The sequence below is a fragment of the Streptomyces sp. ERV7 genome, from assembly GCF_001653515.1.
Lineage (GTDB): Bacteria > Actinomycetota > Actinomycetes > Streptomycetales > Streptomycetaceae > Streptomyces.
In genome coordinates this window covers 1,299,382-1,356,058 of sequence record NZ_LYOY01000040.1, presented here as the reverse complement: position 1 = coordinate 1,356,058, position 56,677 = coordinate 1,299,382, and the positions used below count along the sequence as shown (strand labels likewise).

The following is a 56,677-nucleotide window of genomic DNA, read 5'->3' as shown; positions in this document are numbered from 1 at the left end:
GACACGGCCCGGGCGCAGATGGTCGTCCCGATGTCCACGAACCTGTCCAAGGCCGAACAGGAGCGCCGCGAGGAGAACCTGAAGGCGATCCCCGGCGTCACCGGCACCACGACGCTCGGAAACGCGGGTCTGCGCACCAGGTCGAAGAACCCGGACGACGACAGGTACGTCGAGATGGCGGTGGGCGACTGCCGGGCGCTGCGCGAGGTGGGCGAACTGCCGTCATGCAAGGACGGCGACGTGTTCGTGACCACGGGGGGCGACTTCGGCGGGGACGGCGCCGCGCCGGGCGCGAAGCTGTACTTCGAGTCGCCGGGCCGCCCCGACGCGGACCTCCGCAAGGCGACGGACACCCCGTACACGGTGCCGCGCGACGCGCGGACGGTCCCGGCGCGGACGGACCCGCTGGGCACGAAGCGGGGCGGCCTGCTGGCGACGCCCGGGGCGATCCGGGCCTTCACCAAGGCGCGGGTGTACTACACGACGTACGTGACCACGCGTCCCGGCGACGCGCTGGTGACCGACCGGGTCCTGAACGCGACGTGGGCGGCGGACCCGTTCACACGGGCGCGGGCGCTCAACGACGTCAAGACGGCGGCGAAGTTCGCCGGGGTGCGGCGGGGGCTGTACATCGGTGCGGCGGCGGTCCTGATGCTGATCGGCACGAGCCTGCTGGTCTCGATGCTGGAGCAACTGCGCGAACGCAAGCGCCTGCTCTCGTCCCTGGTCGCGTTCGGCACACGGGGTCGGGCACGGCGGACTCGGGGGCCTGCGCCCCGTCCTGCGCGGGCGAGGGCTCCGGGACCTCCGCGGAGACCCGTACCGCCGGGGCCTTCGCCGGCACACCTGCCGGGGCTTGCGCGGGCACACCCACCGGTGCCGTCTCCGGCACCCGGGCCGGTGAATCGTCACTGCGGGCGGTCCCGGCGGAGCCGTCCAGGCCCGCGTCCTCGGCCGCGCGTGCCTCGGTCTCCACCCGGCGTTCGTCCAGCCGCTGGCCCATACGGGTCAGACCGGCGCCCAGCGCCCCGAGCAGCCCCGGCACTTTCGACATGATGCTGCCGCTTCCCTTTCCCCCGCTGAGCGTTCCCACCACTCCCCCCACACCCGGAGTCGTCGCTTCCGACCGTACAGGGCGAAGCCCCTCACCGAAGGACGGTGAGGGGCTTCGAAAGGTTGAGTTGCCCCGGGCAAAGATTCCGGAGCGTCTAGTACCAGCTGTTGGCCTGCCAGAACGACCAGGCACCACAGGGGCTGTGGTAGCTGGAGTTCATGTAGTTCAGGCCCCACTTGATCTGGGTGGCGGGGTTGGTCCGCCAGTCGGAGCCCACCGAGGACATCTTGGAGCCCGGGAGCGCCTGGACCAGGCCGTACGCGCCGGAACTGGCGTTGACCGCCAGATAGTTCCACGTCGACTCGTGGTTCACGATGTTGCTGAAGCACTGGAACTGGTCCGCCGGCACGATCTGCCGTGCGATGGCCTTGACCTGCTCGACCGTGTACGAGCTCTGTACGGGGAACGACGCGGGGTCGCGGGTGGCGGAGCGGCTGGCGATCTGCTCCTGCTCGCGCTCCTTCGCCTTCTCGTCCGCCGACTCCTTCTTGGACTTGGCGTCCTTGGCGGCCTGGAGGCGGGCGGCCTCCTCCGCGGACTTCTTCGCGGCGGCGCTCGCCTGGGCGGACTGGGCGTCCGCCTGCTGCGTCAGGGACGCGGTCTGCACCTGGGCCTGCTGGCCCGCGGGTATGTCCGCGAGAAGCGTCGTGTCGGCAGCGGTCGCCTCGACGTTGTCGTTCGAAGCGGTCTGGGGCGCGCCCGAGGCAACACCCACGACGGCGCCGACGGTGGTGACCGCAGTGGCTGACGCCACCGCGAATCCCCGGACCGAGATCCGGCTCACACGGTTTCCTTCCAGCAGCGCCCGCACTGGTGACCTGAGCGGACGCGATCGTGCCCCTGGCTCTCTCCCCCCAACTGCTCAGGTCACGGGAGGAACTGACCCGGTGGGCAACTCCCTTGCGGGAGCGCCGCGTGGTGCTCGGGCGGCATACGGCGACGCTATTGAGTTACGAGGTACAGGTGTGCCGTATGCGGGGCCTGACGGATGCAAGACTCTGCCGGAGAGCGGTGGCGCAAGGCAATTCCCTGTTGCGTGTGAAACCTCACATCCCCCCAGCCCCAGGGGTTTTGTCGGATCGACCCCATGAAGAGGCGCCGCCCGGCTAAGCTCAACGGCTTCGCGGGCGGCGCCAATTCGGACGTACGGGATCAGATCTGGCCGTCCTCCAGCATTTCGGTCACCAGTGCGGCGATCTGCGACCGCTCGGAGCGGGTGAGGGTGACGTGCGCGAAGAGCGGATGGCCCTTCAGCTTCTCGACGACGGCGACCACTCCGTCGTAACGGCCGACCCGCAGATTGTCCCGCTGGGCCACGTCATGGGTGAGCACCACCCGCGAGTTCGCCCCAATCCGGGACAACACGGTCAGCAGGACGTTCCGTTCGAGCGACTGCGCCTCGTCCACGATCACGAACGCGTCGTGCAGGGAGCGGCCGCGGATGTGGGTGAGCGGCAGGACCTCCAGCATGCCGCGCGATGTCACCTCCTCGATCACCTCGCGCGTGGTGACGGCCGACAGCGTGTCGAACACCGCCTGCGCCCAGGGGCCCATCTTCTCGGCCTCCGAGCCGGGCAGATAGCCGAGCTCCTGCCCGCCCACCGCGTACAGCGGCCGGAAGACCATCACCTTCTTGTGCTGGCGGCGCTCCAGGACCGCCTCCAGGCCCGCGCAGAGGGCCAGCGCCGACTTTCCGGTGCCGGCCCGGCCGCCCATCGACACGATGCCGACGTCCGGGTCGAGCAGCAGGTCGAGCGCGATGCGCTGCTCGGCGCTGCGGCCGCGCAGGCCGAACGCCTCCCGGTCGCCCCGCACCAGCTTGACGTTGCCGTCGGCGGTGACGCGGCCGAGCGCCTTGCCGCGCTCGGACTGGAGCACCAGGCCGTTGTGCACCGGCAGGCTCGCGGCCTCCGGCACGTACAGCGTCTCCTCCTCGTAGAGAAGGTCCACCTGTTCGCCCGAGAGCGACAGTTCGGACATCCCGGTGAAGCCCGAGTCGGTGATGGCCAGTTCCGCCCGGTACTCCTCGGCGAGCAGGCCTACCGACGACGCCTTGATCCGCAGCGGCAGGTCCTTGGAGACGACGGTGACGTCGTACCCCTCGGCCTGGAGATTGCGGGCGACGGCGAGGATCCGTGAGTCGTTGTCCCCCAACCTGTAGCCGGCGGGCAGCACGCCGGGATCGGAATGGTTGAGCTCGACGCGGAGCGTGCCGCCGAGGTCGCCCAGCGGGATGGGTGCGTCGAGGCGTCCGTACCGGACCCGGAAGTCGTCGAGCAGGCGCAGGGCCTGCCGGGCGAAATAGCCGAGTTCCGGATGGTGCCTCTTCGCCTCCAGTTCCGTGACCACGACGATCGGGAGCACCACTTCGTGCTCGTCGAACCGGGCCATGGCGTTGGGGTCGGCCAGCAGGACGCTGGTGTCGAGGACGTAGGTGCGCCGGTCGGGCATGCGGCGCTTTGTGCTGGTCACCACGGAAGGACGTACCCCCTCGGAAGAGGTCGGGGTGCGACGGCGTCGCGGGGGTGGGGGCCGGGCTGTGGCCACGATGCGCGGGCCGAGCGCCGGCCCTCCGCTCCGTCCGTGCACAGTGCACGTGCGTCCTGGTGCAAAGGGCCTCCCGGGTGAGCGGCCACTTCTGGCCGTTCAACTGGAGGGGGTATTCCCTCGAACAAGCGCGGCCATGCACAGGCATATGCGCTTGGTGGGGACCAAAGGGGTTGACTGCCGGTCAGGAGCCGCCGGGACGGATCGTGACGGGGTGGGGCACGACGGGACGGACCAGGTCCCGGCTCAGGTGCCGTAGCGCCGGTGGCGCGCCGCGTAGTCGCGCAGTGCGCGCAGGAAGTCCACCTTGCGGAAGGCGGGCCAGAACACTTCGCAGAAGTAGTACTCGGAGTGAGCGGACTGCCACAGCATGAATCCGGACAGCCGCTGCTCGCCGCTGGTGCGGATCACCAGGTCCGGGTCGGGCTGGCCACGGGTGTAGAGGTGCTCCGAGATGCTGTCGATGTCGACGGTCTCGGCCAGTTCCTCGAAGCTGGTCCCCTTGGCCGCCGCGTCCAGCAGCAGCGAGCGGACCGCGTCCGCGATCTCCTGGCGGCCGCCGTAGCCCACGGCGACGTTGACGAGTATGCCGCCGACGTCGTGGGTGGCCTGCTCGGCCTCCTTGACCACCGACTGGGTCCGCGCGGGCAGCAGGTCCATCTGGCCGACGTGGTGGACGCGCCACCGCCCGTCCGCCGCCAGGTCGCGCACCACGCCCTCGATGATGCCCAGGAGCGGGACCAGCTCGTTGTCGGGCCGGTCCAGGTTGTCCGTGGACAGCATCCACAGCGTGACGACCTCGACGTCCGTCTCCGCGCACCAGCCGAGCAGTTCGTGGATCTTGCTCGCGCCGGCCTGGTGCCCCTGTTCGGGGCTGCCGCCGGAGGCCTTGGCCCAGCGCCTGTTCCCGTCCAGGATGACGCCGATGTGCTTGGGCGCCTGGTCGTGGTCGAGGCGACCTTCCACCCGGCGTGCGTAGAGCCCGTACACCAGGTCGCGCAAGTTCACCGATTCCACCCTCTCGTTGCTTCCGGGAGCCGCCGCAGCACCGCATACGGCCCAACCCCAGTGCCTGACGGCCTGGGGGCACCCCCAAGGAAGGCACAGTACTGCGGACGGGTCACAGGGGCCCAACTCGGCCTGTCACAAGTCCGTGATAAGCAGGGAAACGTGACTGAATCCCTCCCCCTCCACTATCTGGCCGCCGACTCCCGCTACGACTCCATGGAGTACCGGCGGACCGGCCGCAGCGGCCTGAAGCTGCCCGCGCTCTCCCTGGGCCTGTGGCACAACTTCGGCGACGACCGCTCCCTCGGCTCGCAGCGCGCGATCCTGCGCCGCGCCTTCGACCTGGGAGTCACCCACTTCGATCTGGCCAACAACTACGGCCCGCCGGCCGGCTCCGCCGAGCTCAACTTCGGCAAGGTCTTCGGCCAGGACTTCCGGGCGTACCGGGACGAGCTGATCATCTCCACCAAGGCCGGGTATCTGATGCACCCGGGCCCCTACGGCGAGTGGGGCTCGCGCAAGTACCTGCTGTCCTCCCTGGACGCCTCGCTCGGCCGTATGGGCCTGGATCACGTCGACATCTTCTACTCGCACCGCTTCGACCCGGAGACCCCGCTGGAGGAGACGATGGGCGCGCTGGCGTCCGCCGTCCAGCAGGGCAAGGCGCTGTACGTGGGTGTGTCCTCGTACACGAGCGAGCAGACCGCCGAGGCGGCGGGGATCCTCCGGGACATGGGCGTCCCGGCGCTCATCCACCAGCCGTCGTACTCGATGATCAACCGCTGGACCGAGGACGACGGCCTGCTCGACACGCTTGAGGAGGCCGGGATGGGCTGCATCTCCTTCGTGCCGCTCGCGCAGGGGCTGCTCACCAACAAGTACCTCAAGGGCATCCCGGAGGGCTCGCGGGCCACCCAGGGCAAGTCGCTCGACCCCGATCTGCTCAGCGACGAGGTGCTGCGCCGTCTGAACGGGCTGAACGACATCGCTGCCCGACGCGGCCAGTCGCTCGCCCAGCTGGCCATCTCCTGGGTGCTGCGCGATCCGCGGATGACGTCGGCGCTGATCGGCGCATCCAGTGTGAAGCAGCTGGAGGAGAACGTGGCGGCGCTCGCCGGAGCGCCGCTGACGGCCGAGGAGTTGAAGGAGATCGACGCCTTCGCCGTGGACACCGCGGGCACCAACATCTGGGCCGGGCGCGGCTGATCACCGGGGTGCTAGCCAACTGACAGCGGATCCACAGGAAACCGGTGCGGGGGGCGTGCCCCAAAAAAAACGGGCCGGTCCGTGGGGGGGATACGGACCGGCCCGAGGGGGGGTTTCCACCATAACCCTTCGTAAGTGATGGTGGGTGCCACGGCGTGCCGAAACTACGCTCCGAAACCGGCCGGGCACCGCGCGGGCACCTGTGGGGGTACCCCCTCAAGGGGTACCCGATGGGGGAACGCCTCTTTGACCGTGCAGGTCAGGGCGGTGCCAAGCGGCTCAGGCGACATCGCGCGCGGCCGACTTCACGTCCAGGATCCACTCCATGTGTGCGTCACCCCACTCACCCAAGGGGGTGAGTGCCGTGTTGAGCGCCTGGCCCCGCGGGGTCAGTGAGTACTCCACCCGGGGCGGTACCTCCCCGTAGACCTCGCGGTGGACGATCCCGTCCGTCTCCAGCTCGCGCAGCTGCTGGACGAGGACCTTCTCGGTGATGCCCTCGACCCGGCGCCTGAGTTCGCCGAAGCGGTAGGTGCCGTCGTGCAGCGACCACAGGATCAGCGGTTTCCACTTCCCCACGACGACGTCGACCGCCGCGTCCAGCCCGCAGCTGTAGCTGACGTCACCCCTGCTGTGCCTGCCCATGGTCCTGGCCCCTCTCCCTCTTCCCTGTGTACGTCCATGGTCTCAACGCCTGAGCAGGGTGATTCCGTCCCGCTGGGCGACGACCCGGTAGCCGTAGGCCTGCTCCGCCTTGACCAGTTCGGCCTCCTGACGCTCCCTCGGATAGGGCCAGTGGCCCGGTGGGTACGGCCAGGACTCGGCGGGGACGCGGTCGTACACGATCCACTGGGCGCTCGGCGGCGGTACCGGCGCGCCCGTGTCGTACAGCCGCCAGTGGACCGGGTAGGTCGGGAAGAGCACCACGTCGGCGCGTGAAGTGAGCTGGGGGGCCAGGCGGTTGGAGGCGGCGACGGTCGCGCCGTCGGGGATGCGGCGCAGCAGGTCGCGGGCGGCGGCGATGTGCGCGGTGGAGCGCCAGGTGGAGCGGTGGACGAGCTGGGCGAGCGGGAAGGACGGGATCAGGACCAGGGTGACGGCCGCGGTGGTGGCGAGCGAGGCGCGCACATGGCGCCGGCCCAGCGTGTCGCCGGAGCGCCGGTAGGGGGCGAGGGCGTCGGTCATGGCGGCGAGCACGACGGGCATGAGCACCGCCGTGTAGTGGAACGAGGTGCCCCAGTGGAAGGCGTTCTGGGAGAGCATCCGCCAGCCGAGCGTCGGCACGGCGAGCCAGGCGAGCGGCGAGCGCAGGGCGATCAGGGCCGCCGGGGCGAAGACGAGGACCAGGGTGGTGGCCTTCACCTCGGGGCGTACGGCGTCCAGCGGGGCGAAGGCGAGGGTGGCGAGCAGGGAGCCGTGGGCGGGTTCGAGGTTGGCGGCGTGGGCGTACGTGCCGGCCGGGCTGAAGAACGGCATCAGCACCTTGAACTCCAGGGCGCTGCCGAGCAGCCCGGCGGCGGCGGTCGCCAGGCCCAGCCGGCGCCGCCCCTTCCAGGCGATGTACCCGCCGATCGCGGCGAGGGTGAGCCCGAGGTCCTCCTTGACGAGCAGCAGCGGCGCCGCCCAGGCCACCGCGGCCCGCCAGCGCCGCAGGGCCAGCGCCTCCAGGGCGAAGGAGACGAGCGGGACGGCGAAGCACACCTCGTGGAAGTCGAACGCCACGGCCGAGGCGATGCCCCAGCTCAGCCCGTACGCGAAGGCGACGACATGGGCGGCGCGCCGCCCCAGCGCCTGCCGGGCGCGGCGGGCCAGCGGCACCACGGCGAGGGCGAGCAGGGCGGCCTGGGCGAAGAGCAGGGTGTACGGGGAGGGGGCGATCCGGTAGAGGGGCGCGAGCACGACGAGCACGGGGTGGAAGTGGTCCCCGAGCAGGTTGAACCCGTCGCCGCGCAACGGGGCGACGGGGGCGCGCAGTTGGGCGTACGCCTTCACGGCCTGCTCGAAGATGCCGAGGTCGTAGCCGGTGGTGCGGATCAGCGCCTGGCGGCGGGCGCCGACGGTCGCGTAGAGCAGGAAGAGCGCGGCGGCCCACCCCCACCAGAGGAGGGCGGGCCGCCGGGTGCGGGTGTTCTTCCAGCCGGTGAGGGCGGCGGCGAGGGGCCGCCGGGAGGACACGTCGCTACTGATGACCCTGATTGTGGTGGTTGTCCGCATCCGTTCCATATGCTCGGATGCTAGGTGGCTCAGGAGGAGCGCAGCGGCTTCCTGGCCTCGATGAGGAACCGTGTCGTGTGGGCGACGAAGGGCCCTTCGGTACGGATCTGCTCGTCCAGTGCCTCCAGCCGGTCCCGGTACTCCTCGACCGTGAAGCCCGGCACCATCCAGATCACCTTGCGCAGGAAGTAGACGACGGCGCCGATGTCGTGGAACTCGGTGCGCAGCTTCTCCTGGCGCAGATCGGCCACCTGGAGCCCGGCGGCCTCGGCCTCGGCGCGCGCCTTGCCCGGGTCGCGCCTGCCCCGGACGTCGGCGGACTGCGGGCCCAGGAAGTACTCGACCAGCTCGAACACACTGGCGGGTCCGACCTGTTGGGAGAAGTAGCTGCCGCCCGGGGTGAGCACCCGGGCGATCTCCGTCCACCAGGTCTGTACGGGGTGACGGCTGGTCACCAGGTCGAAGGCGCCGTCGCCGAACGGCAGCGGCGGCTCGTCGGGGTCGGCGACGACCGCGACGCCGCGCGGGTGCAGCAGGGCGGTGGCCCGGGCGACGTTCGGCGGCCACCCCTCGGTCGCGACGGCCAGCGGCGGCAGCTGCGGGGCGGCCGCCAGGACCTCGCCGCCGCCGGTCTGCACGTCGAGGGCGGCCGTGGCCCGGGCCCAGCGCGCGGCCATGGCACGGGAGTACCCCCAGGACGGGCGCTCCTCGGTGGCCCGTCCGTCCAGCCAGGAGAAGTCCCAGCCGTCCACGGGGGCGGCCGCCGCCTCGGCGATCAGGTCTTCGAAGGTGCGGGTGTTGTGGTTGCGGATGGTTTGCGCCATATCGCGGACCCTACGCGTCTTGCGCGGCGGAAGGGGCCCGATTTCCGCCCGGCGGCTACGCGGCGAGGCCGCCGAGGAGCAGCCCGAGGTAGCCCCCGGCGATCATGAAGGGGCCGAACGGGATGGCCGCGCGGCGGTCGGCGCGGCGCGCCAGGATCAGCCCGAGGCCGTACGTGCCGCCGGCCGCGAACCCCGCGAAGGCGCCGGTGAAGAGGATGCCCCAGCCGTACCAGCCGAGCACCACGCCGAGGCCCACGGCGAGTTTGACGTCGCCGAAGCCGAGGCCGGCGGGGTTGACGAGGAAGAGCACGAAGTAGGCGCCGCCCAGGGCCAGTCCGCCGAGCAGGGCGTGTCGCCAGGAGCCCTCCGGGTGCGGTGCGAGGGCGGCGGCGCCGAGGAGGAGGGCGGCCGCGCCGGCGAGGGGGAGGGTGAGCACGTCCGGCAGCCGGTGCACGCGGGCGTCGACGGCGGCCAGGAGGGCGGCGGGGGGCAGCAGGAGCAGCCAGACGGCGAGTTCGGGGTGGGGGCCGGTGGTGGCGGCGAGGGCGGCGGCGGTGACGGCGGTCGCGGCGCCCCACCGGGGGCTGGGTGGTGGGCCCGGTCCCGGGCGCCTCCTTGAGGTGGCAGCGCGGTACGACCACGGCAACCGCCTTCGCCGCGCCCTTGTGGTCCTGCGTGGCCGCGATGACCGAGTGGCCCGCCGTCTTGTTGGTCCGCACGGCCACCTCGTAGGTGGGCTCGGGCCGGAAGGAGAGCGCGCAGGTGTCGGCCGCGGCGTCGTTGCGCGAGGCGAGCTCACTCGCCGCCGGGCAGGAGTCGTGCGGGATCAGCCCGCCCCGGTCGCCGTCCAGCAGCTGCTGCCAGCGCACGAGGTCGAAGGTGTCGAGCAGGCCGTCCCTGAGCTGCTCCCGGAAGTCCTGGGCCGCCGCGAGGGCCGCCGCGTCCGCCGCCGTCTGGGCCTCGTTGCGCTTCATCGCCGCCTGGCCGACCGCGAAGTACGCGAACGCGAGGAAGAGCAGACCGGCCACCGCCGTGATGTAGACGGGGAAGGCCTGCCCTCGGTCGCCGGTGAGCCGGCGGGTGACGGGTGGGGTCAGGGGTTGATCTTGTTGATCGCCGCCGTGATCTTCCCGGCGATCGTCGTGCCGAAATTCGTCTGCGTAAGCACCAGAATGATCGCCACCACCACGATGATGATCCCCATGTACTCGACCGCGCCCTGCCCCCGGTCCCCCCGCCGCCGCAGCGCCGTCGCCGTGGTGTTCAGCCAGCCGTGGACCCGGATCCTGGCGGCGGTCGCGGGCTTGAGGAGCTTGTCGTTCATGGTGGTCCCCTCCGGGGTCTACGGCGGTGCCGCGCTCGACAGCCGCACCGTACCCGGGCCCTCCGGTTCCGGCACAGGGCCCCTGGGCCCAATTCCGCAGCGGGGAGGGGAGGCGGCGGCCCGGCGTCCGGGACCAGGAGAGACGGCGAAGGTCCGGGGGCCTCATCCCGCCACCCCCCGCTCCGCCCGCGTCCCCAGCCACGTCGCGACAGCCTGTGTACGGCTGTTGCTGTGTAGCTTCGCGAAGATCCGGTTGATGTGGTTCTTCACCGTCTTCTCGCTGATGAAGCAGGCGGCGGCGATCTGCTGATTGCTCATGCCCACCGCGATCAGCTCCATCACCTCCGTCTCCCTCCTGCTCAGCCGGTGCGCCCCAAGTCCCTTGCGCAGGAGCGGAGTTTGCCTCCGCGCTCCCGCTGACGACTGTCCCACATCCAGTTGCATCCGCGAAGCCTCTTCGTTCGGATTTAACGAAATCGACCGGGTCATGACACTTGGAGAGGTGGCGGGGCTGACCACTCCCCCGGCCCCCGCCGTGTCACCCAGTGCCCTCGCCGCCGTCACCGAGAAGTGTCCGCGGCCCTCGCCGATGTCCCGTACCGCGCCCACCAGTTGTTCCACCGTGAACTCGCCGTGCACCAGATAGCCGCGCGCCCCCAGCCGCAGCGCCTCGCGTACGGTCTCGGCCTCGCCGCTGTACGTCAGCATCATCACCGGCGCCACCCGCACCAGACGGGGCAGGGCCGCGAGACCGTCCACGCCGGGCATCCGTACATCGAGCAGGACGACGTCCGGCCGGTGCAGTAGGGCCGCCTCGTACGCCTCGCCGCCGTCCGCCGCCTCGGCCACGACCCGGGTGCCGCCCCGGCCGTCGAGCAGCGCGGTGAGCCCGGCCCGTACGACCGGGTTGTCGTCCGCCACCACCACCCGTGTCACACCCCGCTCCTCTCCAGCGCGGCCAGCGGCAGGTCCAGGCGGACCTCCGTGCCCCGCACCGCCTCGCCCCGGCCGATACGGATGCGCGCGCCGAGGTCCGCCGCGCGCTCGACCATGCCGACCAGGCCGAAGTGGCCCGCCCGGCGCAGCCCGTCGAGCGTGGTGCCGGGGGGCAGGCCGCGCCCGTCGTCGTACACGCTGATGCGGAGCACGTCCCCGACCACGCCCGCCGACACGTCCACGCGCGCGGGGCCGGCGTGGCGGTGGGCGTTCTCCAGGGCCTCCGAGGCGATCGTCAGGAGCTGGCGGGCGACCGGGTGCGGGACCCGCGTCGCGGGCCCGCCGTCCAGGGAGAGGGACCGGTAGCTCACGCCCGTCTCCCCGCCGCGCGCCGCGAAGTCCCTCACGCGCGCGGCCAGTTCCGCCAGTACGTCCACTCCCCCGTCCGGGCCCGGCTCGCGGCGCAGATCGGCGAGGAGCTCGCGGGACTCGGCGGCGGCGCGCCGGGCCGAGCGGGCCACCAGCGTCGCCCCCCGGCGGACCGCCACCGGGTCGGCGCGGTCGGCCGAGGCCGCCAGGCCCTCGGCGGCGAGCGCCACACCGTACAGGGTCTTGGCGACCGAGTCGTGCAACTCGCGGGCCAGCCGGGCCCGTTCTTCCTCCACCGCCAGCCTCGCCCGTGCCTCGGTGAGCGCCCGCGAGGCCATCCCGAACCGCAGCAGCAGGCCCCGCAGCGCGACCCCGGCCGCGCCCGCCAGCACACAGAAGCCGGGCAGCAGCAGGGCCGGGGCGACCGGCTGGTGGTGGCGGTGCTGGGCCATGTACGCGAGCGCGAGGATCACGCACTGGAGCCCGGCGAAGACGCCCGCGCCCCGCCACCCGTACACCAGGCCCGCGAGCAGCGGGGTGCAGACGACGACGTAGCCGAGCGGGGAGTCGGCGGTCGCGGTGAACAGCAGCAGCGCGCCGGAGGCGGTGTCCACGCCGAGCAGACACGGGTGGCGCAGCAGCAGCGGGCCGAAGCGCTCCCAGTCGCGGTAGAGCGCGTACGAGCCCATGAAGGTGATCAGTACGGCCCCGGAGACCAGCCATGTGGCCACACCCCGGGCCGAGTTGGCCAGGGCGAAGGGGGTGGCGAGCCCTATCATCGCCAGCCGGAACAGGAAGACCTGGCGGCACAGCGCCTGGAGGGCGTTGAGCTGGAGGGAGACCTCGGGCTCGGGCGACGGCGGGCCCTCCGGCCGCGGCTGCTTCCGCATGGCGCTCCCCTCACTTCCCCGTGAGCGAGCCGATGTCGGCCTCGGAGCCGAGCAGCATCGCGGACGCCATCAGGATCATGGTGGCGGGCACCATGAAGGTGGTGACCATCAGCGTGGCCTTGGGTACCGCCTTGGCGGCCTTGCGGCGGGCGTTCTGGGCGTCGGTGCGGCGCATGTCGGTGGCGATCGCTATCAACGTGTCCACGATGGGCGCGCCGAGCTCCTCGCCCTGCTGAAGGGCCGTGACGAACATGGCGACCTGCTCGGAGTCGTTGCGCCGGCGCAGGTCGTCGAAGGCCTGGCGGCGGCTGACCCCCATGTCCATCTGGCGCAGCGCTATGCGCACCTCGTCGGCCCAGGGCCCCTCGTACTTCTCCGCGACCCGCTCCAGGGCCTGGCGGAAGCCGAGGCCCGCCGAGACCACGACCGCGAGCACGTCGAGGAAGTCCGGCAGGGTGCGCTCGATGTCGTCGCGGCGGCGGCGGACGGCCGCCCAGATGCCGACCTCGACCCAGTAGTACGCGAACGCGACCATCAGCAGGGCGAGCAGGTAGTTGCCGCCGGAGACCATCACCACCGCGCCGACCGCGCCGAGCGCCCCGTACACCGCGCGCCGCGCCGCGTACCGGTCGATGGTCAGGCCCCCGGGGTTGCCCGCCATGTCGATCCTGCGGCGCTTCTCGCTGACCCGCTTGGGGCCCATCAGCCGCAGAACGAGCGGGGCGTAGCGGATGCCGAGGCGGTCGATGGCGCCGCCGGTGCGGGTGGTGCGGGTGGCGCCGACCTCCAGGGCGAGGGCCAGGTCGCCGGGGAGCTTGGCCTCGGCGCGGTACATCCGCACGCCCTGGAAGGCGCCCAGGACGCTGAGCCCGCCGATGAGTCCCAGGATCAGTTCCATGCCCGCCCCCTCAGACGTCGATCTTCGAGATGCGGCGGATCGCGACGAAGCCGAGCGCGTAGAGCCCGAGCGCCACGACGACCGCGGCCTGGCCCAGGAACGAGCCGGTCATCTTGGCCAGCGAGCCCGGCGCGATCTGGTTGACGAGCAGCATCGCACCGACCCCGATCGCCGGAACCGCGTACGCCGTGGTGTTCACCTGGGACAGCTGGGTGCGCACCTCGCGGCGGGTCTCCTTGCGCTCCTCCAGGGTGGTGGTGAGGTTGCGCAGCGAGTTGACGACCGCGCCGCCCGCCCGGTTGGAGAGGATCAACGTCGATACCAGGATGACCAGTTCGCGCGAGGGCAGCCGCTTCGCCAGCTCGCCGAGCGCGTCGTCGAGGGTGCGGCCGACGGCGAGCTGGTCGGCGACCGTCTTGAGCTCGTCGCCCGCCGGGGCCTCCAGCTCGTCCGCCGCCATGGCGATCGCGGTGCGCAGGGCGAGCCCGGCCTGGGTGGCGTTGGCGATCACCCGGGAGATCTCCGGGAGCTGGTTGATGAACGCCTCGGTACGCCGGGTGCGCTGCCAGTTCAGGAAGGTGTTGGCGGCCCACAGCCCGGCCAGCGCCGCGAGCGGGCCGAAGAAGGAGGCGAGCACCGAGGCCGCCACCACCCACAGCCCGACCACTCCGGCGAGGACGTAGACGAAGAACTCACCGGGGGTGAGGTCCAGGCCGGTCACCGCGAGTTTGCGCTCGATGCGCTTGCCGACGGCGGTGCGGCGCAGCCTGCGGTCCACCCCGGCGAAGGGCCGCCGGCGCCCGGCGGACGGCAGCTCCCCGGCGGTGGAGAGCCGTTCGACCAGGGCCCGGCGCTGGGCGCGCCCGGTGGCGTACACGTGCACACCGACGACCGCCGCCGTGCAGGCGAGCAGTGTGACCCCGATCGTCAGCTGGGTGAGTGCGGACATGGGCGGTGCTACCTGGCCTCTCGGGTGGCGAGCTGTTCGTCGAAGGAGGCGATGCCGAACGCCTGCGGCACGGGCTGGCCCGCGAGGTAGAGGCGTTCGGCGACGCGGCGCGGGAGCGGGAAGTGGCGGAACTCGCCGTGGACGCGCCCGTCGGCGGTCATCGGACGGGGCTCGAACCGGGCGACGGTGGCGAGCCGGTAGGGGTCGCGGCCGTGCGAGTCGAGCAGGGCGATCTCGGTGACCCGGCGGGAGCCGTCGGCGTGCCGGGTGAGCTGGACCAGGACGTCGACGGCCGAGTTGATCTGGTCGTGCAGCGCCTCGAAGGGGATCTTGATCTCGGACATGGAGGCCAGTGTCTGGAGCCGCATCAGGGCGTCCTCGGCGCTGTTGGCGTGGACGGTGGCCAGCGAGCCGTCGTGGCCGGTGGACATCGCCTGGAGCATGTCGAGGGACTCGCCGCCGCGCACCTCGCCGACCACGATCCGGTCGGGGCGCATCCGGAGCGAGTTGCGGACCAGGTCGCGGATGGAGACATGGCCCTTGCCCTCGACGTTCGCCGGGCGGGCCTCCAGGCGGATCACATGGCTCTGCTGGAGCTGGAGTTCGGCGGAGTCCTCGATGGTGATGATGCGCTCGTGCTCGGGGATGAGGCCGGAGAGGGCGTTCAGCAGGGTCGTCTTGCCGGTGCCGGTGGCGCCGGAGACGATCACGTTGAACTTCGCCTGGATCAGCCCGGCGAGCAGCATCAGCATGGACTGGTCGAGCGAGCCGAAGGCGATCAGCTCGGGGAGCGTGAAGGAGCGCGGGAAGCGGCGGATGGTGAGGGTGGCGCCGGTCAGCGAGAGCGGCGGGATGATCACGTTGACGCGCTCGCCGGACGGCAGCCGGGCGTCCACCATCGGGTTGGACTCGTCGACGCGGCGGTTGACGGTCGACACGATCCGCTCGATGGTCTGCATCAGCTGCTCGTGCGAGGCGAACCGCATCGGCAGCCGCTCGACCCGCCCGCCGCGCTCCACATAGATCTGGTCGGGGCCGTTGACCATGATCTCGGTGACGGACGCGTCCTCCAGGAGCGGTTCCAGTACGCCCAGGCCCAGCGCCTCGTCGACGACCCGGCGGATCAGCTGGGCCCGCTCGCCGGTGGACAGGACCGGGCCCTCGCGGCTGAGGATGTGGCCGAGGACGCGTTCGAGCCGCGCCCGGCGCTCGGCGGCGGCGAGCGAGGACATCTCGGCGAGGTCGATCTCCTCCAGGAGCTTGCCCCGGTAGGCGGCGACGAGGTGCGCGTCTCCCTCGCCGCCCCGGCTCTCCTCGGGGGCGGTGATACGGGCCCGCAGGCTCATGTGGCGTGCCTCCTCGGTCAGTTGCTGTCGTCGCAGGGCATGGTGGCGCTCTTGTGGACCGGGCCGAAGTGGTCGATGCCGGGGAAGACGGACGGGATGGAGACGGTGACCGTGGCGGTCACCGTGGAGCCGGGGCAGCCCGAGACGCCGATCTCGCTGCGTCTGCCGACCCACTCGCTGACGGCGGCCTTCCCCGCCCGGGCGGCGCCGCCCGCCCGCTCGGTCTGGGCGCCGGTGCGGGCGGCGGCCCGGGCGGCCGTGCCCGCCTGCTGGGCGGCGTACGCGGCGAGCCCCAGCTGGACGCCGGCGAGCGCGACCAGGAGCAGCAGCGGCAGGAAGCCGAGGTACTCGACGGCGGCCGAGCCCCGGTCGCTCCCGCGTCCGCGGCGCCTCACGGCGTCTCCTCCCGCGCCGCCCCGGCCCGCCCGTGCACCGTGAACGGGAAGGACAGCGCCCCGGGGAAGAGCACCGGGACCTTGATCGCGACGGTGGCCGTGAAGACGTCGGGGTCGCCGCCTCCGCCGCACCCCGTCCCGACCTCCCAGCCGTCCGGGGCGGCCGCCCGCATCGCCGCCTCGCACGCCGCCGCCCCCCGCGCCCCCTCGTCGGCCACGTGCCCGGCGACGGTGTACGTGTAGCCGGTGAGCACCAGCTGCCAGATCGCGGCGAGGGTCACCAGGATGATCGGCACCATCCCGGTGAACTCGACGATGATCTGGCCCCGGTCCCGGTCGGCCGGTGTCCGTATGCCCCTCATCCGTGCCCCCGGCGCCGCAGTACGAGGGTTCCCCGGCCGCTCTTCTCGGGCGCCGGGCCGACCCCCTTGACCAGGCCCAGCTCGCCCGCGAGCGTCCACAGCGCCTGCTTGACCGTGGACTTGGCGTCCAGGTCGTGCAGCCGGCCCGCGTCGACGACGGCCTGGAGCTCCTTGAAGTTGGCGGGGACTGAGGTGCGGGTGACCCGGGTGCCGGTGACCTTCTGGACCAGCGGGGGCTGGATCTCGGTGGCGCGGGTGTGCCGGTTGACCACGGTCGTGGTCTCCTCGGCCTTGCGGATCTGGAGGCGGTCCCACATCCGGACGATCCGCTTGGCGGCCCGGACCGAGACCACGTCGGGGGTGGTGACCAGGACGGCGGTGTCGGCCAGTTCGACGGCGGCGGCGTTGGCGGCGTTCATCTGGGTGCCGCAGTCCGCGATCACCACCTCGTAGCGGTGGCGCAGGGCGGAGAGGATCTGGCGGGCCGCCCGGTCGGTGACCTCCTCGGCACGTTCGCCGTCGCCCGGGGCGAGCAGCAGGCCCACGCCGCTGGCGTGGGTGAACAGGGCGTCCTGGAGGACCCGGGGCGAGATGTCGGTGATGGTGGCGAGGTCCGCGATGGAGCGGCGGAACTGGACGTCGAGGTAGGAGGCCACGTCACCGGCCTGGAGGTCCATGTCGACCAGGGCCGTGGTGCGGCCCGACGCCCTCGCCGCGAGCGCGAGGTGGATGGCGGTGACCGTGGCGCCGACCCCGCCCTTGGCGCCGGTGACGGTGACGACCGTGCCGCCGGGACCGCTGGAGGCCTCGCCCCCGCCGCCCAGATGGCGGCGCACCCCGACCGACCACTGGGCGGCCGCCTGCACCCGGCTGACCAGCTCCTCGTAGTGCAGCGGCAGGGTGACCAGGCCGCGCGCGCCCGAGTCCATGGCGGCGGCGAACAGGCCGGGGCCCGCGTCCGAGGTGATCAGGACGACGCCGACGGCGGGGAAGCGCAGGGCGACCTCGCGCACCAGGTCGAGGGCGGGCACCGGGCCGATGCGCTCGTGGACCAGGACGACCTCGGGCAGCTCGTCCAGGGAGTCCCCGGCGAGCCGGGCCAGGGTGTCCAGGAGCTGGGTGGAGTCCGCGACGGGCGCGGCGGGTTCGGCGTCGGGGAGCTGGCTGAGCAGGGTGGTCACGGACCGGGCGGCGTCGGCGTCCTGGACGGCCGGGAGGATCCTGGTGGTCATCCGAACCTCACTGGTCCTTTTCGAGGCGGTACGTACGGTCGCCGGGCGGCACCGGGGAGTCGCCGCCGGGTGCGACGAGCGCGAGCCGCACGTGCTGGGCGAAGGACTCCGCGTACGCGACGCGCTGGGCGTCGAGGGTGCCGAGGGCGAAGGTGATCGGGACCGCCTCGGTGCTCTTGTTGCGGTCGTCGCGGCCGGGGTCGAGGGGGGTGAGTTTGCCGACGTCGAGGACCCGGGCGCCGGAGACGATGATCTTCGACTGGGGGGTGTCGCCCTGCTTGGCGGCGGCGAAGGTGGCGAAGATGTTGACCGAGGAGCCCGGCTGGATCTTGCCCGCCACCCCGGTGGCCGCGTCGATCATGATCGCGATCTCCTGCTCACCCGGCCGGAGTTGGGGCCGCTTGACGATCATGTCGGACTGGAGCAGCGATCCGGCCCTGAGCCGGGTGACGGCGATCATCCCGCGGAGGGCGGAGAGGTCGGTGACCGCGTTGTCCGGAAGCCACCGCTCGGGCATCGACGTCTTCTCGAACTGACTGTCCTTGAGCTCCTTGTAGGGCTCGATATCGCCCTTGACCCGGTACGCCGTCACCTCGGGGCCGACCTTCGAGTTGGCGTCGTGGATCACCGAGAGGACCCCGGCGAAGGCGCCCGCGGCGCACAGGACCGAGACCAGGAGAAGGATGACGCCACGGCGCTGGCGGGAGTTCATTGACCGTACGACCTCGTTCGATGACAGGGGACTGAGCGGACAAGGCCACCGGGCGGGCTGCGCGGCGGCTAGCTGTACGTGCCTCCCGCGGGCAGCCGGAGCTCGGGGGCGGGGACGGGGGAGGCGCAGAACCCGCAGCGGTCGCCGATGAGTTCCATGCCGCACCACCGGCACGACTCCCGTCGCACGGAGGCCACGAGCTGGTAGAGCACGGACAGATCGGGCAGATGGGCGGCGAACTCGGTGAGCCTGGACGTCCCCCACCAGTCGGGCGAGTACCCCGGCAGCGGGACTTCCAGTACGGCGCCGACCTGCCAGGCGGCGGCGAGCGTGCCGGTGACCCACTCGGAGGGCGCCGCGGCCCCCGCCACCAGCAGATGGCAGGCGTAGTCGGGCCCCTCCAGATCGCCCGCGCCGATCCTGACCAGCTGCGGCGCCGGGTGGGCGACGACCGCGAACTGACTGCCGGGCAGCCAGGACTTGGCGTGCGTCTTGAGGCCGACCGGGACGCGGTCGAGCCGGGTGACGGAGTTGAGGACGGCGCCCGCGTGGACGTAGTGCGCGAGGAGGCGGGCCGCCGAGGCGAGCACGCCGGGGCTGAAGTCGCACACCGAGAGGCGGCTCAGCTGCTGTGCGAGCACGGCCAGGCCGAGCGGCGGCAGAGGCGATCCGATCAGCGCGATCCGGTCGCTCTCCAGGATCGAGCGGACGGTGTGCAGCCGCCGCTCGTGGGCGGCCGGAAGCGAGTCCGGGTACAGCACGATCACATGGCCGTGCAGATCGAGCAGGCGGTGCGCGTGGGCGAGCGCGGCGTCGAGCGGCTGGACGTCCGGGGACGAGAAGACCGCCGGCGGCGGCGTATGCGGATCGGCCGCGGGTAACACCAGGTCCGGGCTGGTGACGGCTATCGCGGTTGGCACATCAAGTCCCCGTTCCCTCGGCCCGTGGCGGGCCCCCTCAGCCGTAAGTGATCACCGCACTTCCCCCCTGAAGCAGCACTGTATCCACGAGATAGCTGCGCGTGAACAGTCTTCTCGTTTCTGTGATGCCACGAGAGGCGCCAGAGGTCTTGACAACAGGATTGGTCTGGACCAGCTTGTACGCACAGCGCGCGCCCACCTCCCCACCGACCTCCCAACTCCCCCACCGGAGGCAGCAAGTGAAACGAGCAAGCGGCAGAATCGGCCTGGCCGTGGCCGCGGCCGGCGCCCTGTCCATGGCCGGGCTCACCGGCACCGCGTACGCGGCGGACGTCAACAACGCCAAGAACGCGGGCTTCGAGTCGGGGCTCGCCAACTGGAGCTGTACGGCCGGGAGCGGCGCCGCCGTCTCCTCCCCCGTGCACGGCGGCTCCGCCGCCCTCAAGGCGTCCCCGTCCGGCTCCGACACCGGCCAGTGCGTCCAGACCGTCGCCGTGAAGCCCAACTCCACGTACACGCTGAGCTCCTGGGTCCAGGGCTCGTACGTCTACCTCGGCGCCACCGGCACCGGGACCAGCGACGTCTCCACCTGGACGCCCGGCACCGGCGGCGGCTGGAACCAGCTGTCGACCACGTTCAGGACCGGCGCCTCCACCACCTCGGTGCAGATCTACACCCACGGCTGGTACGGCCAGCCCGCCTACTACGCCGACGACATCTCGGTGTTCGGCCCGGACGGCGGCGGGGGCGGCGACCCGGCCCCGACGATCCCGGCGGCCCCCGGCGGCCTCGCGGTCGGCTCGGTGAGCTCCTCCTCCGTGGACCTCTCCTGGGGCGCGGTCTCCAACGCGACCGGGTACAACGTCTACCGCGACGGCGCCAAGGTGCAGTCGGTGAGCGGCGGTTCGGCGACCGTGACCGGGCTGAGCGCGTCGACCTCGTACCAGTTCCAGGTGACCGCGACCAACGCCGCCGGGGAGTCCCCCAGGTCGGCGGCGGTGACCGGGAAGACGTCCGCGACCGGCACCCCGGGCGGCGGGACCGTGCCCAAGCACGCGGTGACCGGGTACTGGCAGAACTTCAACAACGGCGCGACCGTCCAGAAGATCAGCGACGTGCCCGCGAACTACGACATCATCGCGGTCTCCTTCGCCGACGCCACCGGCACCCCGGGCGGGGTGACCTTCAACCTCGACACCAACGGCCTCGGCGGCTACGGCGTCGAGCAGTTCAAGGCGGACATCGCCGCCAAGCACGCGGCCGGCAAGTCGGTGATCATCTCCATCGGCGGCCAGAACGGCACGGTGTCGATCAACGACTCGACGTCCGCGACGAACTTCGCCAACTCCGTCTACTCGCTGATGCAGACGTACGGCTTCGACGGCGTCGACATCGACCTGGAGAACGGCCTCAACTCGACCTATATGACGCAGGCGCTGCGCTCGCTGTCGTCGAAGGCGGGCAGCAAGCTCGTCATCACGATGGCGCCGCAGACCATCGACATGCAGTCGACCTCGGGCGAGTACTTCAAGACGGCGCTCAACATCAAGGACATCCTGACCGTCGTCAACATGCAGTACTACAACAGCGGTTCGATGCTCGGCTGCGACGGCAAGGTCTACTCGCAGGGCTCGGTCGACTTCCTGACCGCGCTCGCCTGCATCCAGCTCCAGGGCGGCCTCGACCCGTCCCAGGTGGGCCTCGGCCTGCCGGCCTCGACGAGCGGCGCGGGCAGCGGCTACGTCTCCCCGTCGGTGGTGAACGCGGCCCTGGACTGCCTGACCGCGGGCACCAACTGCGGCTCCTTCAAGCCCTCGCGCACCTGGCCGGGACTGCGGGGCGCGATGACCTGGTCGACCAACTGGGACGCCAAGTCGGGCAACGCCTGGTCGAACGCGGTGGGACCGCACGTCCACGCACTGCCGTAACTCCCCGATCCGTCGGGTTTCCCCGCGCCCCACCAGGGGCGCGGGGAAACCTCGTGTCACGGCTTGGGCAGGGTGCAGCCGGGCCGGTTCAGGTCGAACTTGTTGCCGGTGCCTATGCAGGGGACGATGATGTACGTCTGCTGGGCGTAGTTGATCTTGTAGCGGACGGTGACCTTGCCGTTCTGGTCCACCTCGCACGGGTTGTTCTCCGTGCAGCGCTGCCCGTCCTCGTTGCCGGTGTTGTTCACCGCGACCACCTTGCCGGTGGCGGTGTCGATGACCGGGGAGCCCGAGGTGCCGCCGATGGTCTGGCAGGCGGAGGTGTAGCGGACCGAGTCCTTCCAGGTCCAGTCGCCCTCCTTGAGGCGGTACGCGAACCCGTCGATGTTGCAGCTGTAGGTCCGCTTCCAGTAGCCGGAGACCACCTTGATGGCGGTGCCCGCGACCGGGTGCTGGTCGTTCAGCGTGAGCGCGCCGATCCCGTACTGGCTCTGGATCTGCGCGTACGTCCGGCTCAACTGGTAGACCGTGATGTCGGTGTCGGTCATCGTGGCGTACGAGACCTTGGTGGCCCGCAGGGTGCCGACCTTGCTTCCCGCGCCGTTGAGCAGCGAGAAGCTGCGCGAGGAGGCCTGGTCGGTGATGACCTCGCCGGCGGCCGGGAATCCGGTCTCCAGGCAGTGGCCGTTCGAGAGGATGAGAGCGGGGTCGTTCGGCTGGGAGCCGGGCGTACGGACGAGCGACCCGGAACAGTTGCTGAGCGCGACCGTTCCGGCGAAGTCGACCGCCTTGACCGTCGCCTTGGTGCCGCTGTGGGTGTGCGGCGCCGCGACGACCGGTGCCGCTCCCGCTCCGACGAGCAGCAGCGCCAGCACCGTGCCGACGAGAGGCTTCTTCATGTGGGGGTTCCCCTCTGAAGGGATCCAGGAGTGGGTTCTCCTGGACTTGTCATGCGCATTGTTGGGCGTGCCAACCCCCGTGGGCAACCGTTGAGTTCGGGCCAGTTGGATCAGCTGGGACTCCGTACGGGTGACCACACCCGGAAAGGGTGCGCCAGGGGCATCCCGTACGCCCGTACAGCCCACCGGCGCCAGTCGGACGATCGGATTCCCCGACTCGGCGCGCACCATTCACCCCATGGAGCCGCCCGAGAACGACCTTGACGGGATATCACCCACCCGGACCGGGCGCGGAGCGGCAAGCCTTGACGGTGACATGCCATGCACGGAAGCTCGGGGTGCGGCAACCCACCGCAGACGCACGACAGCCACAGCCACAGCAACGTCGACATGAACACCCCCACCTCTGGATCCCCAGGAGCATTCATGCGACTTCGTACGCGTACGCGCGCCACCCGCGCGCCGCGCGGCGGTGCCAGACGCTCGGCGGGCCTCGCGGCCCTGCTCGCGATGGCCCTCGCCGCCCCCCTGACCTCACACGCCACCGCGTCCCCGGCGCCCTCCCCGCGCGAGCGCGCGGACGTGGCCGCCGACGAGGCCACCACCCAGTACGAGATCCACGGCCCGGCCACCCCCGCCGCGCGCACCGCCATCGCCGCCACCGGGGTCGCCATCGACGAGGTGCGCGAGCACACCGTCGTGGTCAGCGCCGACGCGGCACAGGCGAAGAACCTGCGCACGCTCGGCTACACGCTCAAGGCGCTGCCCGGACCCCCGAACCGCACGAACGGCGCCAAGGCGCAGCCCTTCGACTTCCCGTCGGCGGACTCCAGGTACCACAACTACACCGAGGCGACGACGGAGATCGACCAGCGGCTCGCCCAGTACCCCTCGATCATGAGCAAGCGCGTGATCGGCAAGTCGTACCAGGGCAGGGACATCGTCGCGATCAAGGTGAGCGACAACGTCGCGACGGACGAGAGCGAGCCGGAGGTCCTCTTCACCTTCCACCAGCACGCGCGTGAGCATCTGACGGTGGAGATGGCGCTGTATCTGCTGCGCGAGTTCGGCGCGGGGTACGGCAAGGACGCGCGGATCACCAACATGGTGAACAGCCGCGAGATCTGGATCGTGCCGGACCTCAATCCGGACGGCGGCGAGTACGACATCGCGACCGGCTCGTACCGCAGCTGGCGCAAGAACCGCCAGCCCAACTCCGGTTCCTCGTACGTCGGTACGGACCTGAACCGGAACTGGAACTACAAGTGGGGCTGCTGCGGCGGCTCGTCCTCCAGCAAGGGCTCCGAGACGTACCGCGGCACGGCCGCCGAGTCCGCCCCCGAGGTGAAGGTCGTCTCCGACTTCGCCCGCAGCCGGGTGGTGGGCGGAAAGCAGCAGATCAAGGCGGGGATCGACTTCCACACGTACAGCGAGCTGGTGCTGTGGCCGTTCGGCTACACGTACAACAACACGGCGCCGGGCCTCACCCAGGACGACCACGACGCGTTCGCCGCGGTCGGCGGCAAGATGGCGGCGTCCAACGGGTACACGCCGGAGCAGTCCAGCGACCTGTACATCACCGATGGCACGATCGACGACTTCCTCTGGGGTACGCAGAAGATCTTCGACTACACGTTTGAGATGTACCCGGGTGAGTCGGGGGCGGGTGGGGGCTTCTACCCGCCGGACGAGGTGATCGAGCGGGAGACGGCCCGGAACCGGGATGCGGTGCTGCAGTTGCTGGAGAACGCGGATTGCATGTACCGGTCCATTGGGAAGGAGTCGCAGTACTGCGCGGGTACGTGACGGCGGGTTAATCCCCCCACCCCACGCCTCCTCCGCCTCGTCCTCCCCCACGAACACCACGTCCGCCCCCCGCGCCAGCTCCAGCAGCACCCGGGGATCCGAGCCCGAACGCCACAGTCCGGCCCGGTAGTTGACGTCGAACGACACCAGCGGCCGGCCGGGCGTGCGCGACAGCAGCGTCCGCGACAGCGCCAGGCAGCCGGAGGACAGCGCGGCCGTGATGCCGGACAGATGCAGCACCCGGCCCGACCACGCCAAGCCCCGCGGCACCGTCCCCGGCGACATCGCGGAGGCGGCCGACCCGGCCCGGTAGTACGCGACCTCGTGCGAGCCGTCCGAGCGGTCGTCGGCCGTACGGAAGTACACGCCGGTCGGCCGCTCAGGATCCCGGCGCACCCCGGACGTGTCCACCCCGTACGCGCGCACCGCCTCGACCAGGTGGTCCCCGAAGCCGTCCGCGCCGACCCTGCTGACCCACTTCACCGTGTGCCCGGCAGACGCGAGCGCGCACGCCACATTGGACTCGGCGCCGCCGATCCCCCGCTCGAAGGACGGCACATCGGCGAGGTGCCCCGGCCGGGTGGGCAGAAACGCGACCATGGACTCCCCGAGACAGACGACATCCACGTCCACCGTTGACGCTCCTCTCACCATTGACCCGACGTTGGCCCGGATGTTAGACAGCAGTAAGCGAGATACGCAACGGTCGTTGCGCATGATGCAACGGCTGTCGCAGCAGCGATCACGGAGGCTTCCATGGGGTTCCTGGCAGGACTGGCCGAAGAGCGCGTCGACCACCGCTTCAAGGGGCTCCCCCCGGACGCCGAGGGCCTGACCGTCGGCGAGCTGGCGGCCCAGCGCCGGAACCTGTTCACGGACGGCTTCACCACGCCCGTCCTCGCCCTCTCCGCCGAGCGCCTGGAGCACAACCTCGCGCTGATGGAGACGTACGCGACCCGGCACGGCCTCTCCTTCGCCCCGCACGGCAAGACGACGATGGCCCCCGAGCTCTTCGCCCGCCAGCTCGACCACGGCGCCTGGGGCATCACCCTGGCCGTGCCCCACCAGGTGCGCGTCGCCCGCGCGTTCGGCATCCGGCGGATCTTCCTCGGCAACGAGCTGGTGGACCCGGCGGCCCTGAAGTGGATCGCGGCGGAGCTGGCGCGGGACGCCGAGTTCCGGTTCATCTGCTACGTGGACTCGGTGCGCGGGGTCGAGCTGATGGACGCGGCGCTGGCCGGTGCGGCCCGCCCGGTGGACGTCGTCGTCGAGCTGGGCGCGGGCGAGGGCGCCCGCACCGGCGCCCGTACCGAGGCGGACTGCACGGCGGTCGCGGACGCGGTGGGCGCCACCCGCACCCTGCGCCTGGTGGGCGTCGCGGGCTATGAGGCCGAGGTCCCTGGGGCCACCCCGGAGCGGGTCGCGGCCTGGCTGCGCAGGCTGACCGCGCTGGCCTCGGAGTTCGACAAGGCGGGCCGCTTCTCGGGGACGGGCCTCGACGAGATCGTGGTCAGCGCGGGCGGCAGCGCCTGGTTCGACGCGGTCGCGGACGTCTTCGCCGAGATCCCCGAACTCTCCCTCCCTGTACTGAAGTTGCTGCGCTCGGGCGCGTACGTCTCGCACGACGACGGCCAGTACCGAAGGGTCACGCCCTTCAACCGCATCCCGGAAGAGGGTGCCCTGCACCCCGCGTTCCGCCTCTGGGCCCAGGTCGTCTCCCGGCCCACCCCCGACCAGGCGTTCGTGAACGCGGGCAAGCGGGACGCGGCGCACGACCTCGACCTGCCCGAGGCGCAGGTGGTGCGCGGGGCGGACGGGACCGAGCGCCCCGCGACCGGGATCGAGGTCACCGCGCTCTCCGACCAGCACGCCTGGCTGCGCACCTCCCCGGAGGCGGAGCTGGAGGTCGGCGACTGGGTGGGCCTCGGCCTCTCCCACCCGTGCACCAGCTTCGACAAGTGGCCGCTGATCCCGCTGGTGGAGGCGGACGGCACGGTCGTCGACTACATCCGCACCTACTTCTGATGCCCCTGATGGACCTCGTCGTACGCGGCGCCCGGGTGATCGACGGCAGCGGCGGACCCTCGTTCCGCGCCGACGCCGGCATCCGGGACGGCCGCATCGCGGCGCTGCGCCGCGAGGGCGGACCCCCGCTGTCCGGCACCCGCGTCCTGGACGCCGACGGGCTCGCCCTCGCCCCCGGCTTCATCGACATGCACGCGCACTCCGACCTGGCCCTGCTGCGCGACCCGGACCACAGCGCCAAGGCCGCGCAGGGCGTCACCCTGGAGGTCCTGGGCCAGGACGGGCTCTCGTACGCGCCCGTCGACGACCGCACCCTCGCCGAGGTCCGCAGGGCCATCGCCGGCTGGAACGGCGACGGTTCGGACATCGACTTCGACTGGCGCACGGTCGGCGCGTACCTGGACCGCCTCGACCGGGGGTTCGACGGCGAGGGCATCGCGGTCAACGCGGCCTATCTGATCCCCCAGGGCACGGTCCGGATGTACGCGATGGGCTGGGAGGACCGCGAGGCCACCCCGCAGGAGCTGGACCGGATGCGGCGGTTGGTGGCCGAGGGACTGGAGCAGGGCGCGGTCGGCCTGTCCTCCGGCCTCACCTACACGCCCGGGATGTACGCCCCGGACGCCGAACTGACCGCGCTCTGCGAGGTGGTGGCGCGGTACGGCGGCTACTACTGCCCCCATCACCGCTCCTACGGCGCGGGCGCCCTGCGCGCGTACGAGGAGATGGTGGAGCTCACCCGCGCGGCCGGCTGCGCGCTGCACCTGGCCCACGCCACGATGAACTTCGGCGAGAACGAGGGCCGCGCGCCGGAGCTCCTGGCGCTGTTGGACCGGGCCCTGGCCACCGGCTCGGACATCACGCTCGACACCTATCCGTACACCCCGGGCTGTACGACGCTCGCCGCGATGCTGCCGAGCTGGGCGGGCGCGGGCGGGCCCGAGGCGGTGCTGGCGCGGCTGCGGGACGGGGCGACGGCCGAGCGGATCCGCCACGACCTGGAGGTGGTGGGCTCGGACGGCTGCCACGGGGTGCCCATCGACTGGGAGACGATCGAGATCTCGGGGGTGGGCGACCCGGGGCTCATGTCCTACGTGGGCGAGACGGTCGCGCGGTCCGCGCGCGAGCTCGGCGAGGCGCCGTGGACGACCGCCCGCCGGCTGCTGGTCGAGGACGGCCTCGGCTCGACGATCCTCCAGCACGTGGGCCACGAGGAGAACGTCCGGGCGATCATGCGCCACCGCGTCCACACGGGCGGCAGCGACGGCATCCTCCAGGGCGCGAAGCCCCATCCGCGCGCCTATGGCACGTTCCCCCACTACCTCGGCCACTACGCCCGCGACCTGGGCGTCCTCCCCCTGGAGGAGATGGTCGCCCATCTGACCTCGCGCCCGGCGGCCCGACTGCGGCTCCCGGACCGGGGCCTGGTGAAGGAGGGCTACCGCGCCGACGTCGTCCTGTTCGACCCGGAGACGGTCGCGGCGGGCGCCACCTTCGAGCGGCCCCGGACCCTGCCCACGGGCATCCCGTACGTCCTGATCGACGGCAGGTTCGTCATCGAGGACGGGCGGCGCACGGACGTGCTGGCGGGGCGGGCGGTCCGCAGGACGCCCACCCCGCCCGTCATCTGACGAACCCTCAGAACACCCGCACGTTACGGGCGGTGTCCCACAGCATGTCCGCCCGCGGGCCGCCGAGCCCGCCGCGCCCGTCACCGTGGTAGGCGAACAGCTGGTAGTCGACGGGCCGCATGAGGTCGGAGATCCCGTCCCCGTTGACGTCACCGGTGGCCAGCACCGGGGCGTCCGCGGGCCAGGCGTACGGGAGCTTGGCGCGGCCGCCGAAGGTGCCCCGGCCGTTGCCCGGGTACAGCCACAGGTTCCGGGACCCGTCGCGGGCCACCAGGTCGGCCTTGCCGTCGCCGTTGAGGTCGCCGGGCGAGGCGAGCTGGTTCATGACGTTCCAGCCGCCGCCGACCTTCACACGGTCGCCGAAGATGCCCCGGCCACTGCCCGGGTAGGACCACAGCACGCCGGAGGTGTCACGGGCCAGCAGGTCCCGGCGGCCGTCGCCGTTGAGGTCGCCCGCCGCGCTGATCTCGCGCATCGCGTTCCAGCCGCCGCCGACCTTGACGCGGTCGCCGAAGGCGCCGTCGCCGCGGCCCGGGTAGAACCAGAGGATGCCGGAGCGGTCGCGGGCGTAGATGTCCTCCTTGCCGTCCCCGTTGTAGTCGCCGTGCCGGGTGAGCTGCGTCATCGCGTTCCAGCCGCCGCCGACGAGCTTGCCCTTGGTCACCCAGTTGGCGTCGCCGGCGCCCGACAGGAACCACAGCCGCCCGTCGTCCGCGCGCTCAAGCAGGTCGGGGCGGGCGTCGTTGTTCAGGTCACCGAACTGCGCCACCGCGGGCAGCCCGGCGGGCCGCTTCTCCTCGTCCTGGACGAACCAGTCCATCCACGGCACGCCCTGGGTGACCTCGTAGCTGGTGGTCGCCATGCGGATGGAGCTGACCTTGTTGTCCCACGCCCGGCCGATGGTGCCGCCGGTGAGGTCGTTGGGGCCGCTGTGCGGGTTGATGTAGTAGCGCTCGCCCTCGTAGTTGGCGTCCGTGGCCAGCGCGACGTACAGGTCGCTGTTGTTGACGAAGGACGAGAGCGAGTTGTTCCAGATGCCCAGGGTGGGGCGGCTGGACGAGATGATCTCCATCTTGCCCTTGAAGTCCCCGTACTGGAACACGCAGAGCTTGCCCGCCGGGCAGCGGTCGTAGTTCTCCGCGGCCGTCGCCTGCGGGGCGGCGGAGAGAAGGGTGGCCAGCGACGCGGCGACGGCGGTGGCCGTACCGATCAGCCGTCGGGCGGTGGTGCCGGGCATGGGCCGGACTCCGTTCGGAAGCAGAGGAAGCAGAGGAAGCAGAGGCATTAGAAGACGAGGTGGGTGGAGCGGGCCTGGGCGTACTGCCTCGGCGCCCGCAGGCCGCCGTCGGCGGCGCCGGTGCCCGGGTAGACGCGGAGCGCCTTCTGCCCCGGCGCGTGCGCGAGCAGGTCGGGGCGGCCGTCGCCGGTGACGTCACCGACACCCGCCAGCTCGGTGAGCCCGTTCCAGCCGCCGGTGCCGATGAGCTTGCGGTCGCCGAACGTGCCGCGCCCGGTGCCGGGGTAGAACCACAGCTTCCCGGCGGTGTCCCGGGCCACCAGGTCGGACCGCTGGTCGGCGTTCATGTCACCGGCCCCGACCAGTTCGTTCATGACCTTCCAGCCCCCGCCGACCTTCCGGCGGTCACCGAAGGCGCCGTGCCCGGTGCCGGGGTACGTCCACAGGGTGCCGGTGGTGTCGGCGGCGAGCAGGTCGGCGCGGCCGTCGCCGGTCAGGTCCCCGGCGGCGGTCAGATCGCGCATGGTGTTCCAGCCCCCGCCGACCTTGACGCGGTCGCCGAAGGTGCCGTCCCCCCGGCCGGGGTAGAACCACAGGACGCCGGAGCGGTCCCGGGCGAACAGGTCCTCCTTGGCGTCCCCGTTGTAGTCGCCGTGCCGGGTGAGCTGGGACATCGCGTTCCAGCCGCCGCCCACGACACGGGTGCGGCCCTTGCTCGCGTAGGTGTGGTCCGTCCACAGCTGCCCGAACCGGTCGCGCGCGTACAGGTCGCCGAAGCCGTCGCCGTCCGCGTCACCGAACACGGCGGCGGCCTGTCCTGCCGGGCGCTGCTTGTTCTCGAACTCCCACCAGTACGTCGGGAAACGCCCCTCGGAGCCGCAGAAGTAGTCGGCCTCGCGGTCCAGGTCGAGCGAGCTCACGGTGTTGTCGAGGTCCGGCCGGGAGCTCTCGTCGAAGGACACCTGGCCGGAGTAGTAGTGCGTGGCCCTGGCCCGCTCCGGGTCGCCGTCCAGGTCCGGCTCGCTGTTGAAGCAGACCGGCACGCCGGAGTAGTTCGCGAACGAGCTGATGCGGTTGTCCCAGGACCCGAGCCGCAGCATGGACCCGGAGACGACCAGCATGTCCCCCTTGCCCAGCGGCTCGCTGAAGACGCACAGCTTGCCCCACGCGCAGCGGTCGTAGCCGTCGGCGGCCTGGGCGGGCGCGGTGGTGACGGTGGCCGCGAGACCCGCCGTGGCGACGGCGGCGAGCCCGCCGCGTACGAGGCGCGAAGAGATGCGCGAGACCATGCGCGAAGACGTGGAACGCACGTGGTTCCCCCCCCCGGGTATGTGCGAATGCTGTGGAAAGTCAGCGGATCATAGCCCTCCGTCGACGATCAGTTCGAGCCAGAGTGCGTCGAAGGCGCCGCCTGCCCCCACACCGTCCGCGTACGCGACGCCGAGCCCGGCGGGGACAGCCCGGTGTTCGCCGTCCCCGCCGCCTGGGCTCAGTTCACCGCTGGGCTCGACGCGATGGCCGGGAGCAGATAGCCGAACACCGTGTCCGCCGCGGCTCGGTCGTCGATCTGGACGCGGCCCGCGCGTACCGCCGCGTCGAAGCCTGCGGCGAAGTCCGGTCCGGAGCCCAGGAGTTTGTCCAGGGTGTCGCGGGTGAGCACGATCGTCGCCTGCGGCTTGTCCACGCCGGGCGGCATGGTGTCGCCGCGGGTGTCGGTGTAGACGAGCACGCCGTCGCGCAGGACCGTGACGCCCGACTGGCCGGTGTTGGTGAAGGTCCACAGCAGGACGACCGGGTCGCGCTGCTCGGCGGCCCTCGGGCCGTCCAGGCGGGCGGCGAGAGCGGCGAAGTACTGGGCGGGGTTGGCGTGGCGGACCAGGTCGCCGACGACCGGGCGGGCGCCGGACGGCTGCGGGCCGGGGCGCAGATCGCGGGCCGCCGTCAGATAGGCGTTGCGCAGCGGGCCGTACTCGGCGAGGTAGCCGAGCTGGGTCAGGGCCAGCGCCTGGAGCGAGGTGGCGGCCTCCAGGACGGTGGGCGACACCGTCGCCGGGTCGCAGGCGGCGGCCACCACGTGGTCGAGGAGCTCGACGACCCGCTCGTAGCGGGGCGTCGCCGCGTCGTACTCCTCGCGCGCGGACGCGAGCACGGCCTCGGCGCCGCCCAGGGCCACCACGTACCGCTTGGCGGTCGCGGCGGAGGCGGGGGTCGCGGCGACCGCGTCGGTGGCCGCGACGAACTCGTGGCCCAGCAGGCGCAGCCAGGTCTGGCGGGTGGCCTGGGTGGCGGTGCCGACGTAGCCGGCGGCGTAGAACGGCTGGTTCGAGGGCTGGGTCTGGCGCCTGACCCAGGCGTCCCGGCGCGCGGCGAGCCGGGCGGCGACGGCCTTGTCGCCCCAGCCGGGCCACTCGTAGGCCCCGGCGACGATCTCGGCGACACCGCCGAAGGCCTTCAGGGTCTCGTCGAGGTGGCGGGCGCGTACGTCCCCGAGGCCGCCGAGCAGGCCGGGGGCCGTCAGATAGAGGACCTTGCGGTCGGGCAGGTAGACGTTCATCTCGGCCGGGGACTGGAGGCCGGCGGCGGGCTGGAGGACGAGCCGGACGCCGTCGGCCTCGACCTCGCCGGACAGCTGGTGGGTGGGCGGTACGAGGGGTGGCGTATCTCACCCGCCGCGGCCCCGAGGGCGCATTCCAAGCCCGTGCCCCGCCGCCGACCGGCAATCCCACGGCCTGGCACCCCGTGCCGCATTCCGATGGAAGCCGCGCGTCCGCCGAGGGGACCGCGGCCGGGGCGACCGGGTCGCAAACACCGCGCGCCCCTCGAAACGCGCCCGTAAGGTGACCGTCATGCAGGTGATCCAGTCGACCAAGCTCGCCAATGTCTGTTACGAGATCCGCGGCCCGGTTCTCGAAGAAGCCATGCGGCTGGAGGCGGCAGGTCACCGCATCCTCAAGCTCAACACCGGCAACCCCGCCGCGTTCGGCTTCGAGTGCCCGCCGGAGATCCTGGAGGACATGCTCCGCAACCTCTCCGGGGCACACGGCTACGGCGACGCGAAGGGCCTGCTCTCGGCGCGGCGCGCGGTGATGCAGCACTACCAGACCAAAGGCATCGACCTCGACGTCGAGGACATCTACCTCGGCAACGGCGTCTCCGAGCTGATCCAGATGTCGATGCAGGCGCTGCTCGACGACGGCGACGAGGTGCTCGTCCCGGCGCCGGACTACCCGCTGTGGACCGCCTCGGTCTCGCTGGCCGGCGGCACCGCCGTGCACTACCGCTGCGACGAGCAGTCCGACTGGATGCCGGACCTCGCCGACATCGAGCGCAAGATCACCGACCGCACCAAGGCGATCGTGATCATCAACCCGAACAACCCGACGGGCGCGGTCTACGGCGAGGAGATGCTGCGCGGCCTCACCGAGATCGCCCGCCGCCACAACCTGATCGTCTGCTCGGACGAGATCTACGACCGGATCCTGTACGACGGCGCCACGCACACGCCGACCGCCGTGGTCGCCCCGGACCTGATGGTGCTGACCTTCAACGGCCTCTCCAAGAACTACCGGGTGGCCGGTTTCCGCTCCGGCTGGCTGGCGGTCTGCGGCCCCAAGGCCCACGCCTCCTCGTACATCGAGGGCCTCACCATCCTCGCCAACATGCGGCTGTGCGCCAACATGCCGTCGCAGCACGCGGTGGCCACCGCGCTGGGCGGGCGCCAGTCGATCGAGGACCTGGTGCTGCCGGGCGGCCGGCTGCTGGAGCAGCGCGACACGGCGTACGACCTGCTCACCCAGATCCCCGGCGTGAGCTGCGTGAAGCCGAAGGGCGCGCTGTACCTCTTCCCCCGTCTGGACCCGGCGGTCTACAAGGTCAAGGACGACCGCCAGATGGTCCTGGACCTGCTGCGGGCCGAGAAGATCATGGTCGTGCACGGCACCGGCTTCAACTGGCCCGAGCCCGATCACTTCCGCATCGTGACGCTTCCCTCGGCGCAGGACCTGGCCGCCGCCGTGACCCGGATCGGCAGCTTCCTGGACGGTTACAGCCAGATGTAGCCAGATGCGGCCCGGCCCCTGGTTCCCACTCAACTTTAGACAGAATCTAAGATAGGATGGGCTCCTGCGACAGAGGAGGCCATCTCATGTACGAGCCGATCCGGACGAAGTCGGTGCACAGCACGATGGCCGCCGACGCCCGCATCCCGCACCGCTCCCGCGAGGAGGAGCTGGACATCCAGCTCGCCGGGCACCTCGCGGCGCTGCTCGCGGTCACCGACGAGCTCGGGCTCGCCGAGGCCGGCGACGCGATAGCGCGACAGGTCGCGCGGTTGCGCGGGGGGATGCCGCCGGTTCGGCACGCGGGTCTGCGCGGCGTGCCCGCGGCCTCGCTGCACGACCGCGCGCACGCGCTCGCGGGCCGCGCCCTGGTGGTCGCCGCCTCGCGGGCGGACACGGCCGCGGCGATCCTGGCGGCGGAACGTATGGACGCCCACTCGGCGGCGCTGACCGCCGCCCTCTGATCGGCCCCGGTCCGCGCGCCGCGGAGGTCCGCGGACCGGGTGCCACGTTCCGCTTACGCGGGGCCAGGTGGGGTTCTTGGGCCCGGACTTCACCTGCGGGCCGGTGGGGGCTGGTCGCGCACTTCCCCGCGCCCCTGAGGTAGCACGCCGCAGGCCCCCGCACCCAGCTCAGCCACAGTCCTTCAGGGGCGCGGGGAACTGCGCGGCCAGCCCCCACCGGCCGCAAGGTGAAGTCCGGGCCAAGAAGGGGCGCGGGGAACTGCGCGAGCAACCACCCACCGGCCCGCGGACAAAGACCGGGCCAAGAAGGGGCGCAGGCGGCAGGGGCTCACAGTGATGCCAGCACCACGATCAGCAGGATCAGGACCGCGAGCCCGATCAGCAGCGCGGGGCTCAGGCCCGAGGTGGTGGGGGCCGGGGCCGGGAGCGGGCCGGGGTTGAAGACGTCGTGGCCGGTCACGGCGGCCCGGGCGCACCAGGGGCACCCCGGCAAGTGCGACCCGTACGTATGGCGCGGCCGGTCGGGACACACCCGCACCCGCACCCGTTCACGGTCCAGCGCCCGCAACCAGTCCTCCGCCGACGGCCGGGCCCCGGGATCGAGCACCCCGGGACCGAACGTCGCCCGCGAGAGCCCCAGGAGCTCCGGCGGCAGCACCGACGGGTCCACGGTCCCGCGCGGCACCACGACCTGCTCGGGCCGCACCACGTACGAGATGCTCGCCGCGATGTTGTCCTGGACCGTCGACTCCGGCGCGCTGTCGTGCGGGACGCCCCCGAAGGGGTGGTTCCCGGCCGTCAGGAGCTGGTAGACGAGGACCGCCAGCGCGAAGTCGTCGCTGGCGCGCGTCGCCGGGCCACCCGTGTGCCGCTCCGGCGCGGAGTAGTCGGTGGTGTGCATCAGACAGGGGAACAGCTCCCCGGTGACCGCGTCGGTGAAGGCGATGGAGTCGCAGTCCAGGAACGTGATGAAGCCGTTCGCGTCGACCACCACGTTGCTGCTGGAGAAGTCCCCGATGACCAGGCCCTCGTGGTGCATCCGGGCCGTCATGAACGCCAGGTTCCAGGCGACGCCGAGCATGAACCGCCAGTCGGCCCGCCCGTGGAAGAGCCGGATGCGCTGGGAACGGGTGAACAGGCCGACCAGCTGGATGTGTTCGGGCTCCCCGAACCGCTGCATCGCGTATCCCAGGAACGCGCCGCCCGGCGCCCGCGCGGGCGCGGTCGGCCAGGCGAGCTCGGGCCGCTGGGAGCGGTCGGTGGGCCGCCCGCCGAGCGGGGACATGGTGAGCATCCGGGTCAGCCGCCGCTCCTGCTCCGGGCCGGGCGGATCCCGGTAGAGCTTGACGACGACCCGGTCGTCGCCCACCACCGGGTAGACGGCCGCCTGGCCGCCGCCCTTCAGCGGCGCCGCCGCCAGGACCACCGGCACCCCGCCGAGCAGCACGGTCTGCCCGCCGGGACCACCATCGCTCACGCTCATGCGACCCCCGTCCGCACCGCCCGCAGCAGCGTCTTGTCGTCGCCGTTGAGCGCGGTCAGCCGGTCGGACCGGAGCAGCGCGGCCAGCCGTTCGTCCTCGTCCCCGGACGCGCCCGCCTCGGTGTCGAGCGAGCGCAGCACGGCGGCGGCGAAGGACTCGTTGGGCGCCTGCGGGGCGCCCCCCGACCAGGAGAGCGCGGCCTGGGCCAGGCCGTCGGTGGAGAGCAGGACACCGTCGACGCCCTCGTCCCGTACGCAGTCGGTCCGCACCCAGCGCGCGGCGTCCGGCGTGCTGAGGAACACCGTCTCGTTGCTGTACTCGCTCACCGCGGCGGGCTGCGGCAGCAGATGGAACTGCCGCTCGCCGTCCTCGGTCCCGGCCCGCAGCACCACGAAGCCGTCCCCGACGCTGCAGTGGCCCAGCCAGCCGGGCGCGAGCACCATCACGGTGAGCGTGGTCGCGTGGTCGGCGGCCGCCTCGCCCGTACGGTCGAGGAAGTCGTCCACCACCCGCTGGAAGCCCTGGCGCAGCAGCCGGCGGGCGGCGGGGCCGTCAACCCCCGAGGCGGGCAGCCGGCCGAAGTGCTCCACCGCCAGGCGGACCGCGAGCGAGGAGCCCTCGCCGGAGCGCGGCCTGCTGCCCGCGCCGTCGGCGACCGCGAGGACCGTGACGGGCCCGTCCGTCGAGCACCGCCAGGCGTCCTGGCAGAGGACGCCGTCCCGGCGGTGCCGGTAGCCCTCCACACTCAGTCCGTGCACCCGCCAACTCCCGTGCGCCCGCGTCCCCATGCCCGCTCAGGCTTCCCAGGCCGGGCGCTGCGTCTTGAACTGGCTGAAGATCTTCTCGAAGACCTCGTCGCCCGCGCCCTTGGTCTCGGCGTTGGCGCTCGCCGACATCATCTGGAGCAGCTGACGGAACGGGAAGCCCTGGAGCCGGGCGTTGAACTTCGGCGCGTACGCCTGGAGCACCTGTTCGGCGAGGTCGGTGAGGCCGCCGACCCCGATCGCGTACAGCCGGAAGCGGCGGGCCGCCTGCTCCTCGGCGAGCACCGGGACGAGCCGCTGCCAGGTGCGGCTGATGTGGCCGGTGCCGTCGGTCGGGAGCCCGTCGGTGACCAGGCAGATCTGCGGCCGGTAGTACTGGAAGCCCTGGGAGCGCAGCTCGGTCTTGCGGGCGGCGACCACGTGCATGGCCAGCTCCAGGGCCTCGGTCATCAGGGTCACCCCGGAGGCGGCGAGCCGCGGCGCCTCGAACATGTGGGCAGCGACGAACGGGCCGACCGGGGAGCCCGCCTCCAGCGGCTGGCTGCCGCGCCAGGCGGTGACGCCCCGGCCGCCGAAGGTGATGACGGCGACCTCGACGCTGTAGCTGAGGCTGACGTCGTCGTGGAGCTCACGCGTCCACTCGCTCAGCGCCTGGTTCAGCGCGTCGATGGGCGGGCCCGCCATCGAGCTGGAGGTGTCGAGGCACAGCACCAGCGGCAGCCGTTGGGCGTTGTTCTCGAACTCGATGTCGGCGTACTCCGCCGGAAGCGTCCTCGTTGGCTGCTGCCTGCGCATCTGATCTCTCCCCGTTCTCGGTTTCCTCCGCCGTACGTCAACTTCCGTGCGGCGCCCTGCTGGTGACGTTCCGTCCGTCTTCCGCGTACGCGTGGGCGTACAGGATCCCGGCGTCCCTGCCCCGGCCCTCGGTCACCTCCACCCGGGCGCCGGGGGCGGGCGCGGGCGTGCCGGGTTCGGCCCAGACCGCCCGGTGCAGGCTCTGGTCGAGCTCGACGTACCCCTGCGGGTGCAGTGCGGTGCGGACGACGGCGATACGGCCCGGCGCGGCCGGCCCGGCGACCTCGCGGCCGGGCGCGCGGTGTCTGCCCGCCGCACCGGCCGGGCCCGTACGGGCGGTGGGCACGGTCACCGGGCCCCCGGCGGCGGGTACGGCGAACGCGAGGCGCGGGCCCCGCGAGCGGCGTACGGCGAAGACCAGTGCGGTCACCAGGAGCAGCAGCAGGGCGGCCACGCCGAGCGCCGGGACGAGCAGCGGGGAGCCGGAGCCGCCACCGGAGCCGCCGACGCTGTCGAAGTTGTGGCCGAGCTCGACGGCCAGGTTCGCTCTCACGAGGTCTTCGCCGCGCAGGGGCTTGTCCTTCTTGTCCGTGGCGGCGAAGGTCTTGCACACATCACCCGGGCAGGCGCCCGCTTGCGCCAGCGCGTCCAGGGTCTCGCGGTCGAGCCGGGTGATCTGCGCGTCCGGGTCGACCAGCCGGTCGCCCGCGAGGACGAGCAGCAGGGTGCCGCCCTCGCCGGTGGGGTGCCCGGCCGGGACCATGACGACCAGCGGGCCGCGGTCGAGGACGGGCTTGCGCTGGGCGAGATTCCAGTCGGCGGGCTTCCCGTCGAGGTCCAGCGGCTCGCGCAGGGTCACGAGGACGGCCGCGTTCTTGGTCACGGGGCCGACGAGCTCGGCCCAGCAGCCCAGTCGCTCGGCCAGCTTCCCCGAGCAGGACTCGTCGGCGGCGGCGGTCGGAACGACCGCGGCGAGCAGGGTCAGGGCCAGCAGCCCGGCCAGCGCCCACAGCCTGCGCGCAGCGCGCGGCCCACACAGCAGCCCCATGTGCGAAAACCTCCCCGTCCCCCGGAAAAGCACATCGCAAATATGACGCCACCGGACGCCGCCCGTAAGGGTTTTGGTCATTCCCGGATGATTTCCGGGCCATTCCCGGAAACCCCTTCTACAACTGGAATACCTGGTGGCACCGGAGAAACATCTGCCTCGCCTGTTCCACCCAATCGGCGGCCAGCGCATCGAATTCGGGCTGGTTCATCCGGCAGTTGAGCGGCAGTGTGCAGACCCCGGCGATACAGGGCCGGGGCCCGCGTACGTCCCACACCGACAGCATCGGGACCAGTTGCTCGGTGTTCCACGCGTTGGCCGCGGCGGCGGCCGTCGCCAGCTGGTCGCCGCGCAGGAACCGGCCGTCGGTCATGAACGCCACCAGCAGCTTGGTGGTGGTCATGAACCGGACGGTGACGGCTCGTCCCGCGTCCGCGAGGTCGAAGCGCAGCGAGACGGAGACGGTGTCCTCCTCGCAGTGCAGACGGCGCCCGGACGCCCACCCGTGGACCAGCGGCCGCCACTGGACGCCCAGGTCGCCCCCCTGGCCCGTCGGCGTTCCCTCAGAGTGCCGCACGGCCCACCGCCTCGATCACCATGGCGTCGCTAAGCCCCGCGTCGAGCAGCGTCTGCGCGTGGAGCAGCAGACAGGACGGCAGAGAGGCCCGGCTGCCGGACGCCCGGCGGACGTCCAGTTCGCCGGTGCGGACCCGGATCCGCTTGGCCACGGTGGGCGGCGGCCAGGTGAGCGCCCGCGCGCTGCCCGCGTCCGGGCCGAGCAGCCCGCTCAGCAGCGCGTCCAGGCCCGGCCGGTCCTCGGGCCGCTTGGCCAGGCACTGCTCGGCCAGCGGCCGCAACTCGGCGGGTACGTCGTCGAGTTCGGGCTCCGCGTGCACCACCCGGTAGGCGACGCCCGCGCCGTGCCGGAAGGGCGCGTACCCCGTGACGGCGTAGACGAGGACCCCGCCGAGCGAGAAGACGTCGCTGGCGGGACCGACCCGGGCGCCGGTCATCTGCTCGGGCGACATGTAGGGCGGCGTCCCCATCAGCGTCCCGGCCCGGGTGAGCCCGGTCGCCCCGGCCACCATCGAGATGCCGAAGTCGATGACGCGCGGCCCGTCGGCGGCGAGCAGGACGTTCGACGGCTTGAGGTCGCGGTGGACCACTCCGGCACCGTGGATGGCCTGCAGCGCCTCCACCAGACCGGCTCCGAGCCGGCGCGCCTGGCCGCCGGTGAGCGGCCCGTCCGAGCCGACCGCCTCCGACAGGGCGGGCCCGGGGACGTACGCCGTGGCCAGCCAGGGCAGTTCGGCCTCCGGGTCGGCATCGACGACCGCCGCCGTGAAGGCCCCGCCGACCAGCCGCGCGGCGGCCACCTCACGGGCGAAGCGCCGCCGGAACTCCTCGTCGGCGGCGAGTTCGGGACGTACGACCTTGACCGCGACGGCCCGGCCCGCGGGCGAGCGCCCCAGATACACCCAGCCCATCCCGCCGGATCCCAGCCGCCCCTCTATGCGGTACGGGCCCACCCTCATCGGATCACTCACCGGTGTGCGCAACCTCCGCGCCCCCTCACTCGGCCCAACGCGCTCCGGTCAGAGTGTCCCGCGAACACCCGTGTCCGGCAGCCACCATGGCGAAAATCAATCCCGGGGAACGGTTTTGGGAACCGTCCCGCGAAAGGGGCCGGAAAAACGTCCGGCCCCCGGAGCCGTGAGGGGGCTCCAGGGGCCGATCGTGTCGTGGCGGACCGTCGTGACCCCACTGGTCAGGGCGGTGTTCGGGGCAGCCCGCCACGAGTCTTGGGCGGGCCGGTCAGCCCAGGCGGGCGACCAGCGCGCGGTACTCGTCCCACAGCTCCTTGGGCGTGTGGTCGCCGAAGGTGTTGAGGTGCTCGGGGATCAGCGCCGCCTCCTCGCGCCAGACCTCGGTGTCGACCTTGAGCAGGAACTCCAGGTCCGCCTCGGCCAGGTCGAGGCCGTCGGTGTCCAGGGACTCCTTGGTCGGCAGGATGCCGATGGGGGTCTCGACGCCCTCGGCCTTGCCCTCCAGGCGCTCCACGATCCACTTCAGGACGCGGCTGTTCTCGCCGAAGCCGGGCCACACGAACTTGCCCGCGTCGTTCTTGCGGAACCAGTTCACGTAGTAGATCTTGGGCAGCTTGGCGGCGTCCCCCTTTGCCACGGCCTGTGCGCCGACCTTGACCCAGTGGGCCATGTAGTCGCCCATGTTGTAGCCGCAGAACGGCAGCATCGCGAACGGGTCGCGGCGCAGCTCGCCGACCTTGCCCTCGGCGGCGGCGGTCTTCTCGGAGGCGACGTTCGCGCCGAGGAAGACGCCGTGGTTCCAGTCGAAGGACTCGGTCACCAGCGGCACGGCGGAGGCGCGGCGGCCACCGAAGAGGATCGCGGAGATCGGGACGCCCTTGGGGTCCTCCCACTCGGGGGCGATCGTCGGGCACTGGCCGGCCGGGACGGTGAAGCGGGCGTTCGGGTGGGCGGCCGGGGTCGCGGACCCGGGCGTCCAGGCGTTGCCCTTCCAGTCCGTGAGGTGCGCGGGCGCCTCCTCGGTCATGCCTTCCCACCACACGTCGCCGTCCTCGGTGAGCGCGACGTTGGTGAAGACGGAGTTGCCCCACAGCGTCTTCATCGCGTTGGCGTTGGTGTGCTCACCGGTGCCGGGCGCGACGCCGAAGAAGCCGGCCTCGGGGTTGATCGCGTACAGCCGGCCGTCCTCGCCGAACCGCATCCACGCGATGTCGTCGCCGATGGTCTCGACGGTCCAGCCGGAGATCGTGGGCTCCAGCATGGCGAGGTTGGTCTTGCCGCATGCGGACGGGAAGGCCGCGGCGACGTACTGGGACTCGCCCTGCGGCGGGGTCAGCTTGAGGATGAGCATGTGCTCGGCGAGCCAGCCCTCGTCGCGCGCCATGACGGAGGCGATGCGCAGCGCGTAGCACTTCTTGCCGAGCAGCGCGTTGCCGCCGTAGCCCGAGCCGTAGGACCAGATCTCGCGGGACTCCGGGAAGTGCGAGATGTACTTGGTGGAGTTGCAGGGCCACGGCACGTCGGCCTCGCCCGCCTCCAGCGGGGCGCCGAGCGTGTGGACGGCCTTGACGAAGAAGCCGTCGGTGCCGAGCTCGTCCAGGACCGGCTGCCCCATGCGGGTCATGGTGCGCATGGAGACGGCGACGTACGCGGAGTCGGTGATCTCGACGCCGATGGCGGAGAGGTCCGAGCCGAGCGGGCCCATGCAGAAGGGCACGACGTACATGGTGCGGCCGCGCATCGAGCCCCGGAAGACGCCCTTCTCGCCCGCGAAGATGGCCTTCATCTCCGCCGGAGCCTTCCAGTGGTTGGTCGGCCCCGCGTCCTCCTCCTTCTCGGAGCAGATGAAGGTGCGGTCCTCGACCCGTGCGACATCGGTCGGGTCGGACGCGGCGTAGTACGAGTTCGGGCGCTTGATCGGGTCGAGCTTCTTGAACGTCCCCTTGGCGACGAGCTCCTCGCAGAGGCGCTCGTACTCGGCCTCGGAACCGTCGCACCAGACCACCCGGTCCGGCTGCGTGATGGCTGCGATCTCGTCTACCCAGGAGATCAGTTCCTGGTGGTTCGTCGGGACAGAAGTGGGAGCCGCGATGTCGCGCGCCACGATCGCTCCTTGTAGAGGGTTCGGTGATTCCCTTGTGAGGGTCTCTTCGTTCGTTGCCCCGTGGGGGCTGCGACCCGGACGCTTCGGTTGTACCTGGCGCTCATCCGGTGCCGACCGCACTCATCTGATCATCCGTGCCACTCGCCCATATGTCCAGAGGCACTCTCACGTGAGCATCGCCACTCGACATCGGGTGTTCACCTCCGGTGCACGAGGTCGGGGCATACGGTTACGGGCCGCCCCTATCCGTAACTTACGGAGCCGTAGGTAGCATGCGGGACATGACTGATCAGGTGACGGCCCTCGCGCCGGCAAGGCCCCTGAAGCCCAAACTGCGCGGCTGGTTGCATGCGGGGATGTTCCCGGCGGTGGTCATCTCCGGCCTGGTGCTCACCGCACTCGCCCACTCGACCCGGGGCCGTGTCGCCTGCGGGATCTACGTCCTGACCGCCTGTCTGCTCTTCGGCGTCAGCGCCCTCTACCACCGGGGCGACTGGGGGCCGCGCGGCGAGGCGATCCTGCGCCGGCTCGACCACGCCAACATCTTCCTGATCATCGCGGGCACCTACACCCCGCTCACCCTGCTGCTGCTCCCGGACGCGACCGGGCGCGTACTGCTCTGGGCGGTGTGGGCGGCGGCGCTCGCCGGGATAGCCTTCCGCGTCTTCTGGGTCGGCGCCCCGCGCTGGCTCTACACCCCCTGCTACATAGCGATGGGCTGGGCCGCGGTCTTCTTCCTCCCCGACTTCATGCGCACCGGCGGCATCGCGGTGCTGGTCCTGGTCGTCGTCGGCGGACTGCTCTACAGCGCGGGCGGCGTGATCTACGGCATCAAGCGCCCCAACCCCTCGCCGCGCTGGTTCGGCTTCCACGAGGTGTTCCACTCCCTGACGCTGGCGGCGTTCGTCGTCCACTACGTCGGAATCTCCCTGGTCGCCTACCAGCACTCTTGACCGTCACCATCTTTTGAGAGTTACTGTCACTTGACGGTAACTCTTACGGAGGTGTGCCATGACCCAGGTGTCCGGTCCCGATCCACGGCGCTGGTGGGCGCTGGGGGCGATGGTCGCGAGCATGCTGGTGCTCGGCTTCGACATGACGATCCTCAATGTCGCGCTGCCGACCATGGCCCAGCAGCTCGGCGCCACCACCGGCCAGCAGCAGTGGATGGCCGACGCCTATGTCGTGGTCTTCGCCGCCCTGATGCTCCCGGCGGGCCTCCTCGGCGACCGCTTCGGCCGCCGCCGGATGCTGATCACCGGCCTCGGGATCTTCCTGGCGGGCTCCCTCGTCGGCGCGCTGACCACGAGTGTCGGGGCGGTCATCGCGGCCCGCGCGATCATGGGCGTGGGCGCCGCGTTCGTCATGCCGCTCGCCCTGGCCGTACTGCCCTCGCTGTTCCCCGTCGAGGAGCGCACCAGGGCCGTCTCGATCGTCACCGCCTCCTCCGCGCTCGGCCTGCCGCTCGGCCCGATCATCGGCGGCTTCCTGCTCAACCACTTCTGGTGGGGCTCGGTCTTCCTGATCAACGTCCCCATGGTCGCGATCGGCATCGCCGCCTGCGCCTTCCTGCTCCCCGAGACGCGCGACCCGGCGTCGCCGCGCGTCGACGCCCTCTCCACCGCGCTCACCGCCGCAGGGCTCGGCTCCCTCATCTACGGGATCATCGAGGCGCCGACCCGGGGCTGGGGCGACCCGCTGGTCGTCGCCGCGCTGGCCGGCGGCGCGGTGCTGATCGCCGCCCTGGTCGTACGGGAGCGGCGCGTACCGCGTCCGATGCTCGACATGAAGCTGCTCGCCCACCGGCCGTTCCTGCTCAACACGCTGGCCGCGACGCTGGTGATGTTCATCCTCTCCGGGCTGATGTTCGTCCTGCCGCAGTACCTCCAGGCGGTGCTCGGCAACGACGCCTTCGGCACCGGTCTGCGGATGCTGCCCCTGATGGGCGGGCTGATGATCGCGGCCAAGGCCGGGGAGTCGGTGGTCCGGCGGTTCGGGGCGCGCGGCACGATCAGCGCGGGCCTGGTGGTGCTCGCCTTCTCGGCCTTCCTCGGCAGCCGTACGACGATGGAGAGCGGCTACGGCTTCACCGCGCTGTGGCTCACCCTCACCGGGCTCGGCTTCGGCTTCGCGATGGTCCCCGCGATGACGACGGCACTCGCCACCCTGCCGCCCGACCGCGCGGGCAGCGGATCCGGGCTGCTGATGACCGTACGCCAGGTGGGCAGCGCGATCGGGATCGCGCTCCTGGGCTCGCTGCTCGCGGGGGTGTTCACGGACCGGCTCGACACGGCCGGGCTGCCGGGACCGGCCGCCGACCGGGCCGGGGACTCCGTGGTGGCCGCGCATCTGGTCGCGGAGCGCCTCGGCGACTCCCGGCTCGCCGCCTCCGCCGACTCCGCGTACGTCCACGGCATGACGACGGTGCTGCTGGTGTGCGGGGTGGCGGCGCTGATCACCGCGCTGCTCGCGGCGGCACTGCTGCCGGGGCGCGAGACGCCGGAGGCGGCCGCGCGGGACGCGGCGGATGCGCCCGCGCGCACCGCTGACGCCGTGGACGCCATGGATGCCTGAGAATGTCGACATGCCCGCCACCCGACGCACCCGGTCCCTCGACTCCCTCGCCGAGGACATGCAGCCGCAGCTCGGGCTGCGCGAACGCAAGAAGCTCAAGACGCGCGTGGCGATCCGGCGCGCGACCTACCGGCTGATCGCCGAGCAGGGGTACGACGCGACGACGGTCGAGCAGATCGCGGAGGCGGCGGAGGTGTCCCCCTCGACGGTGTTCCGCTACTTCCCCACCAAGGAGGACATCGTCCTCACCGACGAGTACGACCCGATCATGGTGGCCGAACTGCGGGCCCGCCCGACGGACGAGCAGCCGCTCGACTCCCTGCGGCACATCGTCGTCAAGGCGACCCGGCTGGCCCTGGAGCACGAGCGCGACGAGCTGATCGAGCGCACGACGCTGCTGGTCCAGGTACCGGCGCTGCGCGCCCGCATGATGCAGTCGATGGCCCTCACCAGCCGCCTGCTGTGCGGGGTGCTGGCGGAACGCACCGGCCGCGCGGAGGACGACCTGGAGGTCCGGGTGTTCTCGATGTCGGTCCTGGGCGCGCTCTACGAGACGACGGTGTACTGGGCGGAACGCGACCACGAGGACGACTTGGTGGAGCTGGTGGAACGCTCTTTCACGACGGTCAGGAGCGGCCTGCACAGCTGAGCGGCACCGGGCGCCCTACAGGGGCGCGGGGAACCGCGCGAGCAACCCACCACGGTCCGCAGCCGAAAGAAAGAGGGGTCCGGGGCAAAGCCCCGGACCCCGCGACGGTCAGCGCTGGCGCGCCGCCAGGGCCTTGGCGGCCTTCAGGCGACCCGGCGCGAGCGCATCCACCGCGCCCGCCCCCAGCCCCGTCCCAGCCGCGCAGCTTCGCCGCCACCCGCCGCAGCCCCGAGTCACCGGGACGCACGTCGATCTGGAAGTGCGACTCCTTCGGGGTCGACGCGTCGCCGCCCCACTTCACCACGCCCTCCAGATCCGCCAGGATGTCGCGGACGACCACCAGCTCGTGCGGGAAGAAGCCGTTCCGCGCCCGCGCCGGGTACAGCAGCGGACGGATCGCGATCGCCGTCCCCGAGAGGTAGTTGCTCTCGTACGGCGCCGCCACCGCGCGCCCGGTGGTGTGGCCGGTGATCTCGCCCGCGCCGAGCGTGTGGATCTCGTAGTGGTAGCGGCGCACCACGTGGGTGAGCACGGTCGCCACATCGCCGTCCAGTGCCGTGAAGTGGACACCGCCCGCGCCCTCGACCCGGTGCGAGGGCGCCGAGGCGACGACGCGCCAGCCGTTGGCGGAGGTGCGGTCCCGCCACTCCTCGGCCGCCGGGGCGGCGGGGACGGCCGGGGCCGGAGCGGCGGCGGCCGTGCCGGACATCCCGCCCGCGACCAGCGCCGCACCACCGGCGACACCGGCGCCGGCCACCAGGAAGCGGCGGCGGCCGATGCGCGTCGCCTGCGTCATGACATCACTCATGGTTCGGTTCCTCATCACTCTCGTACCGGCCCTACAGGCCCTTGGCGTTGGCTTCCTGCAGGACGCGGTCGTGGAGCCCGTCCGCGAAGCCCCGGCAGAAGTCGTTGAGGACGTCGTCCGGCAGGTCCCCGGGCATCGTGGCGTTGTCCCCCGCCTGGCCCTGGATGAGCGTCCGGCGGCCGATGGTGAGGACCGGGTCGGCCTGCGAGAGCAGGACCGAGCGGGCCATGGTGACCACGTGGTCGACGTTGCCGCCGAAGCGCTGCTCGTAGAAGTCCCGGAAGCGGGTCAGGGCGCCGGCGTCGCGCTCGCCCATGCCGTAGTGCTCGCGGACCACGTTCATGAACTGCCCGCCGCGCTCCACCCGCCGCGCGATCAGATAGCCGTCGGCGTCCTCGATGAGGTCGTTGAAGCCGAACGTCGAGGTCACGCCCATCCGGCCGAACTTCGCGTCGCAGTAGGCGTGTCCGGACGGGTACGCCTTGATGTCGCGCCGCCACTCGCCGTAGAGGGTGATGAGGTCACCCGCCCAGCCCGCGATGTCGCCCGCGCCGACCCGCCGGATGTCGCTGTCGCTCTGCGGCTTGTCGTAGTGGCCGTTGGCGGCGGCCAGCAGGTGCTCGGCACCGATCGGGTACCCGGTCACCAGGTCGGTGAACACCGGCAGGACGGAAGCGCCGTCGCTGTTCGCGAACTTCACGAAGTCGGGATTCGCGTACCCGATCAGCATGGCCCAGTTCTTGTCGTTGTACTTCTCGCTGCGGCCGTACTGCATGGTGAGCCGGTTCGGGTCGCCGTCCCTGGTGTTCGTGTACCGCATCGCCAGCGGGAACACCTTCTCCATGTTCCTGATGAACGCGGAGGCGGGGTCCACGGCCTCGTGCACACTCTTCTGGCCTTCGTCGCCGCCCACCCGGCGCGCGTCGTTGTCGAGGTCGAACGAGTCGCCGCTGTAGATGAACTTGAACTCCCGGATCTGGTTGAACGCCCAGTTCGGCGGGAGCGGGAAGCCGAGGTTCCCGGAGAAGCCCCAGGACATCCCGGAGACGAAGGAGTACCGGGCGTCCGTGCGCTTGCTGACCTGGGTGCAGACGTTCCGCGAGCCGTAGACGCCGTGGTAGTAGCGCTTGCCCTTGTTGGCGAGTCCGGCCTGGACACCCTGGAAGTACGGGACGACGTTGGAGGCGATCTCGTCCGTGGTGGCGTCGTAGTCGACCGCGAAGTAGATGACCGTGCCCCGGTTGAAGCCGTAGGCCTCGGCGCACGAGTGGGCGTTCTGCGCGTGGTTGAAGCCCTGCTCGAAGGTGAAGTCCTGGAGGCGGCGGGCGTTGTCCTGGTAGATCGGGAACACGCTCAGACCGGCGGCGAAGATGTCCGCCAGCTCGCCGTCCTTGATGTTCTTGTCCAGGGTGCTGCCCGGCGGGTCGAACAGATAGCGGCCGACGTGGGTGTAACCCGCCTTGAACAGCGCGTCCGCGCGCGGCCGGGTGATCCGGAACCGGGTGTCGCACGCCTTGGTGGCACGGTTCGGGTCGCCGGTGGAGACCAGCAGCTGGGCCCAGGTGCGGTAGTCGCCGACACCGTTCGCGTCCAGCTCCGAGAACTTCTGGAACGCCTTCACCCACTCGTCGAGCTTGGCGTCGAAGGTGCTGCGGAACGTGGTCATGATGTTGGTGTCGGGCGTGACCACCGGGGAGTTGAAGACGCACGCCGCCGAGAAGAGCTGGGCCCAGATGCCCGAGTCGCCCTGCTTCACCGGGTGGTTCTTCAGACCCGCCTGGGTGCCGGGCCCGAACGCGCCGGTCGCCTGGTCGTCGGCTATGCCCAGCTCGTACTGGATCGCCTTCATCAGCGACTTCTGCACATCGCGGGAGTACACGCCGTCGGCGGGGCCGATGAAGAACGACGAGTGGCTGATGTAGCGGCTGTTGAGCCAGCGCTGCACCTCGCGGACCGTGTCGGTCCCGCCGGTGATGGAGACGTAGGCGTCCATGCTCAGCAGCGCCTTGAAGACCTTGGGCGACACCAGGCCGTGGGAGGCGTCGACACCGGCGTCGTTCTTGAGGTTGCGGACCGACTTGTCGGTGGCGGCGCCGTACGCGCCGGTGCCGTCGCCGCCCCAGTAGCCCTTGCAGAACAGGGCGTGCTCGACGATCTTCTTGATGTTGACGTTCGGCTCGTTCGGGCCGATGTCGCCGCGCTTGGCGAGCTCGGAGAGCGTGCCCGGGCCGAAGCTCGCGACCAGCGGGGCCATGGTGAGCTCGGCCTGGAGCGCCATCGTCAACGCGAACATCGTCGACCAGCCGGTGCGCCCGTCCTCGGGGCACTTCACATAGCCGGGGACCATCGCATAGGTGGCGTTGACCCACTTCTGGGCAGCAAGGACCTTCTCGTCCGCCATGTTTCTCTCTCTGGTGAGCGGGGCTCGGGACTCGGGGGTGCGTGAATCCTGATGGCGGAATGAGGCATTCCGGCAACGGCCGTCCGGTCGGCCGCCCTGGTGGGCAGCACGGAACGGCCTTCTCCGGAAGCTGGTTTCCCCGCATCACCTCGGCGTCGGTTTCCCCCGTCGACGGCCGTCGGTGCGGTGATCATAACCGAATGATCAACCGCTTTTCGTTGCGTACGGCGACGTGTACGGCCACTCTCCGACGTGTCGTACGATCTCCCGGCACATGATCATTTGGTGCGTCGTCGGACGCACCGCCAAGGGGGAGCAACTCATGGGTACGGGCAGGAAGTTCGCCATGGCCGCCGTCACCGGGACGCTGGCCGTCGCGGGCGTCGCCGCCACCGGCGGGACCGCGTTCGCGGGCACCGACGGGCAGCAGATCGTCATCCACGACGACACGCGCCGGGTCGAGTCCATCAAGATCGACGGCCTTGACCAGAAGGGCAGGCCCGCCCACGCGTGCCTGGCCACGCCGGGCTACGAGACCCGCTTCGGCGGCTGGTGGTGGCGCGACTACATGCACTTCAGCAAGTGGACCGACAAGACCTGCGGTCAGAGCGGCGGCAGCTGGCTCGGCTCGCAGGACGAGTGGGTCCCGGCGTGGCAGTCGCCGGACCGGGGCGACTGGTACTACATCGGCATCTTCAAGAACGACAACTGAGCCGCCCGGGTTCCCCGCGCCCCATCACGGGCGCGGGGAACCCGCGTTCACGCCCGGCACACGCCTCAGGACAGCGCACTCGCCAGGTCGTCGGCGCTCGTCACCGGCGCCTCGCAGGTGAAGTGGCGGCACACATACGCCGCCGGGCCCCCGTCGACCAGCGGGCGGTCCACCAGCAGCGGGAACTCGGCGCCGCCCGGGTCGCCCACCGCCACCACCGCGCCCGGCGCACGGCCGAGCAGCGCGGCCCGGTGCAGCTCGCCCCCGGGCGGGCCCACCACGGCCACCTCGCGGGGGCCGTCGAGCAGCGCCTCGGCCGTCGCCAGACCCCAGCCGATGAACCGGGGGGCGCGCGGCCCCAGCGCCTTCACCACGCCCAACGCGCCCTCGGCGGCGGTCCGGTGGGCGGAGGAGCCGGTGTGCGCCGCGTACGAGAGCAGCGCGCCGGCCGCCGCCGTCCAGCCCGACGGCGTGGCACTGTCCGTGGGGTCCTGCGGGCGCCTGATCAGCTTCTCGGCGTCGTGCGCGGTGTCGTAGAGCACCCCGCCCTCGCCGGTGAACTGGTCCAGGACGATGTCGAGCAGGAACCCGGCGAACTCCAGCCAGGCCCCCTCCCCCGTCACGCCCGCGAGCGCCAGGAAGCCCTCCGCCACATCGGCGTAGTCCTCCAGCACCCCTTCGTTGGCGCCCACTTGGCCGTCCTTGGACGTACGGGACAGGCGCGCGCGGCCGTCCATGTGGACGCGGACCAGCAGATCCGCCGCCTCGGTGGCCCGCTCGACGAGGTCGGGCCGGTCGAAGTACGCGCCCGTCTCCGCGAGCGCGGCGATCGCCAGGCCGTTCCAGGCGGCGACGACCTTGTCGTCCCGGCCGGGGCGGCGCCGCCGCTCGCGCGCCGCGAAGAGCCGCTCCCGTACGTCCGCCGCCACCGGGCCGCCGTCCGCCGGGAGTTGGAGGACCGAGGCGCCCTCCTCGAAGGTGCCCTCCTCGGTCACCCCGAAGTGCCGGGCCGCCGCCTGCCCGTCCTTCTCGCCCAGCGCCTCGGCCAGCTGCGCGGGCGTCCACACGTAGAACGCGCCCTCGACGTGGCGGCCGCTGCCGTCGTCGCTGTCGGCGTCCAGGGCCGAGGCGTAGCCGCCCTCGGCGGTGCGCAGCTCGCGCACCATGAAGTCGGCGGTCTCCAGGGCCACCCGGCGCGCCAGCTCCGAGCCGGTGGCCCGCCACAGGTGCGCGTACACCCGGCACAGCAGCGCGTTGTCGTAGAGCATCTTCTCGAAGTGGGGCACCACCCACTCGCGGTCCACCGAGTAGCGGGCGAAGCCGCCGCCCAGCTGGTCGTAGATGCCGCCGCGCGCCATCCGCTCACAGGCGTCCGCGGCCATCTGGAGCGCGCCCTCGGCGCCCGTACGGGCGTGGTGGCGCAGCAGGAACTCCAGCGTCATCGACGGCGGGAACTTGGGCGCGCCGCCGAAGCCGCCGTGCCGCTCGTCGTAGTCGCGCGTCAGCCCGAGCAGCGCGGCCGCCAGCTCCTCCTCGCCGGGCACCCCGGCGCCCCCGCCGTACACCAGCTCACGCTCGGACAGGTCCCGCACGACCTTCGCGGCGACCTCGCCCACCTCCTCGCGCCGGTCCGTCCACGCGGCCCGCACCCCCTCCAGGACCTGCGGGAACGACGGCATGCCGTGGCGGGGCTCGGGCGGGAAGTAGGTGCCGAAGTAGAACGGCTCGGCGTCCGGCGTCAGAAAGACGGTCATGGGCCAGCCACCCTGCCCGGTGGCCGCCTGTACCGCCTCCATGTAGACGGCGTCGACGTCCGGCCGCTCCTCGCGGTCGACCTTGACGTTGACGAAGTGCTCGTTGAGGTACGCGGCCGTCGTCCCGTCCTCGAACGACTCGTGGGCCATGACATGGCACCAGTGGCAGCTGCTGTAACCGACGCTGAGCAGCACCGGGACCCCGCGCTCGCGCGCCTCGGCGAACGCCTCGGGCGACCAGGGCCACCAGTCGACGGGGTTGTCGGCGTGCTGGAGCAGATACGGGGACGTCTCATGGGCCAGGCGGTTCGGCATGGGGTCATCCTCCCCCACGGGCGAGATGATCCGCCGACTCCCTCGCGCCGACGCGCGCCGCGCAGGACACTTGACACGGACGGCACACTCGACCAGGACTCAAGGCGTACCGGACGCTCTCGGAGGGGGACGCATATGCGGGACGGCCATCGGGCGGAGGCCGAGCGGCTGTTGGCGCGCGCGGTCGAGGAGGAGGTGCGGCGCTCCGGAGGCCGGGCCGACGCCAACGCGCTGCTGACACGCGGCCGGGCGGCACTCGACGCGCTGGCGGCGAGCGCCGAGGAGGAGTACGCGGCGTACACCCGCGCACTGGACGAGGCGGAGGCCGGGCAGCCGACGCTCGGCGCCCGGTTCGCGCGCGAGAAGACGGGCACGGCGTTCCTGGTGACCGCCGTCGCGGCCGTCACCGCCGTCGTCGCGGACACGGCGCTGGGGACCGGCGCGGGGCCCGCGCTCGGCGCCGGTGCGGCCGTGGCCGTCGCCGGGTCCGCGGCCACCGTCCTTCGGGTGACCGCCGCGCACTGGCCGGCCGCCCACCGGCGCGCGGGCGAGCTCGGCCGCCCGGGCGGCGCCGAGCAGCTGCGGCTGGAGTGGCTGACCGCCCTGGACGTGCGGGGCATCCGCCCGTTCCTGGACCAGCAGCGCATGACGGCCCCGGCCGCCCGCACCGGCAAGAAGACCGGCGCGTCCGTGCCCACCCAGCTGCGCGGCACGGACAAGAGCGCGGCGGCCCGGCGCCGCTCGGTCCTTGAGCAGTCCTTCGGCCATCTGCCGGAGCCGCAGGGGCCGTTCGCGGGCCGGCGCGGCGAGATCACCCGGATCGCCCAGTGGGTGCACTCGGCGCGTGCCGCGACCGAGACCCGCCCGACCGTCGTGGTGCTGCACGGCCCGGCGGGCGTGGGCCGCACCACGCTCGCGGTGCGGGCGGCGCACGAGCTGCGGGACCAGTTCCGGGGCGCGTGCCTGGTGGACCTGCGCGGCGGCGGCCAGGGCCCACAGGCGCCGCTGCCCACCCGCGACGCGCTGCTGCACCTGCTGAACCGGCTCGGCGCGCCCCGCGAGCAGCTGCTCTTCCGCGAGCGGTCCTCGGCCGACCAGCAGGTGCGCCGGCTCGCCGAGCTCTACCACCAGCATCTGACGGGCCTTCCGGTCACGGTGGTCCTGGACGACGCCGTCGACGCCGAGCAGGTGCGCACCCTGGTGCCCGGGCGGTCCGACAGCCTGGTCCTGGTGACGGCCGCCCGGCCGCTGGAGCTGCCCGACGACTTCCCGGCGTGGGTGCACCAGCTGGCCGTGGAGCCGCTGGACGAGGCGGGCGCGGAGGAGCTGCTGCGCGAGGCGGCGCAGGAGGAGTCCAAGGAGCCCTACGACGGCCAGGCGGCCCTACTGGTACGGGAGTTGTGCGGCGGACTGCCGCTCGCGCTGCGGGTCGCGGGCTCCTCGCTCGGCCCCCGCGACGCCCGGGCGCTGGCGGCGGACCTCGGGGCGTACGGCCCGGTGGAACCCGTCGAGCGGGCCCTGTGGCTGCGCTACACCGACCAGCCCGACCAGTCCCGCAGACTGCTGCGGCGCCTGGCGCTCGCCGGGCGGGCCTCGCTCGGCGCGGCGGCCGCGGCGGCGCTGCTCGCCACCGGTGAGGCGGAGGCGGGCCGGCTGCTCGCGGACCTGGCGCGGGCGGGCCTGATCGACCAGGTCCGCGCCGACCGCTACCGGCTGCACGACACCGTACGGGCGTTCGCGCGGGCCCGGCTCCTCGACGAGGAGGAGGCCGCCGAGCGCACGGCCGCCCAGGAGCGGCTGATCCAGAACTACGCGGAGCTCGCCGACGCGGTGATCCGTATGGTCGACGGCAAACTCTCCACCCGCGCGGGCCAGTTCGGCAGCCACGGCTTCACCTCGCTGGACGCGGCCCTGCGCTGGCTCGACGACGAGTCGAGCTTCATCACGGCCGCGCTGCGCGACACCGAGGGCATCGACCAGCAAGCGGTGCTCAATCTGCTCGGCGCGCTCTGCGACTACTGCCTGCTGCGCGGCGACCTCTACCGCCTGGGCGAGATCAGCGAGCTCTCCCAGGCCGTCGACCAGGGGCTCCTTGAGCGTTCCGTACGGTGGCGCACCGGCATCGCGGCCCGTCAGCTGGGCGAGCTCGACACCGCCCGGACCACGCTGACCTCGGTGGTCGGCCTCTACCGGGAGGCGCAGAACGACGCCGGCGCGGCGCTCGCGCTCGCCTCGCTCGGCATCACCCTGCACCACCAGGGCAACCTCACCGAGGCGGCGGCGAAGCTGCGCGAGGCCATCGACCTCCAGGCCGCCCCCGAGCAGGACGAGGACCGGGCCTGGTCGCTGCACGCGCTGGCGGCGGTCGAGCGCGACCGGGCGAACCTGGCCGACGCGCTGACCCTGCTGGACACGGCACTGTCCCTGCACCGCGAGGGCGAGTCGCTGCACGGCGAGGCCTGGACCCACTTCCAGCTCGGCCAGGTGTGTCTGCGGATGGGCGACGTGGTGCGCGCCGAGGAGGCGCTGCGCACCGCGCTCGACCTCTACGGCCGCACCCGCGACGGCCGCGGTGAGGCCTGGGCGCTGACCCAGCTGGCCCGGGCCCGTCTGGTGGACGGCGACCCGTCCCCGGCCGTCGACGGGCTGCGCCAGGCCCTGTCCCGCCACCGGGAGCAGGAGGACGCGCGCGGCGAGGCGTGGACGCTCTACTACCTGGGCCAGGCCCTGGAGGAGCGCGGCGACCGCGACCAGGCGGTCCGCGAGCTGGAGCGGGCCCGCACGATGTTCTCGCGGATGCGCGATGTGTACGGCCTCGCCTGCGCCCGCCACCACTCCGGCCGGGTGACCCGGGACCAGCGCGCCGCGCAGACCGGCAACCTGCGCAACTCCGGCTTCGCCCGCCAGCTCCTGGTCGACGCCCGCGCCGACTTCCACCGCATCGGGGTCGCCCACGGCGAGGCCTGGACCTGTCTGGAGCTGGCCCTGATCGACGCGGGCAACAACCGCGCGCCCCAGGCGCTGCGGCTGTGCGACGAGGCGGTCGAGCTGTTCGACTCGTACGGGGACCGCAGGGGCGGCGACTGGGCCCGCTTCCTGCGCTGCACCCTGCTGCCGTACGCCTCGGCGGGCGGCTCCGAGATCGGGGTCGCGGTGGCCCAGGAGGAGCTGTCCCAGCTGGCCCGCGCCCACCACGCCACCCGCGACAGCAAGCTGGAGGACTGCGCGGAGGCGTACGCGCTGATGCTGGAGCGCGGCGTCGAGCTGGAGGCCGGCTGGCAGGCCTGGCACCTGGGCATGGTCCCGACCCGGCACTCCCGAGAGGTCATGGGGGTGCCGGTGGGGGCGGGGCGGGCCGGGCGGGCCCTACGCCTTCTTCGGGCTGCCCTTGCCGGCGGCGGACGGGGCCGCCGGGGCCTCGCCCGGCTCCGGGGTCTCCTCGAAGTCGACCTTGCCCATGTGCCGGTTCATCGACTTCATCAGCAGCCACACGCCCGCGGCCAGCGCCGCGAAGACGATGAAGCCGAGGACGCCGGGCGTCACCTTGTCGTTGTCGATGTCCTTGGCCAGCGGGACCAAGTGCGTCAGTGCCAGGCTTGCGCTCATATCAGGCATTCTCGCGTACGCCCGCGAAGAGGTCGTCCTCGGGGAGGGAAGTGTCCACGAGCGACTTCGCCAGCTCGTACTCCTCCGTCGGCCAGACCTCCCGCTGGATCTCCATCGGGACCCGGAACCAGCCGCCGTCGGGGTCGATCTGCGTGGCGTGCGCGATCAGCGCCTTGTCACGGATCTGGAAGAAGTCCGCGCAGGGAACGTGCGTGGTCAGCGTGCGCTCGACCCGCTCGAACTCCTTCCAGCGCTCCAGCCACTCGCCGTACGGCGACTCCATGCCGCGGTCCAGCATCGCGTGGTGCAGCGCCAGCGTGCGCGGCTTGTTGAAGCCCTGGTTGTAGTAGAGCTTCCGCGGCTGGTAGGCCGGGCCGTACTCGGACTCCGGGAACTTCTCCGTGTCGCCCGCGCCGTCGAACGCCACCATGGAGATCTTGTGGGTCATGATGTGGTCGGGGTGCGGGTAGCCACCGTTCTCGTCGTACGTGGTGATCACCTGCGGACGGAAGGCGCGGATCTTGCGGACCAGCTCGCCCGCGGCCTTGTCCACGTCCTCCAGGGCGAAGCAGCCCTCCGGCAGCGGCGGCAGCGGGTCGCCCTCCGGCAGACCGGAGTCGACGAAGCCCAGCCACTCCTGCTTGACCCCGAGGATCTCGCGGGCCTCGTCCATCTCCTTCTTGCGCACCTCGTGGATGTGCTCCTCGATGTACTTGTCGCCCTGGAGCTTCGGGTTGAGGATGGAGCCGCGCTCGCCTCCCGTGCAGGTCACCACCAGCACGTCCACCCCCTCGGACACGTACTTCGCCATGGTGGCCGCGCCCTTGCTCGACTCGTCGTCGGGGTGGGCGTGCACGGCCATCAGTCGCAGCTGCTCAGTCAAGACAAGATCCTCAGTGATTCGGCGCCCTGGGTGTCGCCCTCTGTGATCCGGCGCGATGGGCGGCTTCTATAGTGACCGAATCGGGGGGCGGAAAATTCCGGCACCCCCAGCAGCAGGAGGACGACCATGGCCGCGGCAAGCCAACCGCTTCCCGAGGGGCGCTACGGGCGCACCGCGGACCAGCGGGCCGACCGCAAGCTCAAGATCATCGGCTCGGTCCTGGGCGTCGCGCTGCTCGGTGTGGTCGGCTGGATCGGCTACGACTACGTGAGCGGCCAGTCCGTGTCGGCCGAGGTGATCAAGTTCAAGGTCGTCTCCGCCAAGGCCGTCGAGGTCCACCTGGAAGTGCGCAAGGACAGCGGCGAGACCGGTGTCTGCACCCTGCGCGCGCTGGAGACCGGCGGCGACGAGGTGGGCCGCAAGGACGTGCGCTTCGAGCAGGGGAAGAGCCGTATCGACGAGGTGGTCACCGTGCAGACCACCTCGCGGGCGACCGCCGTCGACCTCGTCGGCTGCAAGTCGGTCTGACCCGGGCCCGCCCCGGCCCGTGCGGGGCGCCTCAGCCCCGCCGGTCGACTTCCTCGACTCGTCCGCGCTGACCTGCGCCGACGATTTCGCTACGGTTTTCGTCCTCCCCCTTCCCGCCCTGAATTGTTAGGCTCGTGGTTTCGCCCGCCCGAGAAGGCACATCCTTCTGGGTAGGGCGATGCGCTTGTATTCCCAGTACCGACGAGGAGCACCTGTGACCCAGACCAGCGACAACGTCACCTGGCTGACCCAGGAGGCGTACAACCAGCTCAAGGCCGAGCTGGAGTATCTGTCTGGTCCCGCGCGCACGGAGATCGCCGTAAAGATCGCGGCGGCCCGTGAGGAGGGTGACCTCCGGGAGAACGGCGGGTACCACGCGGCCAAGGAGGAGCAGGGCAAGATGGAGCTCCGGGTGCGCCAGCTGACCCAGCTCCTCGAGCACGCCAAGGTCGGCGAGGCACCCGCCGCGGACGGCGTGGTGGCCCCCGGCATGCTCGTCACGATCGCCTTCGACGGCGACGAGGACGACACCCTGGAGTTCCTGCTCGCCTCGCGCGAGTACGCGTCGACGCAGATCGAGACGTACTCGCCGCAGTCCCCGCTCGGCTCCGGCGTGAACGGCAAGAAGGTCGGCGAGGACGCCGAGTACGAACTGCCGAACGGCAGGAAGTCCTCGGTGAAGATCATCGCGGCCACGCCGTACACGGGCTGAGCCCGCTCCGTACGCAGCGGAAGCCCCCGACGGCCGCCCTTCCAGGGCCGTCGGGGGCTTCGCCGTCTCAGGCCGTCGCCGAGCGGTACTTGCGCACCGCCAGGGTCCGGAACAGCACGATGATCAGCAGCGACCAGAGCAGCGAGGCGATCACCGGGTGCTGCATCGGCCAGGCGTCGGACGGCACCACGCCCGGGTTGCCGAAGAGGTCCCGGCAGGCCTGGACGGTGGCGCTGAACGGGTTCCACTCGGCGACGTGCCGCAGCCACGGCGTCATCCCCGAGGTGGCCACGAACGCGTTGGACACGAACGTCACCGGGAAGAGCCAGATCAGCCCGCCCGAGGTGGCCGCCTCCGGCGTACGGACCGTGAGGCCGATCAGGGCGCCGATCCAGGAGAACGCGTACCCCAGCAGGAGCAGCAGCGCGAACGCGCCGAGCGCCTTGGGGATGCCGTGGTGGACGCGCCAGCCGACCAGCAGGCCGACGACGGCGAGCACCACCACGGTCAGCGCGGTCTGCACCAGGTCGGCCAGCGTGCGGCCGGTGAGGACCGCGCCGCGGGCCATGGGCAGCGACCGGAAGCGGTCGATGAGCCCCTTGTGCATGTCGTCCGCGATGCCCGCGCCGGCGCCGGCCGTGGCGAAGGTGACGGTCTGGGCGAAGATGCCCGCCATCAGGAACTCGCGGTACCCCTTGGG

The 56,677-nt window shown here is 71.9% G+C and carries 49 protein-coding genes and 3 pseudogenes (2 of these 52 running past the window's edge); 15 read left to right on the top strand and 37 right to left on the bottom strand.

Going from position 1 to position 56,677, the window contains the following annotated elements:
- On the top strand, positions 1-1,056 hold the final stretch of the coding sequence (locus A8W25_RS20770; protein ID WP_067163545.1) for an ABC transporter permease. Its footprint begins 1,368 nt before the window's first position; 1,056 of the gene's 2,424 nt are visible here — the last part of the coding sequence; the start codon falls outside the window, past its left edge; its stop codon occupies positions 1,054-1,056.
- Positions 1,057-1,208: 152 nt separating this feature from the next.
- Here the strand turns inward: A8W25_RS20770 and A8W25_RS20765 are convergent, their stop codons facing one another.
- The 3 genes from A8W25_RS20765 to A8W25_RS20755 all read right to left on the bottom strand — a co-directional run bounded on the left by A8W25_RS20765 (position 1,209) and on the right by A8W25_RS20755 (position 4,669).
- Positions 1,209-1,898 carry a transglycosylase SLT domain-containing protein gene (locus tag A8W25_RS20765; RefSeq protein WP_067163544.1) on the bottom strand — a complete coding sequence of 230 codons (690 nt, stop codon included), beginning with the start codon at positions 1,896-1,898 and terminating at the stop codon, positions 1,209-1,211.
- A gap of 368 nt (positions 1,899-2,266) precedes the next feature.
- Positions 2,267-3,589 carry a PhoH family protein gene (locus A8W25_RS20760; RefSeq protein WP_079126207.1) on the bottom strand — a complete coding sequence of 441 codons (1,323 nt, stop codon included), beginning with the start codon at positions 3,587-3,589 and terminating at the stop codon, positions 2,267-2,269.
- Between the two features lie 318 nt (positions 3,590-3,907).
- A complete protein-coding gene (locus A8W25_RS20755) occupies positions 3,908-4,669 on the bottom strand; it encodes an isoprenyl transferase (protein WP_067164293.1) in 762 nt (253 codons plus the stop codon).
- Between the two features lie 162 nt (positions 4,670-4,831).
- On the opposite strand from A8W25_RS20755, the gene mgrA reads away from it, so the two are divergent.
- On the top strand, positions 4,832-5,875 hold the full coding sequence (gene mgrA, locus A8W25_RS20750) for an L-glyceraldehyde 3-phosphate reductase (RefSeq protein WP_067163540.1): 1,044 nt from the start codon (positions 4,832-4,834) through the stop codon (positions 5,873-5,875).
- 279 nt (positions 5,876-6,154) lie between these two features.
- Here mgrA and A8W25_RS20745 read toward each other — a convergent pair whose 3' ends face one another.
- The 16 genes and pseudogenes from A8W25_RS20745 to A8W25_RS20670 all read right to left on the bottom strand — a co-directional run bounded on the left by A8W25_RS20745 (position 6,155) and on the right by A8W25_RS20670 (position 19,246).
- Positions 6,155-6,520 carry a winged helix-turn-helix transcriptional regulator gene (locus A8W25_RS20745; protein ID WP_067163539.1) on the bottom strand — a complete coding sequence of 122 codons (366 nt, stop codon included), beginning with the start codon at positions 6,518-6,520 and terminating at the stop codon, positions 6,155-6,157.
- A 42-nt stretch (positions 6,521-6,562) separates the two neighbouring features.
- Positions 6,563-8,050 carry a DUF2079 domain-containing protein gene (locus A8W25_RS20740; RefSeq protein ID WP_324616255.1) on the bottom strand — a complete coding sequence of 496 codons (1,488 nt, stop codon included), beginning with the start codon at positions 8,048-8,050 and terminating at the stop codon, positions 6,563-6,565.
- Between the two features lie 68 nt (positions 8,051-8,118).
- Positions 8,119-8,913 carry a class I SAM-dependent methyltransferase gene (locus A8W25_RS20735; protein ID WP_067163537.1) on the bottom strand — a complete coding sequence of 265 codons (795 nt, stop codon included), beginning with the start codon at positions 8,911-8,913 and terminating at the stop codon, positions 8,119-8,121.
- 55 nt (positions 8,914-8,968) lie between these two features.
- Positions 8,969-9,559, bottom strand: coding sequence for a prepilin peptidase (locus tag A8W25_RS20730; protein WP_420708491.1), 591 nt, complete (start codon positions 9,557-9,559; stop codon positions 8,969-8,971).
- A gap of 328 nt (positions 9,560-9,887) precedes the next feature.
- A pseudogene (locus tag A8W25_RS35065) lies at positions 9,888-9,941 on the bottom strand (hypothetical protein); the annotation flags it as partial.
- A 65-nt stretch (positions 9,942-10,006) separates the two neighbouring features.
- A complete protein-coding gene (locus A8W25_RS20720) occupies positions 10,007-10,237 on the bottom strand; it encodes a hypothetical protein (RefSeq protein ID WP_067163534.1) in 231 nt (76 codons plus the stop codon).
- 162 nt (positions 10,238-10,399) lie between these two features.
- A complete protein-coding gene (locus tag A8W25_RS33560; RefSeq protein ID WP_067163532.1) occupies positions 10,400-11,173 on the bottom strand; it encodes a response regulator transcription factor in 774 nt (257 codons plus the stop codon).
- A complete protein-coding gene (locus tag A8W25_RS33555) occupies positions 11,170-12,432 on the bottom strand; it encodes a sensor histidine kinase (RefSeq protein WP_067163530.1) in 1,263 nt (420 codons plus the stop codon). Before A8W25_RS33555 ends, A8W25_RS33560 begins: the two co-directional genes overlap by 4 nt.
- A 10-nt stretch (positions 12,433-12,442) precedes the next feature.
- Positions 12,443-13,330 (bottom strand): DUF5936 domain-containing protein, encoded by an 888-nt coding sequence (locus tag A8W25_RS20705; protein ID WP_067163528.1) that lies wholly within the window; start codon positions 13,328-13,330, stop codon positions 12,443-12,445.
- Between the two features lie 10 nt (positions 13,331-13,340).
- Complete coding sequence (locus tag A8W25_RS20700; protein ID WP_067163527.1) at positions 13,341-14,279, bottom strand: type II secretion system F family protein; 939 nt, start codon at positions 14,277-14,279, stop codon at positions 13,341-13,343.
- Between the two features lie 8 nt (positions 14,280-14,287).
- A complete protein-coding gene (locus A8W25_RS20695; protein WP_067163525.1) occupies positions 14,288-15,625 on the bottom strand; it encodes a CpaF family protein in 1,338 nt (445 codons plus the stop codon).
- Between the two features lie 17 nt (positions 15,626-15,642).
- Entirely contained in the window at positions 15,643-16,020 is a 378-nt protein-coding gene (locus A8W25_RS20690) for a TadE/TadG family type IV pilus assembly protein (protein ID WP_067163523.1), read from the bottom strand.
- Positions 16,017-16,382 (bottom strand): TadE family protein, encoded by a 366-nt coding sequence (locus A8W25_RS20685; RefSeq protein ID WP_067163521.1) that lies wholly within the window; start codon positions 16,380-16,382, stop codon positions 16,017-16,019. The genes A8W25_RS20690 and A8W25_RS20685 overlap by 4 nt, the downstream gene beginning before the upstream one ends.
- Entirely contained in the window at positions 16,379-17,614 is a 1,236-nt protein-coding gene (locus A8W25_RS20680; protein ID WP_067163519.1) for an AAA family ATPase, read from the bottom strand. The genes A8W25_RS20685 and A8W25_RS20680 overlap by 4 nt, the downstream gene beginning before the upstream one ends.
- Positions 17,615-17,621: 7 nt before the next feature.
- A complete protein-coding gene (cpaB, locus tag A8W25_RS20675; protein WP_067163517.1) occupies positions 17,622-18,326 on the bottom strand; it encodes a Flp pilus assembly protein CpaB in 705 nt (234 codons plus the stop codon).
- Between the two features lie 68 nt (positions 18,327-18,394).
- Complete coding sequence (locus A8W25_RS20670) at positions 18,395-19,246, bottom strand: hypothetical protein (protein WP_234386510.1); 852 nt, start codon at positions 19,244-19,246, stop codon at positions 18,395-18,397.
- Between the two features lie 125 nt (positions 19,247-19,371).
- On the opposite strand from A8W25_RS20670, the gene A8W25_RS20665 reads away from it, so the two are divergent.
- Positions 19,372-21,174 carry a chitinase gene (locus tag A8W25_RS20665; RefSeq protein WP_079126297.1) on the top strand — a complete coding sequence of 601 codons (1,803 nt, stop codon included), beginning with the start codon at positions 19,372-19,374 and terminating at the stop codon, positions 21,172-21,174.
- A 56-nt stretch (positions 21,175-21,230) separates the two neighbouring features.
- Here the strand turns inward: A8W25_RS20665 and A8W25_RS20660 are convergent, their stop codons facing one another.
- Positions 21,231-22,073, bottom strand: coding sequence for a S1 family peptidase (locus tag A8W25_RS20660; RefSeq protein WP_067163514.1), 843 nt, complete (start codon positions 22,071-22,073; stop codon positions 21,231-21,233).
- 426 nt (positions 22,074-22,499) lie between these two features.
- Here A8W25_RS20660 and A8W25_RS35060 point away from each other — a divergent pair, with 426 nt between their 5' ends.
- On the top strand, positions 22,500-23,879 hold the full coding sequence (locus A8W25_RS35060; protein WP_067163512.1) for a M14 family metallopeptidase: 1,380 nt from the start codon (positions 22,500-22,502) through the stop codon (positions 23,877-23,879).
- 18 nt (positions 23,880-23,897) lie between these two features.
- Here the strand turns inward: A8W25_RS35060 and A8W25_RS35055 are convergent.
- Positions 23,898-24,533: pseudogene (locus A8W25_RS35055) on the bottom strand (sugar kinase); the annotation flags it as partial.
- 102 nt (positions 24,534-24,635) lie between these two features.
- Between A8W25_RS35055 and A8W25_RS20645 the strand changes: the two are divergent.
- Complete coding sequence (locus A8W25_RS20645) at positions 24,636-25,904, top strand: amino acid deaminase (protein WP_067163509.1); 1,269 nt, start codon at positions 24,636-24,638, stop codon at positions 25,902-25,904.
- An 8-nt stretch (positions 25,905-25,912) separates the two neighbouring features.
- Entirely contained in the window at positions 25,913-27,535 is a 1,623-nt protein-coding gene (locus A8W25_RS20640; RefSeq protein WP_067164287.1) for an N-acyl-D-amino-acid deacylase family protein, read from the top strand.
- A gap of 7 nt (positions 27,536-27,542) precedes the next feature.
- Here the strand turns inward: A8W25_RS20640 and A8W25_RS20635 are convergent, their stop codons facing one another.
- The 3 genes from A8W25_RS20635 to A8W25_RS20625 all read right to left on the bottom strand — a co-directional run bounded on the left by A8W25_RS20635 (position 27,543) and on the right by A8W25_RS20625 (position 31,326).
- Positions 27,543-28,772: an FG-GAP-like repeat-containing protein gene (locus A8W25_RS20635; RefSeq protein WP_234386509.1), complete on the bottom strand. Its 1,230-nt coding sequence runs from the start codon at positions 28,770-28,772 to the stop codon at positions 27,543-27,545.
- Between the two features lie 47 nt (positions 28,773-28,819).
- The gene (locus tag A8W25_RS20630) at positions 28,820-30,082 is read right to left on the bottom strand and encodes an FG-GAP-like repeat-containing protein (RefSeq protein ID WP_234386508.1); all 1,263 of its coding nucleotides are present in this window, start codon (positions 30,080-30,082) and stop codon (positions 28,820-28,822) included.
- A gap of 179 nt (positions 30,083-30,261) precedes the next feature.
- A complete protein-coding gene (locus tag A8W25_RS20625; protein ID WP_067163505.1) occupies positions 30,262-31,326 on the bottom strand; it encodes an alkyl sulfatase dimerization domain-containing protein in 1,065 nt (354 codons plus the stop codon).
- A 292-nt stretch (positions 31,327-31,618) separates the two neighbouring features.
- On the opposite strand from A8W25_RS20625, the gene A8W25_RS20620 reads away from it, so the two are divergent.
- Positions 31,619-32,830 carry a pyridoxal phosphate-dependent aminotransferase gene (locus tag A8W25_RS20620; RefSeq protein WP_067163503.1) on the top strand — a complete coding sequence of 404 codons (1,212 nt, stop codon included), beginning with the start codon at positions 31,619-31,621 and terminating at the stop codon, positions 32,828-32,830.
- A gap of 86 nt (positions 32,831-32,916) precedes the next feature.
- Entirely contained in the window at positions 32,917-33,294 is a 378-nt protein-coding gene (locus A8W25_RS20615) for a hypothetical protein (protein WP_067163502.1), read from the top strand.
- Positions 33,295-33,622: 328 nt separating this feature from the next.
- Here A8W25_RS20615 and A8W25_RS20610 read toward each other — a convergent pair whose 3' ends face one another.
- The 7 genes from A8W25_RS20610 to A8W25_RS20580 form a co-directional block, all read right to left on the bottom strand.
- Positions 33,623-34,777, bottom strand: a complete 1,155-nt coding sequence (locus tag A8W25_RS20610; protein ID WP_067163500.1) for a hypothetical protein — start codon at positions 34,775-34,777, stop codon at positions 33,623-33,625.
- On the bottom strand, positions 34,774-35,535 hold the full coding sequence (locus A8W25_RS20605) for a PP2C family serine/threonine-protein phosphatase (protein ID WP_324616254.1): 762 nt from the start codon (positions 35,533-35,535) through the stop codon (positions 34,774-34,776). Before A8W25_RS20605 ends, A8W25_RS20610 begins: the two co-directional genes overlap by 4 nt.
- Before the next feature lie 36 nt (positions 35,536-35,571).
- Positions 35,572-36,336, bottom strand: a complete 765-nt coding sequence (locus A8W25_RS20600) for a vWA domain-containing protein (protein ID WP_067163497.1) — start codon at positions 36,334-36,336, stop codon at positions 35,572-35,574.
- A gap of 37 nt (positions 36,337-36,373) precedes the next feature.
- Complete coding sequence (locus A8W25_RS35050) at positions 36,374-37,384, bottom strand: hypothetical protein (protein WP_079126203.1); 1,011 nt, start codon at positions 37,382-37,384, stop codon at positions 36,374-36,376.
- Positions 37,385-37,502: 118 nt separating this feature from the next.
- Complete coding sequence (locus A8W25_RS20590; protein ID WP_067163495.1) at positions 37,503-37,961, bottom strand: hypothetical protein; 459 nt, start codon at positions 37,959-37,961, stop codon at positions 37,503-37,505.
- A complete protein-coding gene (locus A8W25_RS20585) occupies positions 37,948-38,931 on the bottom strand; it encodes a serine/threonine-protein kinase (RefSeq protein WP_234386507.1) in 984 nt (327 codons plus the stop codon). The genes A8W25_RS20590 and A8W25_RS20585 overlap by 14 nt, the downstream gene beginning before the upstream one ends.
- A gap of 268 nt (positions 38,932-39,199) precedes the next feature.
- Entirely contained in the window at positions 39,200-41,035 is a 1,836-nt protein-coding gene (locus tag A8W25_RS20580; RefSeq protein WP_067163492.1) for a phosphoenolpyruvate carboxykinase (GTP), read from the bottom strand.
- Positions 41,036-41,307: 272 nt separating this feature from the next.
- On the opposite strand from A8W25_RS20580, the gene trhA reads away from it, so the two are divergent.
- From trhA to A8W25_RS20565, 3 genes are read left to right on the top strand one after another with little or no spacing between them, the layout of a single operon-like run.
- A complete protein-coding gene (gene trhA / locus A8W25_RS20575; protein ID WP_067163491.1) occupies positions 41,308-41,988 on the top strand; it encodes a PAQR family membrane homeostasis protein TrhA in 681 nt (226 codons plus the stop codon).
- Positions 41,989-42,046: 58 nt separating this feature from the next.
- Positions 42,047-43,609 (top strand): MFS transporter, encoded by a 1,563-nt coding sequence (locus A8W25_RS20570; RefSeq protein WP_067163489.1) that lies wholly within the window; start codon positions 42,047-42,049, stop codon positions 43,607-43,609.
- 10 nt (positions 43,610-43,619) lie between these two features.
- Positions 43,620-44,258 carry a TetR/AcrR family transcriptional regulator gene (locus A8W25_RS20565; protein WP_067164282.1) on the top strand — a complete coding sequence of 213 codons (639 nt, stop codon included), beginning with the start codon at positions 43,620-43,622 and terminating at the stop codon, positions 44,256-44,258.
- On the opposite strand, the gene A8W25_RS20560 is transcribed toward A8W25_RS20565, so the two are convergent.
- Positions 44,236-45,066: a hypothetical protein gene (locus A8W25_RS20560; RefSeq protein WP_324616252.1), complete on the bottom strand. Its 831-nt coding sequence runs from the start codon at positions 45,064-45,066 to the stop codon at positions 44,236-44,238. The genes A8W25_RS20565 and A8W25_RS20560 overlap by 23 nt on opposite strands.
- 31 nt (positions 45,067-45,097) lie before the next feature.
- Positions 45,098-47,467: a glycoside hydrolase domain-containing protein gene (locus A8W25_RS20555; protein WP_067163487.1), complete on the bottom strand. Its 2,370-nt coding sequence runs from the start codon at positions 47,465-47,467 to the stop codon at positions 45,098-45,100.
- A gap of 322 nt (positions 47,468-47,789) precedes the next feature.
- Between A8W25_RS20555 and A8W25_RS20550 the strand changes: the two genes are divergently transcribed.
- Positions 47,790-48,179 carry a hypothetical protein gene (locus A8W25_RS20550; protein WP_158942631.1) on the top strand — a complete coding sequence of 130 codons (390 nt, stop codon included), beginning with the start codon at positions 47,790-47,792 and terminating at the stop codon, positions 48,177-48,179.
- A gap of 65 nt (positions 48,180-48,244) precedes the next feature.
- On the opposite strand, the gene A8W25_RS20545 is transcribed toward A8W25_RS20550, so the two are convergent.
- Entirely contained in the window at positions 48,245-50,248 is a 2,004-nt protein-coding gene (locus A8W25_RS20545; RefSeq protein ID WP_067163484.1) for a thioredoxin domain-containing protein, read from the bottom strand.
- Between the two features lie 135 nt (positions 50,249-50,383).
- On the opposite strand from A8W25_RS20545, the pseudogene A8W25_RS20540 reads away from it, so the two are divergent.
- Positions 50,384-53,596 (top strand): annotated as a pseudogene (locus A8W25_RS20540) (tetratricopeptide repeat protein); the annotation flags it as partial.
- A gap of 18 nt (positions 53,597-53,614) precedes the next feature.
- Here the strand turns inward: A8W25_RS20540 and A8W25_RS35045 are convergent.
- Positions 53,615-53,863: a hypothetical protein gene (locus A8W25_RS35045; RefSeq protein WP_079126296.1), complete on the bottom strand. Its 249-nt coding sequence runs from the start codon at positions 53,861-53,863 to the stop codon at positions 53,615-53,617.
- Positions 53,856-54,737, bottom strand: a complete 882-nt coding sequence (gene mca, locus A8W25_RS20535; RefSeq protein ID WP_079126201.1) for a mycothiol conjugate amidase Mca — start codon at positions 54,735-54,737, stop codon at positions 53,856-53,858. The genes A8W25_RS35045 and mca overlap by 8 nt, the downstream gene beginning before the upstream one ends.
- A 126-nt stretch (positions 54,738-54,863) precedes the next feature.
- Here mca and A8W25_RS20530 point away from each other — a divergent pair, with 126 nt between their 5' ends.
- Both A8W25_RS20530 and greA read left to right on the top strand, forming a co-directional pair.
- The gene (locus A8W25_RS20530) at positions 54,864-55,265 is read left to right on the top strand and encodes a DUF4307 domain-containing protein (RefSeq protein ID WP_067163480.1); all 402 of its coding nucleotides are present in this window, start codon (positions 54,864-54,866) and stop codon (positions 55,263-55,265) included.
- Between the two features lie 214 nt (positions 55,266-55,479).
- A complete protein-coding gene (greA, locus tag A8W25_RS20525; protein WP_067163479.1) occupies positions 55,480-55,977 on the top strand; it encodes a transcription elongation factor GreA in 498 nt (165 codons plus the stop codon).
- 67 nt (positions 55,978-56,044) lie between these two features.
- Here greA and A8W25_RS20520 read toward each other — a convergent pair whose 3' ends face one another.
- Positions 56,045-56,677: the 3' portion of an ABC transporter permease gene (locus tag A8W25_RS20520; protein WP_067163477.1), read on the bottom strand. It continues 219 nt past the right edge of the window; only the last 633 of its 852 coding nucleotides appear in the window; its start codon lies beyond the right edge, outside the window — the gene reads right to left on this strand; it ends in the stop codon at positions 56,045-56,047.

What these genes read in the sequence shown, in the direction of transcription:
- A8W25_RS20745 (WP_067163539.1), bottom strand. Translation starts at nt 6,520, where the DNA reads ATGGGCAGGCACAGCAGGGGTGACGTCAGCTACAGCTGCGGGCTGGAC.
- A8W25_RS20735 (WP_067163537.1), bottom strand. Translation starts at nt 8,913, where the DNA reads ATGGCGCAAACCATCCGCAACCACAACACCCGCACCTTCGAAGACCTG.
- A8W25_RS20720 (WP_067163534.1), bottom strand. Translation starts at nt 10,237, where the DNA reads ATGAACGACAAGCTCCTCAAGCCCGCGACCGCCGCCAGGATCCGGGTC.
- A8W25_RS33555 (WP_067163530.1), bottom strand. Translation starts at nt 12,432, where the DNA reads ATGCGGAAGCAGCCGCGGCCGGAGGGCCCGCCGTCGCCCGAGCCCGAG.
- A8W25_RS20705 (WP_067163528.1), bottom strand. Translation starts at nt 13,330, where the DNA reads ATGGAACTGATCCTGGGACTCATCGGCGGGCTCAGCGTCCTGGGCGCC.
- A8W25_RS20700 (WP_067163527.1), bottom strand. Translation starts at nt 14,279, where the DNA reads ATGTCCGCACTCACCCAGCTGACGATCGGGGTCACACTGCTCGCCTGC.
- A8W25_RS20695 (WP_067163525.1), bottom strand. Translation starts at nt 15,625, where the DNA reads ATGAGCCTGCGGGCCCGTATCACCGCCCCCGAGGAGAGCCGGGGCGGC.
- A8W25_RS20685 (WP_067163521.1), bottom strand. Translation starts at nt 16,382, where the DNA reads ATGAGGGGCATACGGACACCGGCCGACCGGGACCGGGGCCAGATCATC.
- A8W25_RS20680 (WP_067163519.1), bottom strand. Translation starts at nt 17,614, where the DNA reads ATGACCACCAGGATCCTCCCGGCCGTCCAGGACGCCGACGCCGCCCGG.
- cpaB (WP_067163517.1), bottom strand. Translation starts at nt 18,326, where the DNA reads ATGAACTCCCGCCAGCGCCGTGGCGTCATCCTTCTCCTGGTCTCGGTC.
- A8W25_RS20665 (WP_079126297.1), top strand. Translation starts at nt 19,372, where the DNA reads ATGCCACGAGAGGCGCCAGAGGTCTTGACAACAGGATTGGTCTGGACC.
- A8W25_RS20660 (WP_067163514.1), bottom strand. Translation starts at nt 22,073, where the DNA reads ATGAAGAAGCCTCTCGTCGGCACGGTGCTGGCGCTGCTGCTCGTCGGA.
- A8W25_RS35060 (WP_067163512.1), top strand. Translation starts at nt 22,500, where the DNA reads ATGCGACTTCGTACGCGTACGCGCGCCACCCGCGCGCCGCGCGGCGGT.
- A8W25_RS20645 (WP_067163509.1), top strand. Translation starts at nt 24,636, where the DNA reads ATGGGGTTCCTGGCAGGACTGGCCGAAGAGCGCGTCGACCACCGCTTC.
- A8W25_RS20640 (WP_067164287.1), top strand. Translation starts at nt 25,913, where the DNA reads ATGGACCTCGTCGTACGCGGCGCCCGGGTGATCGACGGCAGCGGCGGA.
- A8W25_RS20635 (WP_234386509.1), bottom strand. Translation starts at nt 28,772, where the DNA reads ATGCCCGGCACCACCGCCCGACGGCTGATCGGTACGGCCACCGCCGTC.
- A8W25_RS20625 (WP_067163505.1), bottom strand. Translation starts at nt 31,326, where the DNA reads ATGAACGTCTACCTGCCCGACCGCAAGGTCCTCTATCTGACGGCCCCC.
- A8W25_RS20620 (WP_067163503.1), top strand. Translation starts at nt 31,619, where the DNA reads ATGCAGGTGATCCAGTCGACCAAGCTCGCCAATGTCTGTTACGAGATC.
- A8W25_RS20615 (WP_067163502.1), top strand. Translation starts at nt 32,917, where the DNA reads ATGTACGAGCCGATCCGGACGAAGTCGGTGCACAGCACGATGGCCGCC.
- A8W25_RS20610 (WP_067163500.1), bottom strand. Translation starts at nt 34,777, where the DNA reads ATGAGCGTGAGCGATGGTGGTCCCGGCGGGCAGACCGTGCTGCTCGGC.
- A8W25_RS20600 (WP_067163497.1), bottom strand. Translation starts at nt 36,336, where the DNA reads ATGCGCAGGCAGCAGCCAACGAGGACGCTTCCGGCGGAGTACGCCGAC.
- A8W25_RS35050 (WP_079126203.1), bottom strand. Translation starts at nt 37,384, where the DNA reads ATGGGGCTGCTGTGTGGGCCGCGCGCTGCGCGCAGGCTGTGGGCGCTG.
- trhA (WP_067163491.1), top strand. Translation starts at nt 41,308, where the DNA reads ATGCGGGACATGACTGATCAGGTGACGGCCCTCGCGCCGGCAAGGCCC.
- A8W25_RS20570 (WP_067163489.1), top strand. Translation starts at nt 42,047, where the DNA reads ATGACCCAGGTGTCCGGTCCCGATCCACGGCGCTGGTGGGCGCTGGGG.
- A8W25_RS20565 (WP_067164282.1), top strand. Translation starts at nt 43,620, where the DNA reads ATGCCCGCCACCCGACGCACCCGGTCCCTCGACTCCCTCGCCGAGGAC.
- A8W25_RS20560 (WP_324616252.1), bottom strand. Translation starts at nt 45,066, where the DNA reads ATGAGTGATGTCATGACGCAGGCGACGCGCATCGGCCGCCGCCGCTTC.
- A8W25_RS20555 (WP_067163487.1), bottom strand. Translation starts at nt 47,467, where the DNA reads ATGGCGGACGAGAAGGTCCTTGCTGCCCAGAAGTGGGTCAACGCCACC.
- A8W25_RS20550 (WP_158942631.1), top strand. Translation starts at nt 47,790, where the DNA reads ATGGGTACGGGCAGGAAGTTCGCCATGGCCGCCGTCACCGGGACGCTG.
- A8W25_RS20545 (WP_067163484.1), bottom strand. Translation starts at nt 50,248, where the DNA reads ATGCCGAACCGCCTGGCCCATGAGACGTCCCCGTATCTGCTCCAGCAC.
- A8W25_RS35045 (WP_079126296.1), bottom strand. Translation starts at nt 53,863, where the DNA reads ATGCCTGATATGAGCGCAAGCCTGGCACTGACGCACTTGGTCCCGCTG.
- A8W25_RS20530 (WP_067163480.1), top strand. Translation starts at nt 54,864, where the DNA reads ATGGCCGCGGCAAGCCAACCGCTTCCCGAGGGGCGCTACGGGCGCACC.